This is a genomic window from Hydrotalea sp. GW822-HT8A01 (genome assembly GCF_058798575.1).
Window position 1 is genome coordinate 2,867,913 of the sequence record NZ_CM179506.1, and the last position, 57,671, is coordinate 2,925,583.

Below are 57,671 nucleotides of genomic sequence, written 5' to 3' on the forward strand. Positions count from 1 at the left end.
AAGATAAAATAACTGACAATCCTTTTAAAGCAGAAAGTAGAACCTTTCCTGTAGAAATGCCTAATTGTTTCAACAGTACCTATTTGTTGGATATGGATGTACCGGAAGGTTATGTGGTGGATGAATTACCTAAATCGGCCAGAGTACAATTAAGTGGGAAGGAAGGTAGTTTTGAATATTTGATTGTAAACAAAAATAACCATATACAAATGCGTTGCCGTTTGGCACTCAATAAAGCCAATTTTGATCCGGATGAATATAGCACTCTTCGCGATTTTTATGCGTTTATAGTGCAAAAAGAAAGTGAACAAATAGTTTTAAAAAAGAAAGTAGCTACTAAACCGTAGTTTGAAAAGTAAAACACGGCAATAAAATGGATGTTATATTTTTTTAAAGTATGTAAAATCAATTCGATGAAATTGCTCCTGCTATTCTCTTTATTTTTTCTTTGTATACAAAATAATGCACAATCATTAGATGTTCATCTCATTCCCGATTCTATTACGGCCAATGCAAATGCCGTAGTGCGATATGATAATACTATCGTTACTATTGATAATGAAAGCAAGGTAGTAGTTCACCATAACTATGCTATTACGGTATTGAATCAAAAAGGGAATGATTATGCCGTATACTTAAATACCTATGACCAAATGAATATGTTAAGAGATATTTCAGGTACCCTTTTTGATGCTTCTGGAAAGAAATTAAAAAGTATGAAAAAAAAAGATATTGATGATGTTCCGGTGAATGATAACATGAGTTTGGTGCTCGATGACCGTAGAAAATCCTATGATTTTTTTTATCGTTCTTATCCCTATACTGTTGTGTATAATGATGAGGAAATACATACTCAAACCTTTCAATTACCCAACTGGCAACCTTTGGCAGGTAGTAATATTAGCGTAGAGCAAAGTAGTTTTAGCGTAACTTTTCCATCTGAATTGTATGTCAATTACAAAGTTTTGCAAAAAGAAATGTTGCATTTTGATTCCGTTATAGTCAATAATACCAAAACATATACCTGGCTGCTTAATTTTAAAAAAGCTATTCATCGAGAACTATTTCAGCCCAATGTATTCCAAACAGATCCGTTTGTTTTCATCACCCTGCCTGTGTTTCAGCTGCAAAATTATACAGGCAGTATGCAGAGTTGGCAATCGTTTGGAAAATTTATCAATCAGTTAAATGCCGGGCATGATATGTTACCCGATAATATTAAACAGCAGGTGCATCTGCTTACAGATCACTTACAAAATCAGCAGCAAAAAATTGTTACTTTGTACCAATATCTTCAAAAAAATACACGTTATATCAATATTGCATTAGGAATAGGAGGTTGGCAACCTTTTGATTGTAAATATGTATCGGATAACAAATATGGCGATTGTAAAGCACTTTCTAATTTCATGGTGGCACTCTTAAAAGAAGCAGGTATAAAAGCTTATTATGTGCTCATCAGTGCAACGGATAGGCATTTGCCTATATGGAAAGATTTTCCATGTGGTTATTTTAATCATGCTACTGTATGTGTGCCTGATGGGCAAGATTCCATATGGTTAGAGTGTACCAGTTCATCCGTAGCACCGGGATTTGCAAGCCATTTTACTGACGATAGAGATGCATTACTGATTACTGATTCAGGTGGTATTGTAGTGCATACGCCCACTTATTCTATGCATGACAATCAACAAAACCGGGTGGTACATGCAACCATTGATGAAAGAGGGAACATGCAGGCTCAAGTGCATACCCTTTATACTGGTCAGGCTATTGATGATGTACATGAATTATTGAATGTTGGTATACCGGAAAAGATACAACAATATTATAATCAGAATTTTAACTTACCTACGTATAACGTTCAACATATTCAATTAGAGGAGCAAAAAAGTATCATTCCGGTTGTGAAAGAAAGTTTTGAAATTATTGTAAATGGATTTGCGGCAGTTATGGGGAAGCGACTATTTATAAAACCTGATATTTTTAATAAATGGGAACTAAAATTATTGCCTGATGAAACGAGGAAATATCCCATTGTATTGAAAGAAAATTTTTTACATACCGATTCTGTTTTTATCACTATACCCACTGGTTATGAAATAGAATCACTGCCGAAACCACAAAGTATTCATACCATTTTTGGCGATTATGCCATACAGTTTATTTATAATAATAACGAAATTGAAGTGATCAGATATCAGACAGGCATCAAACAACAGTTTCCGGCTACTGATTATGAAAAATTGGTTGATTTTTATAATGTCATGTATTTAAATGATCATGCTCAAGTGGTGCTTAAGAAAATTTAAATGTTTTTTATTCACAATGTCCCGGTAATAGCTCATCAATTGTGGTTTTCAAATTAAGATATACATCTTTCTTCTGATCAACGTTTTTGCTTTTTTCAAAAATTAATGCGGCATAATTGTGGCAACGATCAATCCATGGATAACAACCCATAGCGCCGGGTGATGCCATGGCACTAGTAATACCCTGCGCATTACAGCCAATTATCCATGCTCCCAAACCATAATTATATCCGGCTGCAATGGCCGGTGCATATTGAATCATAGACAAATTAGTTTCCGCTTTCTCCATTTCTTCTATGGCTTTTTCACTCAAAATTCTTTTATTATTGAAAACCCCATTATTTAATAACATGGCCAAAAAGTTCATGTAATCAGCAGCGGTAGTAACAGCCCCATCCGATGGATTTACAGCACGATTACTATAAAAAGACGAATTGCGCATATTCAGCGGCCTAAAAATTCTTTCCGCCATTAATTGGTCAAACTGCTTTTTACTAATCACTTCTACAACACGGGCAGCAATGTTTAACCCAATATTAGAGTATCGAAATGCTACACCAGGGTTATCCTGAATTTCCCGTTTCGATGCAAATGCATTCACCTCTTCTTCTAAAGTGGCGTATTTGTTTTTTTGTAATACACTTACAATCCCGGGTGGCGATTGAATGCCTGTTAAATGGCTTAAGCACTGCCTAATGGTAATATAGGCTTTTCCATAAGTGGCAAAAATGGGTAAGTAGGTACTTACTTTATCATCTAAACTCAGTTTACCCTGTTCAACAAAAGTCATTACCAAAGCTGCTGTAAGCCATTTGCTGCAACCCGCAATAGGCAATTGTGTGTTGGTTTTTAAATCGCCTTCTTCCTGCTTAAAAATTATTTTACCCCCTTTGTATACCATGCAAACATAGTTTTTGCCAATCTCTTTTTTAGCGGCAGTTAATTGTTTTTGCAAGGGTTCAAAATTATATTGTCCGTAACTTACCTGAAAGAATAGCAGCATGCCAATAACAAGACTGACTTTACAGCAGGTTTTAACGTTTTTTACCGACATATTTTCCATATTTTATGGTTGGATTATGATTTGTGAATGTAAAGAAAACAGTAAAAATCGTATGAATTGTTATAAGGTTTAACTTTTTAAAAACGATTATATCTATTTTCAATCATTAACACCAATTTTAAACATATGAATTTGAATAACTATACTATTAAAGCACAGGAAACCATTCAGGCCGCTCAGCAGTTGGCTTACAATGCGGGTAATCCGAACATTGAAACCAACCATTTATTAAAAGCACTATTAACTGATGAAGACAGTTCTATTGCCTATTTACTGAAAAAAAATAATGTAAATGTTGCTTTTGTTATTAATAAAACTGAGGAGAGCATTGCCAAACTTCCAAAAGTACAAGGCGTGGAACCTGCTCAGGCTTTGGGCAGGGAATTAAATAATGCCCTGTTAAAAGCCAATGCATCCTTAAAACAATTTGGCGATGAGTTTGTAAGTGTAGAACATTTGTTGCTGGGAATTATGCAGATGAATGATGATGCGGCTAAAATTTTAAAAGATGCCGGATTAACGGAAAAGGGATTTGTAGCGGCGGTAAAAGAATTACGGAAAGGTGCTACCGTTAACTCTCAAACACAATCGCAACAATTCAATATACTTCCAAAATATGCTAAAAATTTAAATGAATTAGCTAGCAATGGAAAATTAGATCCTGTTATTGGAAGAGATGAAGAGATTAGAAGAACCCTGCATATTTTATCGCGCCGTTCTAAAAACAATCCAATATTGGTTGGTGAACCGGGCGTAGGTAAAACAGCTATAGCAGAGGGATTGGCCATGCGTATTGTAAATGGCGATGTGCCCGAAAATTTAAAAAGTAAAATTATTTATGCATTAGATATGGGGCAGTTAATTGCCGGTGCAAAATATAAAGGTGAGTTTGAAGAAAGGTTGAAAGGTGTTGTGAAAGAAGTGGCCGAAAGTGAAGGCGAAATTATTTTGTTTATTGATGAAATTCATACTCTTATTGGCGCCGGTGGAGGAGAAGGAGCCATGGATGCGGCCAATATTTTAAAACCTGCTTTAGCTCGTGGCGAATTAAGAGCCATTGGTGCAACCACTTTAAATGAATATCAAAAATATTTTGAAAAAGATAAGGCTTTGGAACGTCGTTTCCAAAAAGTAGTGGTAGATGAACCCTCTGTTGAAGATGCTGTTTCTATTTTACGGGGCATCAAAGACAGATATGAAACGCACCACCATGTTCGCATTAAAGATGAAGCTATTATTGCAGCAGTCGAATTATCGAACCGGTACATAACCGATCGCTTTTTGCCCGATAAAGCCATTGATTTAATTGATGAGAGTGCCGCCAAACTTAGGCTGGAAATGAATTCTATGCCGGAAGAGTTAGATAAATTAGAAAGAAACATACGCCAGTTAGAAATTGAAAGAGAAGCCATTAAACGTGAAGATGATGAAGCGAAACTAAAAGAATTGAATCAGGAAATTTCGGTGTTGAGTGTTGAACGCGATACCTTAAAAGCTAAGTGGAAACAGGAAAAGGAAATTGTTGAAAAAATACAAAATGCCAAAGCAGCTATTGAATCATTGAAATTAGAAGCTGAACGTGCTGAACGGGAAGGCGATTATGGTAAAGTAGCCGAAATAAGGTATGGAAAAATCAAAGAAATGGAAGCACAAATTGTGCAATTAACCAAAGAACTGGATGAGGTATCACCCGAAAAGCGTTTATTAAAAGAAGAAGTAGATGCAGAAGATATTGCAGAGTCTGTAGCCAAGGCAACCGGAATTCCATTAACTAAAATGCTGCAAAGTGAACGGGAAAAATTATTAAATTTAGAAGATGAGTTGCATAAACGAGTTGTTGGTCAGGATGAAGCCATTACTGCCGTTGCCGATGCCATTAGAAGAAGTCGTGCCGGATTACAGGATCCTAAAAAGCCCATTGGTTCATTTATTTTTCTGGGTACAACCGGTGTTGGTAAAACAGAATTAGCCAAAGCATTAGCCGATTATTTGTTCGATGATGAAAACATGATGACCCGGATTGATATGAGTGAATATCAGGAAAAGCATACCGTATCTCGTTTAGTGGGTGCACCTCCGGGTTATGTTGGATACGACGAAGGAGGGCAACTAACTGAAGCTGTACGGCGTAAACCCTATTCCGTTGTGTTGTTAGATGAAATTGAAAAGGCGCATCCCGATGTGTTTAATGTATTGTTACAGGTGTTAGATGATGGCCGGTTAACCGATAACAAAGGCCGTACCGTTAATTTTAAAAATACCATCATCATCATGACCAGTAACATGGGTAGCCAGATTATTCAGGATGCTTTTGAAAATGTAAACGAAAAAAATAAAGAGGAAGTTGTTGAAAAAGCAAAAGTGGAAGTATTAAATCTATTGAAGCAAACCATTCGTCCTGAATTTTTAAACAGGGTAGACGAGGTAATTATGTTCCAGCCGTTAATGAAAGATGATATTAAAGGAATTGTAAACATACAGTTAAAGAATTTACAGGATTTGGTTGCTGCCAATGGAATACATATTGATTTTAGTGATTATTTGATTGATTATCTGGCTGAAAATGGGTTTGACCCTCAATTTGGAGCAAGACCTTTAAAACGCTTAATTCAAAAGGCTATTGTGAACCAATTGAGCAAGAAAATACTTGCTGGTGAAGTGGATAAATTAAAGCCGGTATTAGTAGATGTATTTGATGGGGTAGTAGTATTTAGAAACGAGTAGTTGTAATAAAGAAAAACACTATTTGATTGTTTTTGCGTTAATTATGCTACTTTGCGCCCAAAATTCAGTAAAATAAGCTGATTTTAATTCATTTTTTTATCGATTAAATAGTGTAATAATGGCAATGAAACCCAAAGAGGCACTCATAATTATTGAACCAAAAGATATATATGTAGGCAAAGATACTGCGCCTGTAACTTTAATGATGTTTGGTGATTATGAAAGTGATGCCTGTGCGGCTGCTAATGAAGTGGTAAAACAGGTATTGGAAAAATATCCGGATGATGTTAGATTAAATTTCAGACATTTCCCTTTAACCAATATTCATCAACGGGCTTTAAAAGCTGGCGAGGCAGCTGTTGCAGCAGGGCAGGAAGGTAAATTTTGGCCTATGCATAATTTACTGTTTCAGAACAGGCATAATTTGGGTACCATTACTTTAAAATCTTATGCAAGGGAAGCGGGTGTTACCAGTAAAGTATTTTTAGATGATTTGATGAACTCAACTTTTGGATGGCAGGTTCGTGGCGATATTAGTTATGGCCAGCAAAAAGGGGTAAAAGAGGTACCCACTTTCTTCCTGAATGATGAACGTTATACTGATTCCATTACATTAGCCGGATTTTCAAAAGCGATTGATGCTATTTTGGCTTCGGGAGGTTCTAAAACAAAAAAGGCCACTAAAAAAAGGGCCTAATGATAATGGATATTTGAAAGCCTGTGTTCCATGCTCATAAAACACAGGCTTTTTTTATTGTGCCTGCCAACTATTGTCTTTTGTGTTGGCATCCATAAATATACCACCGTCAATTTTTAACGATTGAATGCTTTTGTTAGTTTCAATAGCAATACTGGCTTGCTTTTCATTGGTTTTCCAGATAAAAGCATTTTGGTGTATAGCATCTGTACTTCCATCGGTGTAAGTAACCATTACATCAAACGGCGCATCAAATCCACCGATATTGTTAATACTAACGGTGTACCCTTTGCTATTTTTAGTAACATTTTGAATGGCTAAATCAATGTACCCGTTCGTGAAATACCAATTTTGCCAAAACCAATTTAAGTTCTGCCCCGAGGCATCGTTAAACGTGTTGAAAAAATCCCATGGAAAGGGGTGCTTACCGTGCCAGCGGTTCATATAGGTATGTAAACATTTTTTAAACAAATCATCACCCAACATATCTTTAACAGCTAAATAGCCTAGCGATGCCTTTCCATAGGCATTATTACCATAGGCAAGACCTCTCAAAATATTAGCAGGTGTAATAATGGGAATATCTTCTTCTGCCGATGGATCGTTAATCCAACTACGCACTCTAAAACTTTGATAAAAATTTGCTGCAACTTTTGGCCCCAAATCTGCCTGTCCAATCAGGTATTCAAAGGTAGTAGCCCAACCTTCATTCATAAAGCCAAAACGGTTTTCATTAATGCCCATATAAAATGGAAAATAGGAGTGTGCAATTTCGTGTTCTGCTACAAAACGCGAAAAAACCGGGTCATCATTCGTACCGTCATTTACCATCATGGGGTATTCCATATCTGCATAACCCTGGCATACCGTTATTTTAGGAAAAGGATAAGGCACTCCGGGCCAGTTTTTTGAAAACCAGTCAATGGCATGATGAGCAAAGTTTATCATTTGATGGAAATCTTTTGCAGTATCGTTGTATGCCGATTGCACACTCACTCTTTCCCGGTTTGGGGCAACTGCAATACTGGCCGCATCCCAAACATAATGATCACTCACGCATAAAGCCATATCCGTGATGTTGTCTACACTAAATTTCCAGGTATTGTTTTTTTGTTGTGTTACTTTCCCCTGCAACATTTCATTCAGAGTGGCAATAGAAATGGCAGAGTCTGTTTCCTGCGCCTGTTCTAACCGTTCAATGATATTAGGTGCCAGCACTTCTTTTGGATTGTTTAAATTACCGGTTGCCCATACCACAAAATTTTTGGGTACAGTTACTTGCAAACGATAGTTATTAAAATCATTGTAAAATTCCTGCTGATCGGTAAAATCTTCTTTATCCCATCCATTGTAATCGTCATAAACAGCCACTCTTGGATAAAAATAAGCCAGATAAAAAGTGGTGGAATCAATCATACCTTCTCTGCCGCTTTCCAATGATGCATCATAATGCCAGTCAATATGCAATTGAACAGAATCTTTAGGCATTAATTTTTGGGGAAAGCGTAATGCCTGCCAGGTAGCATGATAATTGGGTTCCTGCCATTCTATTGTTTTACCATTTACGCTAACTTTATCAATATGTGCACCGGATGTTAAGTAATTGGCCGATGCATCATTATAGCGTAATGCGCCGGGTTTGTGTATATTTAAAATTAATTTTATAATTAAATAGGCAAGTGAGTCTGGGCTGTTGTTAAAATAAGTAATATCTTCTGACCCACGAACGGTTCTGGAAGGCGGTGATACTTGTAATGCTATAGCATAGTTGCCGGTATTTTGCCAGTAATGTACACCAGGCATGCCATTGGCCGATCGGGTTTGTTGTGTATAGGCCTTTTTTATATTTCGAGGCATATATAATGGCTGTGCAAAAATTTGTATGACCAGCAGCATGGAGCAAATGACAATGAAAGTTTTTTTCTGCATCTGAAATTTTTTAAAGATGAAAGTTATTTCATTCTATTCATTTTTCAGGAACGGAATTATATGAGTGGCACATGGCTTAAGGATGTTTGTAATATATTTACAACAAAAAAATACCCTGTTCATGTGAAATGATCATACGCGAAAGGTGGGTGTAATATCATTCGTTTACAGGGAACCAAAAATTGAATCAATCACTTAAACAGAAATATATGCACATGAAAAAATGGATATTGCCCGTAGTGCTTTTTATAAGTGGCAGTTCGGTTGTAATGGCACAGTCATCATCAAAACGCAGTTTACTGCCAACGGATATTTATCGGATAAAAAATGTATCAGATCCACAAGTATCGCCCGATGGAAAATGGATAGCCTACACCGTTAGTATGGCCGATAGTGCTAAAGATAAGCGCAATACAGATATCTGGATGGTGAGTTGGGATGGGCATCAGACTGTACAGCTTACCCATACACCTGAATCGGAATCAATGCCCAGATGGAGCCCAGATGGGAAATATCTTTCGTTTGTGTCAGCACGAATGGGAAATGCAATGGCGCAAATTTGGCTTTTAGACAGGCGTGGAGGTGAGGCAAAACAAATTACCCATTTAAAAGGAGATTTGGATGAATATGTTTGGAGTCCGGATGGTAAACAAATTCTTTTAACCATGAAAGACCAGGATTTTTCTGATACAGCCTCTACAAAAACCAGAAAACCTTACGTAATAGATCGCTACCATTTTAAAGAAGATATTACGGGTTATTTAGACAACCGGCATACCCATTTATATTTGTTTGATGTACAGGCCGAAAAGTTAGATACATTAACAAAGGGCCAGTTTGATGAAAGTGCTCCGGCTTGGAGTCCCGATAGTAAACGTATTGCTTTTGTAAGCAACAGAACGGCTGATCCTGATAAGAATGATAATACCGATATATGGTTGATGAATGCCGAAAAAGGAGCTTCTTTACAACAAGTAACTACTTGGCCGGGCAGTGATACGCGTCCTATGTGGAGTCCCGACGGGCAATCGATTGCTTATTTACAATCCAGCAGCAATGAGGCTTTTACCATGTATGGCCAAAATATTTTAGCGGTTGTGCCTGCCAATGGTGGAACACCTGTGTTGTTAACCACTGCTATTGACAGACCTGTTTCAAATCAGCAATGGGCCGCCGATGGCAAGTATATCTATTGTTTGATAACTGATAACAGAAAAAAATATCTTGCAAAAGTAGAACTGGCTACCCAAAAAATACAACCACTTGTGGAGGGTGAATTTTGTTTGGAAAGATTAAATATGAGTGATAATAAATCGCAAATGGCAGCGCTTTGGAGCGATCCCTATCATCCTTATGAAGTGGTGGTGATAGAAGGAAATGCCATGCACCAGATAACGCACATGAATGATGATTTTATGCAATCACTTACCCTGGCTAAAGTAGAAGGCTTTACATCAGTAAGTAAAGATGGAACAAAAGTTCCCTGCCTGTTATTTACGCCTCCGGGTATGGATAATGCTACTAAGTTATCTGCCATATTTTATATACATGGTGGCCCGGTAGCGCAAGATGACTATGCTTTTGATTTTACAAGGCAAGTTTTAGCAGCAGGGAATTTTGCTGTGATAGGTGTTAATTACAGAGGTAGTAACGGTAGTGGCTTGGCTTATATTAAAGCCATTTATGCAGATTGGGGTAATAAAGAAGTGATGGATATAACAGGCGCAGCAGATTATTTAATTAAAGCCGGAAAAATTGATGGAAACAGAATGGGAATTAGCGGTTGGAGTTATGGTGGTATTTCAACCAATTATACCATTGCTACCGATAACAGGTTTAAGGCAGCGGCCAGCGGTGCAGGCAGTTCCTTGCAATTAAGTATGTATGGCTTCGATCAATACATTACACAATACGAAACAGAATTAGGGAAGCCATGGGAACATCCTGAAAAATGGATGGCATTGTCTTATCCTTTTTTTCACGTAAACAAAATTAAAACACCAACATTATTTATGGCCAGTGAAAAAGATTTTAACGTACCTACCATTGGCGCAGAGCAAATGTATCAGGCATTAAAATCAATTGGTGTACCCACTGAATTGGTGATTTATCCGGGGCAACATCATGGCATTATCAAACCCTCTTATCAGGTTGATCGGTTAGAGCGGTATTTGGTATGGTTTAAACAATACTTACAATAGCTTACTATTGAAATAATCATAAAAAAACCTGATGCACTCTGCTCAGGTTTTTTTATGCAAATAGGCTAAAGTTTGTTGTTTAAAAATCTGAAAAAGATGTAGGATGCAGTAAATAAATATTAGCAGTAGAAACAGTATGCTGATATTCCGGTAAAGCAGATAATGTTTTCCAGGCCGGACTGTCGCCAAATGCTTTCCAATGCGCATTTCTGTCTGATATATTATTAAACGTTGTCATGTACATTAAGTCGGGCATATGGCAGCCTGATAAAACTTCTGCATAAAAAACTGCATTAAAATTGAGGCTTTTAAAAATATTGATTTCACCACCTTCATTAAACATTTTCACCTTTTGGTGATAGAAGGTTTCGTTAGAACCCTCATAACTTCTTAATTCATAAATACGTTCGGTAAGTGGGCCGGTTAATTGAGGTAAGGCAAACATTGGATGGTCTTTAAATGCTCTTAGCACTATGGTTTCAATTCTCTGATAAGGAGGAGCGTTATAAGTAGCCTGCAAATAAGTTGTACCATTTTTTTGCAGGTTACCATCTTTTAATAATTCATCATCCAGCAACAATAGTTTTTGTACAACTGTATTTGGGATAAAAACATATACACGTTTGTCGGTAGCCGTATCGTTATCATATTTTGTAAATACGCCAATTTTTTCAAAACCATGTTGGTGTAAGGCAGGTAAATATGCTTTTTCTAAATAATCATTTACCATGTTTACCTGGTCAGTGCTTTTACAATGGTAAACTTTAATAAGGTAATAATCTTTTTTCTGTTTTTCTTTTTGTGCTTTCAATGAATTTGAAATTGCTGCAATAAAAAATAAAGACAAAGCCAGCATGCTTTTTTGAGCCAGTCGTTTCATATGGTTTGATTTATCAGTTACAAAATGGTAGCGATTGGATATTGGTGATGATTGTGTTTGGTTTTGTAAGTAGTACAATCAGGACTATCCATTTTTTAAATTCAGCCTGCAAGCTACATTTTGTAGTGCTCCGATGCAAGTGCATTTCAATTATTCCTGCGTTTTGTTAAGCATTTCTGTATTATTTGAGGAATATCAATTGTTGGGCTTATTTATACTGGATGAATTTTTAAGTTTTTTTTAAGCTCGTTTGGGCAACAAAATAACTGAACGGGTATCTTTTCATTAAACATTGGCTCGTTTTTTGCCAACTAAAGTTAAACTATATCCATGTAATCAATTTTACTTAAAACTTTTACAAAATGAAAAATAAAATCCTCCTTTTTGGGCTGTTTTTATCAGCCATCTTTATTTGGACTGCATGTTCAAAAAGTAATTCTGTACAGCTGCCACCGGGAACACAGAAGGTTAGTCTTTATATGACGGATGGTCCTGGTTATTTCGATCATGTGTATTTAGATATTGATTCAGTAATGGTTTTGGTAGATACTTCAGAAAATACCCGAAACAATGATACTACTAATTGGGAACGGGTAGGCGATGATGATGAACACCATCATCCGGAAGGAAGTTTTGTTTGGGAAAATTTACATGTACAACCGGGTATATATGATATTCTTTCTCTTAGCAACGGAGTTGATACTTTGTTAGCTTCAGCAAACATAAAAGTGGGTGCTATTCGATTAATTAGAATTAATTTGGGTTCCAGGAATTCATTAGTTAAAAATAGTGTATCCTATCCTTTAAATTTATTTCCCGGTTCAAAGGGTTATGTAATAATACAATTAAAGGGAGATGAATGGGAAGAATATCAACCGGGAGCCTCTAGATTATGGTTGGATTTTGATGTTGCCCGTTCTATAATTGAAATAAATAACCAGTTTTACCTGAAACCAGTTTTTCATTTCTTTACTGAAGATAAAACAGGAAGTATATCTGGTACTGTATTGCCATTCAATGCGTACTCGGTTTTAAGTATTTACCGTGGTGAAGATACAGCTTATGCAATTCCCAAAAAAAATGGGGAATTTAAGGTGCGGGGATTAAAAGACGGTTCATATAGTGTATTCATCAATGCATCTAATGGTTACAAAGACACTACAATTAACAATATTACCATTAATGGGGCAAACAATGTAAATATTGGCGTGATACAACTACATCAATAACCAAAGCATGAAAATTCAAAACTTGGCATCGGAATATAACTTTTCCGATGCCATTTATTTACAAACAATAATTTAATTCCATTTAACGAGAAGATATCTGAATAAGTACAATTAAATTATGCAGATATTAGAATAAACCGTATCTTGCAGCCATTATTTTATTATTTAAATTTTACAATGAACACAAAAATTCAAGGAACTGTAAAGTTCTTTAACGAAGAAAAAGGTTTTGGATTTATCAAACATGACGATTCAAACAAAGAAACTTTTGTACATGCCAATGGTTTAATTGACCAGATTGAAGCAAACGACAAAGTTGAATTTGATGTACAGGAAGGCCGTAAAGGTTTGAACGCTGTTAATGTTAAAAGAATAGTATAAAAGTATATCTATTTACAACCTTACCAAGGCCGGTAGCAACATTGCTGCCGGTCTTTTTTTTTGATATGTGTCAAACATCCATTTAAATAATTGTTTGTTTTTTTAGTGTTTAAACTTTTAACTTCGCACTCCTTTCACCAATTCTCCGGTTATAATTATTGCAAAAAGAAAAATCAATAAGTATCTTTCTAAAAAAGCTACATTTAATATATAAAATTAAAATAAAATATGAATCGAATATTTTTATTACTTTTTTTGTTAGTATTCAGTATTGGACCTAATGAAGCTCAGGGGCCATTAAAAACGCCTGCTTTAGATACACTGGCGCAGGCAACATTACAGTCTTGCGTTCAATATGCTTTGCAACACCAACCCATTGTGCAGCAATCTTTAATAGACGAGCAGATTGTAGATAAAACCATTCAAACCAAATTGGCCGATTGGTATCCACAAATTAGTATGAACTATTATATTCAGCACAACTACCAATTACCTGCATTTTATTTTGGTGGGAATTATGTACGCAATGGTACTTATAATGCATCTAATCTGGGTTTAACACTTACCCAAAATATCTTTAACAGAGATGCGTTATTAGCCAGCCAAACAGCACAACAGGTAAAAAAGCAGGTAAGGCAAAATACTGTTAGTAATAAAATTGATGTTACCGTAAATGTGAGCAAGGCATTTTATGATGTGTTATTAACGCAAAAACAAGTGCAGGTGTTAGACCAGGCTATTATTCGTTTGCAGAAAAATGTGCAGGACTCTTATCATCAATACGAAGCGGGTATTGTAGATAAAACCGATTATAAAAGAGCTACCATTTCATTAAACAATACCATAGCACAACGTAAGCAGGTTTTTGATTTGGTAAAAGCAAAATCTGTTTATTTAAAAGAGTTAATGGGATATCCTGATTCAGCAGATTTACATTTAAGTTATGATACCACTGCCATGGAAAAAGATGCGTTTATAGATACTTCTGTAAATGTATTTTTCGAAAATAGAATCGAATATCAGCAATTGGTTACCCAGCAAAAGTTACAGCAGGCCAATTTAAAATATTATAAATGGGGATTCATTCCCACCATCTCTGCTTATGGTATTTATAATTTCAACTATTTGAATAATGATTTTGGAAAATTGTACAACCAAAATTTAGGTAACTCAAATATTGGATTGCAATTATCTGTTCCAATTTTTCAGGGAAATAAACGTGTGAACCAAATCAAAGAAGCGCAATTACAAATAGATCGTTTAAACTGGGATGTGGTAGCTTTGAAAAGCCGCGTAAATACTGAGTATGCAACAGCACAGGCCAATTACAAAGGCAATCTTGCCAATTATGTTGCATTGAAAGATAATTTGTCGCTTGCCAATGATGTGTATGAAACCATTCAACTCCAATACAATTCCGGAATTAAAACTTATTTAGATGTTATTGTTGCTGAAAGTGATTTACGCACTGCACAGTTAAATTATTATGATGCGCTTTATCAATTGTTGGAAAGTAAAATCGATGTTGAAAAAGCTTTAGGTACTATTAAAAATTAAAAATATAAATATTTTTATATGAATAATTCGTTACGTTATATTTTGGTATATTTTACAGGATTAGTTTTAATGGCATCCTGCACCAACAAACAGCAACAACAAGCACTGCCACCCGTTGCTGTTAACACTTACCAGGTACAAAAAGGTTCGGCCGTATATTATGATAACTATCCTGCCACTGTTGCAGCACTCAACGAAATTGAATTGCGTGCACAGGTTACCGGATACATAAAAGGTATTTTTTTTAATGACGGACAACATGTTTACAAGGGTCAGAAGTTGTATGATATTGACCATGAAACTTATCAGGCTGCTTATAATCAGGCAGTAGCCAATATGAATGTGGCTTTGGCTAATTTAGACAAGGCACAGCAAGATGCCGACCGTTATACCGAACTGCTAAAGAAAGATGCCATAGCCCGTCAGGTAGTTGATCATGCCATTACAGATTTACAGGCTGCAAAAATGCAGGTAGCAGCTTCAAAAGCAGCAGTTGCAAGAGCAGAAACCGATCTGAAATTTTCTGTTTTATATGCACCTTTTGATGGTACCATTGGCATTTCGCAGGTAAAAATGGGTACACTTATTTCGGCCAATCAAACTTTATTGAATACAATATCTTCAGACAATCCGATGGCAGTTGATATTGCTGTAGATCAAAGCCTAATACCCCGCTTTGCTGCATTAAAAGCACATCCTGCACCGGCTTCAGATTCTATGTTTACCATGAACTTTAATGACCAGTCTGTATATCCTTTACCCGGTACACTTAGTTTTATTGACAGGGCAGTAGATCCCCAAACCAGTACCATTCGTGTTCGATTCATCTTCCCCAATAAAGACAATATGCTAAAACCCGGAATGAGTTGTAATGTTCGGGTAAAGAACAATAATCCATTGCAACAATTTTTACTCATTCCATTTAAAGCAGTGGTAGAGCAAATGGGTGAATATTTTGTGTTTGTACTGAGTGCCAACCAAACTGTTACAGAACAGAAAATTGCTTTAGGTCAACGCATCAATGATAAAATTGTGGTTCGTTCCGGTTTAAAAGAAGGTGATACCATTGTAATCGATGGGATACAAAAATTAAGAGATGGTGCAAAAGTTCAATTAGCTGCACCGCAGACTCACTAAACAAATAATTTAGAAAATATTATGATTGCAAATACATTTATAAAACGCCCGGTTACGGCAATTGTTATATCTATTGTAATTGTGTTATTGGGCGTTTTGGCTATTTTAAATTTACCCATAAGTCAATATCCCGATATTACACCTGCAACGGTTCAAATTACCGGAACCTTTAATGGGGCAGATGCACAAACCGTTGAACAAACTGTAACTACACCTATTGAAACGCAGGTAAACGGTACACCCGGAATGGCTTATCTGCAAAGCAATAGTACCAGCGATGGGCGCACCACCATTAATGTAGTATATAATGTAGGAGCCGATGTAAATATTGGTGCACTTGATGTACAAAACAGAGTGGGTATTGCCACACCACAATTGCCCGATGATGTAAAGCGACTGGGCCTTACTACCCGTAAAAGAAATCCCAGTATTTTAATGCTGGTGGCTATGTACTCGCCCAATGGCACCCATAGCGTAACTTTTGTAGATAACTATACCAACATATTTGTACGCGATGCGTTGTTGCGTGTAAAAGGGGTGGGCGATATTTTTACCCGTGCCGATGATTTTAGCATGCGTATCTGGTTACAACCCGATAAAATGGCGCAGTTAGGGTTAACTACTACCGATGTGTTGAATGCACTGCAGGATCAAAACCTGCAAATTGCTGCCGGATCGGTAGGAGCTCCTCCGCAAAGCAACGACCAGTCGTTTGAATACAATGTGTTTACCAATAGTAGGTTGAGTACCGAAGATCAGTTTGCACATATTATTGTTCGCAGTAAACCATCTGATGGGTCATTGGTGTATTTAAAAGATGTAGCCCGTATACAATTGGGTAAATTCAGTTATGCCAGCAATTCATTTGTAGATGGTAAAAGAGCTTCTTATTTACTGGTATACCAGGCGCCGGGCAGCAATGCATTGGAGACTGCGCAGGGTGTGTATAATGCCATGAATCAGTTGCGGCAGTCTTTTCCGAAAGATGTAGATTATACCGTTCCATTTGAATCTGTTTCTGTTGTAAAAGTATCGATTGATGAAGTGGTAAAAACTTTATTAGAAGCGTTGGCACTGGTTACTCTGGTTGTATTCTTATTCCTGCAAAGCTGGCGTGCTACTTTAATTCCGGTATTGGCCATTCCGGTTTCTATTATTGGCACATTTGCATTTTTTGTACCCTTAGGGTTTACCATTAACACATTAACCATGTTTGGTTTTGTACTGGCCATTGGCATTGTGGTAGATGATGCCATTGTGGTGGTAGAAGCTGTGCAGCACTATATTGATCAAGAACATTTAACGCCCAAAGAGGCTACTGCACGTGCCATGAACGATATATCGGGTCCGGTAGTGGCCATTGCTTTAATTCTGGCAGCAGTTTTTATTCCTGTTGGTTTTATACCCGGTATTGTTGGGCGTTTGTACCAGCAATTTGCTATCACCATTGCAATTTCTGTGTTAATTTCTGCATTTGTTGCATTGTCATTAACACCTGCCCTTTGTTCACTGATGTTGCGACCTATGGACTTAAACAAAAAATCAAGAGGTATTAATCAGTTCTTTTTCCGTTTTAATGAATGGTTTAGAAGAACAACAGCTAAATATACCATTGGTGTAAGAAAGGTAATTAAATGGGCACCTTATACAATGGTATTGCTAGTTTGTATTTTTGTTGGAACTGCCATTTTGTTTAAAAACAAACCCACCGGCTTTATTCCTACTGAAGATGAAGGCCGTATTTATATTACGTTTGAGTTACCAGAAGCCAGCTCAACCACCCGAAGTTTAGATGTATTAAACCGGATGATGGGAATTTTAAAAGAAGTTCCAGGAGTAGGCCATTTTGCGGCTTTAGGCGGATTGAACGTAGTAACATTTGCCACCAAATCAAACAGCGGAACCATCTTCTGCCAATTAAAACCTTGGGATCAACGTACCGATAAATCACAACAAATTAAATCCATCATTGCAACGCTTCAAAAACGCTTTGCCATTATCAAAGAGGCAAATATTGTGGTAATTCAGCCACCTGCCATTCCTGGTTTGGGGCAAACTGCCGGTTTTACATTTGAATTAGAGCAACGAGAAAGCACCGACGATATTAAAACCTTTGAAAAAGTGGTGCAGAATTTTGTAATGGCGGCCAATAAAAGGCCGGAAATAGCCAGGGCATTTAGCTTCTTTACTGCTCGAACTCCGGGTTATAAGGTAGATGTTGATCGTGAAAAATGTAAAAAATTAGGAGTTTCTATTGCAGATGTATACAATACCTTGCAAACATTTCTGGGAAGTCGTTATGTAAATGATTTTACCATTTATGGCAGAAATTTTCACGTAGTGGCTCAGGCAGATTCCTTATATCGTGGTGATATTAAAGACCTGAATCAGTATTATGTAAAAAATCAGGCAGGTACTTTGTTGCCGATGAGTACTTTAATCACTTATCAGCTTACGGAAAGCGCACCGCTTATTTCGCACTACAATCTATTTAGAACGGCCGAAATTAATGGTACACCCAAAGAAGGGTATAGTAGTGGGCAGGCCATTGATGCATTAAAAGAAGTAGCTGCACAAGTATTGCCTGCAGGCTATGGTTATGAGTTTTCTGGTTTAAGCCGCGAAGAAATTAATGCCGGCAACAGTACAGTGTATATATTTAGCTTATCTATTTTATTTGTATTTCTGTTTTTAGCAGCTTTATATGAAAGTTGGAGTATTCCATTTTCGGTATTGCTGGCGGTCCCCATTGGTGCTTTTGGTGCCATTTTAACGTTAACATTTATTCCAAGGCTCGATAATAATGTATATGCGCAAATTGGCTTGGTAACTCTAATTGGTCTGGCTGCAAAAAATGCCATTTTAATTGTTGAGTTTGCCAAGGAAAGGGTAGATAGTGGAATGGATATAGTACCTGCAACACTGGAGGCTGTTAAATTAAGATTACGACCAATTTTAATGACTTCAATGGCTTTTATTTTAGGAGTATTGCCTTTGGCTTTTTCAACCGGTGCCGGCGCGATTGCCCGTTCTACCATTGGATTTACCGTGTTGGGTGGTATGCTGGCTGCCACTTTACTGGCTATTTTTATAGTGCCTGTTTTATTTGTGCTGATTGCTAAGATAGCTTATGGCAAACAGAAATTAGAAGCATTGCGCAGGCAACGTTTAGATGAAATAAATGATCTGCCCAAAGCTAATATATAGAGGTTAAAACAAATAATCCATCTTCTTGCAACAGCCTTACTTTCCGTTAAGGCTGTTGTTGTTTTATCCACTTTTTTTCCCTTATTAAAAAATATGTAATATCCTTGCAGCTGCTAAAACAAGTGTACATGAGTGCTTTACATTATATGAGAGAAGCCATTAAAGTAGGTTTGGAAGGAATGATGGCTAACCAGGGTGGACCATTTGGCTGTGTAATTGTGAAAAATGACGAAATTATTGCCCGGGGTTGCAATAAGGTGTTGTTGTTAAACGACCCTACCGCACATGCCGAAGTAACAGCCATTCGGGAGGCTTGTAAAGTATTGAACGATTTTCAGCTTATCGACTGCGAAATTTATACTACCTGCGAACCATGCCCCATGTGCATGGGTGCTATTTATTGGGCAAGGCCTAAAAAAGTATATTATGCCAATACAAGGGAAGACGCTGCAGCCATTGGATTTGATGATTCATTTATTTATCATGAATTAACGCTGCCGGTAGATCAGCGTAAAATAGTAATGGAATGTATAGGCAGAAACGAAGCCATTGCTATGTTTGAAGCCTGGCAACAAAAAGACAAAAAGACATTGTATTAATACTTTTCAAATTTTATAATAATGAGCAATTTAATGAGCGAGTTACAGGAAGCAGTTGCATATATTATGTCACAAGCAAACATTACAGCTAAAGTGGGTATAGTTTTAGGCAGTGGTCTTGGTAATTTAGCCAATTTGGTAGAAGCTGAAAAAGAAATTCCTTATACACAAATTCCGCATTTTCCTGTTAGTACCGTAAAGGGACATGGCGGTAAATTAATTATTGGAAAACTAAAAGGAAAGACTGTTATTGTTATGGCAGGTCGTTTTCATTTTTATGAAGGCTATGTTCCACAACAAGTGGTTTTTCCTATTCGGGTAATGAAGTTGTTGGGAGTTGAAACCCTTTTACTCTCCAATGCTGCCGGAGCTGTGAACCCCGATTATAAAGTGGGGGATTTAATGATTTTAAAAGACCATATTAGCTTTTTTACTGCCAATCCATTAATAGGTCCCAATGAAGAGGCTTTGGGTACCCGCTTTCCCGACATGAGTGAACCTTATTGTAAAGTACTTATTGAAAAGGCAATTCAAATTGCAAAAGAAAACAATATTGAATTGCATCAGGGGATTTATACGGCTGTTACCGGACCTACTTTTGAAACACATGCCGAATACCAACTTATTAAAATTGTTGGCAGTGATGTGGTGGGAATGAGTACTGTTCAGGAAACCATTGCCGCAGTGCATGCAGGTATGAAAGTATTTGCAGTAAGCGTAGTAACCGATTTAGGAATTCGTCATGAAGATAACATCATTACCCACGAAGAAGTATTGCAAGCCGCCAAAGCTGCAGAACCTAAGCTTAGTTTGTTGTTTATGGAGTTAATTCAACAATTATAATACAAGTGTGCATGGATTATAACGGTTCTTTTAAAGCTTTAGCTTTAATTTGCACATCATTTAGTTAGCATGAACAGATTGGCAGCAGTAAAAATAATTTTTTTATGGATGGTTTTCATCAGCTTTACAAACTTAGCTGCTGCGCAACAACAATACGGTCAATCCGGCCGATTTGGAGGTGGTAATACCGGTAATGTTTCTTATGATAGAAACGGGCGTCCTATTCCTGCACAACCCAAACAAGATTCATTGCAACACCGTGATAAGTATGCGGATTCTATCACTATTTTTTACAGGCATTTCGACTCTACCAGTATTCGTAAAATAGATTCTTCTTTAAATGATTTTACAAAGCGCTTCCCACAACCTTACAATTATTATACGTTAGGCAATTTTGGAACTGCATCGCATTCCCTGTTGTTTTCTCCCATGATGCAATCCGGTTGGGATGCCGGTTTTCATCAGTTTGATATTTATAATTTTACATTAGAAAATACTAAAATATATCAAACAACGCGTCCCTATACGGAAATTGCATATTTGTTAGGCAATAAATCAGAACAGTTGCTCGATTTTTTGCATACGCAAAACCGAAAAAGTAATTTCAATTTTTCTTTCGAATATCGGTTTACAAATGCACCCGGTACTTATAAAAATCAAAATGCCAGTAACAATAATTTACGGTTTACCACCCATTATCAATCGCCGAATAAACGCTACGAAAATTACTTCATTTTTCTTTCCAATAAAAATGCATCCTCTGAAAATGGGGGTTTAAAAAACCCCGGTAAAATTAATAACCTTGCACTCAACAATCCATATGAATTGGAAACCAGATTGGGTATTGCCGGTATTGCCAACCCCAACCCATTTAGCACAACTGTTAGTACGGGTAATGTATATAAGCAAAATACTTATTTGTTTAGGCAACAATACGATTTTGGCAAGAAGGATTCATTGGTAACCGATTCTGTTACTTATAAGTTGTTTTATGCTCGTTTGCGTTTACAACATACACTCATTATTAAAAGTAGTAGTTATAATTATTATGACAACAATGTAATTGATTCGCAATACCAGCAATATTTTAATTTCAGCACCATACGCGACAGTTTAAGTTATAAAGATGCCTGGAGTAATATTACCAACGAGTTTGCCGCCATTACATTTCCCGATAAAAACAATCAAAGTCAGTTTTTTAAAGCAGGTTTAGGTATCCAGCTATTAAAAGGAACATTTACCGATACACTCAATACACGAACGCAAAATTATCATAATATTTATTTGTTGGGTGAATACAGAAACAGAACCCGAAATCAAAAATGGGATGTAGAGATATCTGGTAAATTATATCTGAATGGGTATAATAGTGGCGATTATCATGCTTTCATAAGTCTGCAAAGAGAATTAAGTAAACGGTTAGGAACATTGGCATTAGGTTTTCAAAATACAAACAGAACACCTTCTTTTATTTTCGATCCTGCTACTGCATTCCCGGTGAGTGACAAACAGAATTTTTCAAAAGAAAATATTACTAAATTATCTGCTATTTATGATAATCCGAAAGCGGCGTTTACTTTAAGTGGTGAATATTATTTGATGAATAATTACACTTATTTTGATAGTTTCTTTGTGGCTACCCAGGATAAAAATTTATTCAATTTTATTCATGTAAGTGCTGAGAAGAAATTTAAACTCACAAAGCATTGGAATTGGTATACCGAAGTACATTTACAACAGGTAACCGGAAATGCTCCTATTCATGTACCTTTTTTATTAACCAGAAACCGACTGGCTTTTGAAGGTAATTTTTATACCAACTTATTTCTTTCTACAGGTATTGAAGTAAGGTACTATTCAAATTTTAAAGCCGACAATTATTCCCCTTTTATTGGCCAGTTCTTTTATCAGTCTGCTTACATAACAGCTAACCGACCGGATGTGAATTTGTTTTTCCATTTTAGAATTAAAGGCTTCAAAGGATTTATTCGGTTAGAAAACATCAATACCATCAACCCTTCCAAAGGGTTTACCTTCAATAAATACAATTTTATTACACCACTTTATCCGGAAAGGCCTTTATGGTTTCGATTTGGGGTATGGTGGAATTTTGTAAATTAGTAGTTGACTGAAACTGTAACATACTTTCACTTTTTATTTTTTGAAGGACACTAATATCAATCAATAAAAAATTGCTTGCATACTTGAATTTTTATTTGTAACTTATGTTCTGATACTAAAGTTTTAGACAGGCATTTATTTTTCTGTTTGTAAAAAATTGATTGCTTTTATAGATTTAATTTGGTCATTCACCTTCAGTGCATTTTAATTTTTTTTTAATTATCTACTGTAAGCGTTTGCAGTTAAGGGTTTGAGTGTATGAAATATTTATTTATATGTTAAATGGTATGGTTATTGGACTTATAAAATTAGCTATATCAATATTTTTTCACCCCTAAATTTTATCTTATGTTAGAATTTTTTAGAAGAAAATGGTTTGATGTGGGTGCCGTTTTATCAGTTGTAGTGTTGAAGGGTATTTTCATGGAAATTAATAAAATATCAGATGTTACACTCGCTATCTGGGTTGGTTTTGCATCATTGTTATTGCACCAGTTTGAAGAGTATCACTGGCCGGGTTATTTCCCACAAATGATTAATAAGGTATTGTACAAAAGCAAACTGCCAGATAGTTATCCATTAAACCCCAATAGCGCTTTTATAATGGATGTGGGTGTGCAGTGGACTACCTTTATTATTGCCGGTTTTTTATCAATATCTGCTGTTTGGCTGGGTATTGCAGTAATGCTGTTTTTATTTGGTAATTTTATAATGCATACTTTTTACTACAACATCAAAGCTAAAACCAAATATAACCCGGGTATGGTAACCGGTATCGTTTTTTTAATGCCTGTTTCTATTTTTTATTTTTGGGCTTTAATTTCTGAACATGCTGCCGGTGTTTGGGATTATGTAATTGGCCTTCCTTTAGGTCTTATTTTCATCTTTGTAAATTTCGTTAAGTTAATTGATTGGATGAAGAATAAAAATGTGCATTTTAAATTCAGAAAAGGAGCCACTTATTCATCAAAATCAACAAACTAATGGCAGGTTTATCCTACTTGCCGGGTAGATTAAAAATATGTATATTATTGTATAATAATGGGCCAGATTGCAATGATCCGGCTTTTTATTTAAAATAAATGCGTAAATTGCACATGTTTTAGTACCAATAATGAAAAAAATTGCTGCAATATTTTTAATACTTATTTTCCTGTTTGGGGCAACTGAAGCTTATCAGTTACTCAAATTGCCTTTATTGGTACAGCATTACATACAGCATCGTTCAGAAGATCCCGATATTTCTTTTATTTCTTTTTTAAGAATTCATTACAATAAGAAATTGGTGATTGATGCTGACTGGCAGCAAGATCAACAATTGCCTTTTAAAACACAGCAGTCTGCTAATGCGTTTATGTTTGGTTTTGTAAGTATGCCTTCACATCCTATTTCTGTTCAGTCTGCCCCGCCTCCATTTGTTCAAAAAACTTTTAGAATCGATAAAGATCCGGAATACTCCTTCACCCGCTTACAGGATATTTTTCAGCCTCCCAAATTAGCATAATACACAGCAATTTTTATCATAAAAATTGTAGTACTCTATTTTATTTCATCTACATCACTTTCATGTTGGTATACTGTTATTGTAATTAAGCGGTACCAGCTTGTTGTAGGCTATTCTAAATATTTAAATGTATGTGTTTATTATGCTACAAGCTATTATACAATTTTCTGTAAGAAATAAACTGATTATTGGATTACTGTTATTTGCATGGATTGGATATGGCGTTTATTCGGTTACCAAATTACCGATTGATGCAGTACCGGATATTACTAATAATCAGGTTTTAATCATTACTTCTGCGCCGAGTTTGGGTGCTCCGGATGTAGAACGATTAATTACGGTGCCCATTGAACAGGCAACCCGCAATGTGCCCGGTATTGCCGAGCAAAGAAGTTTTTCTCGTTTCGGTTTAAGTTTGGTAACAATTGTGTTTGATGATAATACCGATTTGTACTGGGCACGTCAGCAAATCAGTGAACGTTTGGTAAAGGTACAATCGCAAATTCCCCTCGGCATTGCGACACCCGAATTGGGTCCAGTTACAACAGGTCTTGGAGAAATATTTCAATATGTTGTTAGGCCAAAGCCGGGATATGAGGGAAAATATTCTTTGGCAGATTTGAGAGATATTCAAGACTGGATTGTGCGTCGCCAATTATTAGGTACAGATGGGGTTGCAGATGTAAGCAGTTTTGGTGGAAAGGTGAAGCAATATGAAGTTGCTGTGAATACAGATAAATTAAAGAGTTTTCAGTTAACCATTGCCGATGTGTTCAAGGCTATGAATGCCAATAATCAAAATACAGGTGGCGCTTATATTGAGAAAGGTCCTAATGTTTTATTTATTAGAACGGAAGGATTAGTGCAAACACTGGATGATATTCAACACATTGTAGTAAAACAAACAGATAACGGAATACCTGTTTTAATTAGTGATGTAGCCGATGTAAGATATGGTACAGCTATACGATATGGAGCAACTGTTTTTAATGATAAAAGTGAAGTAGCCGGTGCGGTAGTGATGATGATAAAGGGTGGAAATAGCAACCAGGTAATTGGCAATATAAAAAAGCGTATTAAAGAAATTGAAAAGTCATTGCCCGAAGGTGTGATGATAGAACCTTTCTTAGACAGAACAAAAATGGTGAATAACGCCATTAGTACCGTTGAAAAAAACTTAGAGGAAGGCGCGTTAATTGTACTGTTTGTGCTAATTGTTTTTTTGGGAAACTTACGTGCCGGCCTTATTGTAGCTTCTGTTATTCCATTGAGTATGCTATTTGCTGTTGTAATGATGAATTTTTTTGGTGTTAGTGGCAATTTAATGAGTTTGGGTGCACTCGATTTTGGTTTGTTGGTAGATGGAGCGGTAATTATAGTTGAAGCTGTGATGCATAAAATTGTGCATTCACATGCATATATCAATGCAACGAAATTGAATCAGCATCTAATGGATAAAGAAGTGGAATCATCAGCAGGTAAAATGATGAGTTCTGCTGCATTTGGGCAAATTGTAATACTGATTGTTTATTTACCCATACTTAGTTTGCAGGGAATAGAAGGAAAAATGTTTAAGCCAATGGCAGAAACGGTTTCCTTTGCTATTTTGGGTGCGTTTATTTTATCGCTTACATATGTGCCAATGATTACTTCATTGTTACTGAGTAAAAAAGTGAAGCACAAAAAAAACTTTTCTGATAAAATGATAATGCGTTTGCAGCAATGGTACAAGCCTGTTTTGATTAAAGTTTTAAAAGTTCCTAAAACCATTGTTGCCATTAGTTTTATATTTTTTATAGTGGCGGTATGGTTGCTTACTACATTGGGTGGCGAGTTTATCCCAAAATTAGAAGAAGGTGATTTTGCCGTTGATACCCGCTTGTTAACGGGCTCTTCATTAACCAACACCATTGCTACTACCGAAAAAACTGCAAGCGTATTGTTGCATCAATTTCCCGAGGTAGAAAAAGTAGTTACCAAAATTGGTTCCGGCGAAATTCCAACCGATCCTATGCCGGTAGAGGCTGCTGACATGATGGTAATTCTGAAAGATAAAAAAACATGGACCAGCGCTAAAACATTTGATGAGCTGGCTGAAAAAATGAGCAAAGCCTTAGAGGAGGTTCCGGGTGTGGCTACCGGTTTTCAATTCCCGGTGCAAATGCGTTTTAATGAATTGATGACCGGCGCCAGGCAAGATGTAGTATGTAAAATTTTTGGAGATGATTTAGACTCACTGGCTCATTTTGCAGGTGCATTGGGCAATATCATTCAATCGGTTAAAGGTGCTCGTGATTTATATGTGGAAACAGTTACCGGAGTTCCGCAAATTGTGATTCATTACAACAGGGAAGCCATTGCAAAATATGGTGCCAATATTGCTGACATAAATATGGCGGTACAGGCAGCTTATGCCGGTGCCACAGCAGGATTGGTATTTGAAGGCGATAAACGTTACGATTTAGTGATTCGGTTAGATGAGAATCAGAGAGAAAGTATCAGCAATATTGGTAACCTGCAAATCGGTGTTGCAAATGGGTTGCAGATTCCATTGAATAATTTGGCAAGTATTGAAGTAAAAGATGGTCCTTATCAAATACAACGTGAAGATGCCCACCGTAGAATTACTGTTGGTTTTAATGTACGGGGCAGAGATGTAGAGAGTATTGTAAATGAATTACATGCAAAAGTGGAAAAACAATTAAAATTTCCACCGGGCTTTTATATTACTTATGGTGGACAATATGAAAATCTGCAAAGAGCCACTAAACGGTTAAGTATTGCTGTACCCATTGCGTTGATTTTAATTTTATTAATGCTCTACTTTGCTTTTCAGAATTTAAAATATGCCTTACTTATTTTTTCTGCCATTCCACTTTCTGCTATTGGTGGTGTATTTGCACTATGGTTAAGGGATATGCCATTTAGTATTTCTGCAGGTGTAGGATTTATTGCATTGTTTGGTGTTGCGGTATTAAATGGAATTGTTTTAATAGGAGAAATGAATCATTTGAAAGTAGAAGGCCGAAAATCAATCATTCAAATTATTATTCAGGCAACACAAATCAGGTTACGACCGGTATTAATGACTGCCTCCGTTGCGTCACTAGGGTTTTTGCCAATGGCTTTAAGCAATGGTGCAGGTGCTGAGGTACAACGACCTTTGGCCACTGTAGTAATAGGTGGATTATTAACGGCAACCTTATTAACATTGTTAGTATTACCATCATTGTATTTGTTGTTTGAAACAAAAAAGAAACCAATGAAACACATACAAAAAAACAAATTGCCTGGTGCGTTATTGTTGTTACTCTTATTTAGTGCGCCATTTTTACATGCGCAAACAACTGTAAAAAAAGCTTCTTTGCAGGAAATAACAGACCTGGCTTTGCAAAATGCACCTGCATTAAAAGTTTCATTATTGCAGGAAAAGTATAATAAAATAATGGAGGCAACTTCAGCTGAATTGCCGAAAACACAACTGAATGCAGAACTGGGTAATTATAACAGCATGTTTTTTGATTCGAGAATTATGGTAACTCAAAACTTTGCTTTACCTGGATATTATGCCTCTGTTAAAAAATTGCTTATGACCAATACTGCTATTGCTCAGACACAAACAACCTTGCAAAAAGCAGAAATTAAAAAATTGGTAGAACAACTCTATGTTACGTTACAGTATCAAACAGCTCAACTGCAATTGCTGAAAAGGTTAGATAGTATTTATAGTTTTTATAAAAATGTGGCAATACTTCGTTATAATAAGGGTGAAAGCAATTTGTTGGAAAAAACGACCTTGGAAAACACAGCCGGTCATGTAAGCATGAGTTTGGAACAAATAAAAGCTGATATTCTTTCAACACAATTTCAATTGCAAATATTTACACAACAAAATGTATTGTTTGAGCCTGCTGATAGTTTAGCTGCTACACCAATTTTGTTGGATAGTGCTAAATTAGCGCAACACCCGTATGTGCATTTATACCAACAGCAGCAGCTTCAGGCATTGATGCAAACTAAATTACAGAAAGCCAAATTGAAACCCGATTTTGTGATTGGTTATAACAATCAGTCTATTGTTGGCTGGCAACTTTCTAAAGACAGGGTGGAGGATTATTATAATGCATCCTCACGTTTCTCCTCTTTTTCTTTGGGTATGGGCATTCCGCTGTTTGCAAAAGCACAACATGCCCGTATTCAGGCAGCCTCAATTAATGAACAAACTGCAAAAGCAGCAATTGTTTCCATTGAAAATCAGTTGTCCGGTTCTTATAATAAATATGCACAGTTGTACAAAAAATATTTTTCATCTGTACAATATTATCAAACAAAAGGTTTGGCGCAGGCTAATGTTTTAATGCAAACTGCTTCATTGCAATATCAATCGGGTGCCATCAATTATATTGAGTGGAGTACACTTGTTGCACAGGCCATTGCTTTGCAAAATGATTATTTAAGTGTACTGTATAATCAGCAAATGGCTGTTTCAGAAATCCATTATCTGCTGCAGTAAATGGAGATAAAAATAATTAATTCAAAAAAAATGACTAAAATGTATAAATTAATTTTTGTGGCTATTACAATCAGTGTGTTACTGGCTTGTAAAAATTCACCCTCAGCTACTGAAACTCAAAATGATACCGGTAAAGCCGATACCGTTGTAGTATTAAATGATACGCAATTTCGTAATGCAGGTATTCAATTAATACAACCCATTAAAAAAATAATGCACCAAACAGTTACTATTAATGGTATGGTTGATGTGCCTCCGCAAAGTATGATATCAGTGAGTATTCCTTTAGGGGGATACTTAAAAAGCACACATCTGCTGCCCGGAACCAATGTGCACAAAGGAGAAGTGATTGCATTAATGGAAGATCAGAGTTATGTACAGTTACAAGAGGATTATCTGGTAGCTAAAGCAAAACTTGGTTTTTTGGAAACTGATTTACAGCGGCAAAAGGAATTAAGTGAACAGGATGCAACCAGTAAAAAAACATATCAACAGTCTTTATCTGATTATAATGTTCAAATGGCCATGTTAAAGGGTATGGAAGAAAAACTCAGGATGATTAATATCAATCCCGCTAAACTAACCATACAAAATATATCCAGAACTGTGCAATTGTTATCGCCTATTACCGGCTATGTAACAAAAGTAAATGTGAATATTGGCCGATATGTAAATCCTTCAGATGTTTTGTTTGAATTGGTAAACCCGGATGATATACATGCCGCCATGACTGTTTTTGAAAAAGATATAGAATTGTTTCAGAAAGGTACTGCCGGAAAAGTTTCATTAATCAGCGATAGTGAGAAAAAATATGATGTAGAAGTGATTTTAGTTACTAAAAATGTAAATGATAACAGAACGGGAATGTTGCATTGCCATTTTGAAAAACCCAATCACAGCCTTTTACCCGGTATGTTTTTAACCGGTGTGTTTGATGTTACCAGTCATCAGGCTATTTTGGTTCCGGAAAATGCAGTAGTGCATTACAATGGTGCTGAATATGTGTTTGTGCAAAAAGAAAAAAATACTTTTGTTGCAACGCCAGTTGAAACAGGGCTTTCACAGAATGGATATGTAGAAATAAAGCCCAATGGTTATATAAATTGGCTATCGGTGCAATTAGCGGGTGGAAATGCATATGCCCTAATGGGGAAACTAAAAAACAAAATGGAAAATTAATGTTATAAAAGTATTCCTAACGGTTTTGTACAACAATGCATATCCGTTAGGAATTCATTTTATGTCCCCATTTTATTTTTCTCCCGATTAACACTTTAAATACTAAACCATCGGTTGCAGGAGTTAAACCCCATCCGGGGCCAATATTTACTTCCCAATCGTTATTGTTTTCTAAATCATAAACAAGGAATAGTGCATGGTTTTCTTGCGGCAGTTGTTCAAAATTATTAATAGGCCCAACGGAGCCATAATATTCAAATCCAAAATCGGTATTTTTAAAAAATTGATAAGCAACTTTTACATTGGGCTCAAAATCAGGCGCTTTATGCTGGTCAATTCCTTTTAAAGCTACACCTACAGTAGGATTGAATGAAACATATAAATTCTTCCATTGTTTATCAACGATAGGTCTAATCTCAATACTCCACGTGTCGGGTGAGTAGTATTTACTTTGGTAACCAAATTCTGTAGAGAGGCTTAACCCAACCGGTAAATGCCAACTTAATGGTGCCATAATTCTTGGGCGTATGTGTGAGCCTATGATTTGATAACCGTATTGAGATGTGTAATTAGTAAATAAATAAAATCCTAATTCAAAATTATCGGTAATTCCATTTGTAATTTCCAAAGTTTCATGCAGGGCGTGGTTAGAAGGTCGTACGCCGTCTATGATGGCTTTTTCGCCATTAAATGTAAAATTACTGTGCAATTCAAACATGGCAGACCCTTTGGGTTGTGTTTGTGAACCGTATACCTGTATTTCATAATTATCCTGTGCATAGCTAAAGAAGCTAATGAAAATGAAAGAGAGGGTAAACAAAATTTTTTGCCTCATATTTAAAAGTAACCTAAACCATTGTTAACTGCAGAATTCAATGGGTCACTCGTCACTTTTTAAACGAAATTTAAGCAGGTTTTTCAAAATATGCCATGCTGCCTCCCACCCATTCTTGGTCTTTGTTATACCTTGTTCCAATCATTTTTCCTTTACTTAATCTGGCTAAATTCATCATTGCTTTGGGGCGTTTCCAGTCTTCATCCCAAAAATAAAACAGTCTGATTTCAGCTTTTGCAGGTGTATTAGGCGTTTCAATGATAGCAGCATAATCTACTTTTTTTTGAAGAATCCAATTTTGAGGGTCAGGTATTGCTGTAATGTTTTCCTGATTTACATCTATAATAACCCCCTGGCCTGCAAATGAAAAAACAGGTTTTACTACATATTGGTTTAAATTTACAGGCAAAGGATGCACAGAATTTAAAAAATGTGTTTCAGGTATATTTGGGTGTTCTATAAATGGTAACGTGTATTTGCTGATACGATAAAACCAATTAGGATGCGGAATCCATTCTGCTTTTACAGGGTTAAAAAAAATAGCTGCTGCTTTTTTCTGAACGGCAGTGGATTGCTGTAACAATTCATCAAAAATTATTCGATTGTATATCCTGTATACAGGTGTTTTTTGGCCCCGATGCAGATAGAAAATATTTTCATTTTCAACCATTAATTCTGTTAAACAAACTGTTTCAATGCCGGTATAATCTTTTGTGCAATAAAAATCAATTCTGGTTTTTTGCCGGTGTGGAAATAATTCCAGCAATATTACATTTTCAGGAAGATGGTTGCCAATAATTATTTTTTTGAGCGTTTGTATATAACTGTTTGCATCATAACCATTTAAGAATGCAGTATATTGTTTTGGTATTTCAAAATGTTGCCTTAAAATTTCATCATATAATACCTGGAAGGAAAACAAAGATGGGAATCCCTGCATTTCAATTAATTGAGGTTCTATAGCTCCATTATCTCCGGTGCAAATGCCAAAATCAAATGCAATAAAATTTGTATAATCTGTTTCATTTGGCACCATGAGTTGTTGAGGAACAGCTTGTTCTGTAAGTTTTTTAAAATTGGTAGCAACAATAACATCTATAATACTTTCACAAGCACTCAGCATTTTTTTTGTAAAAGAAGCCGGAATAAAAATGGGTGTTTCAGCCACTCTGAAATCAATGGCACCGGGATGTTTACTGTTGAGTGATTGCAGGAAGTGCTGATATTTTTTTTCAGAAAATGCACTATTAAATGATTGGCGAATAGATGGTACCATAGTATTTTTTTTCTGTACTATAAATATATAACATATTCACCATATACCATCATTTGTTCTTCTAAAATGCTATTTATATTGAAACTGTCTGTTTCACTTCTAAAGCCATTGTTAAAAAATTAGGAATGATATGGTGGTAAGTAAACATAATTTTATCGGGGTCTTGTAATTGTGCTACCATGCTCTGCCATTTTTCTTCTCCATGTTCATCAATTACGGCCTTTTTTTTATCTGCCCGCTGTAAATACATTTGCATACCAACCGCATCTGCTTCAGGATGAAATTGTGTTCCGATAAAAAAAGGATTAAATCGAATGGCCATCATGGCTCTTTCATAAGGAACATGGGGTCTTTCTTTTTCTATGGCTAAAAATGCACCGCCCATTGCTTCAATGCGTGTTTCATTTGGTGCAATTACCTGATAGTTGCGGCTGTCAACTGCATAAAAAGGATCAGATAAATTTTGAAAGAGTGGCTCCTTTTTTCCTGCGGGTAGGAGATGCACCGGGAAAACACCAAATGCGGTAGATCTTCTTGGAGAAACGGTTCCTACCTGATAATACCTGCAGGCTAATTGAAAACTATGACAAATAAAAAGTATATGTTTTTTTAAATTGTTATTCGATTCATGTAGATTGAATGTTTCAATGGATTGCAGCCAATTAAAATAAGCGGCTTCCCATTCATTACCTTCACTGTCGAGGGGAGAACCTGGCCCGCCACTGGAAATATAAGCATCGAAGGATGTATCAGGAACTGCTAATTGTTGGCGAACATCAAATACCTGCATCTGTATTTTTGTGTTATTCAAAATACCCCATGCTGCAATGATGTCTTTAATACATCGCATACCTTCATTTGGCTGGCTATCATATAAATCCAGAATTGCAATGCGTTTTTGGGCATTTTTAGAATCATTCATCCGGCAAAAATAAAGAATTGCAGGAATGTTGTTTTTTACCCGATGAATGAAGGTGTTTTTGTATTATGAAAAATAGCTTAAATTGGTTTTGGGGGTCAATGCAATTAATGTTTCATAAATTAATTGAATGGTTTGTTCAATGTCTTTTTTATGAATCATTTCTACGGTAGTGTGCATATAGCGCAGTGGTATGGAAATGAGCACGCTGGGGCAGCCATCATTGGCGTAAGCAAAACTATCTGTATCGGTTCCGGTGCTTCTGCTTACTGCACGCATTTGCAGTGGTATATCTTTTTTCTTTGCTACTTCTTCAACAAAATGAAGTAGTTTGTTGTGAACTGCAGGTCCATAAGTAGGTGAGGGGCCTTTACCGCAGGCAACATCGCCTTCAATATTTTTGTTAATCATTGGCGTTTGGGTATCGTGGGTTACATCAGTAATAATGGCAACATCCGGTTTAATTCTTCTGGCAATCATTTCCGCACCACGTAAACCAATTTCTTCCTGAACTGCATTCACAATATACAATGCAAATGGCAATTTTACTTTATTCTCCTTTATCAAGCGTGTCACTTCAGCAATCATAAATCCGCCAATACGGTTATCAAAAGCTCTGCCAATAAAATAGTCGTTGGCCAATTCATCAAAGCCATCGGCATAAGTTACCACTGCGCCAATATGAATGCCCAATGCTTCTACTTCTTTTTTGCTTCTTGCACCGCAGTCTAAAAACAGATTTTCAACCTTGGGCTGATTTTCTTTCTGATCGCCGTTACTCATGCGGGTATGAATAGCCGGCCATCCAAATACCGCTTTTACTGACCCTTTTTTGCCATGAATAAAAACACGCATGGAAGGTGCGATCTGATGGTCAACACCGCCATTTCTTTTCAAATAAATCAAACCCTGGTCTGTAATGTAATTAACATACCAACTGATTTCATCGGCATGCGCTTCAATCACAACTTTAAATGTCTCATTTGGATTGATAATACCTACTGCAGTTCCGTAGGCATCGGTAAATGTTGTATCTGTGTAATTTTTTATATAGTTTAGCCACAGTTTTTGTCCGCTACTTTCAAAACCAACCGGCGATGGAGTATTAATATAGCTTTTTAAAAATGCCATAGAGGCTTCCGGTAACATTGCTTTTGATTTCTTTTCTTTTGACATATTATTCAATTTTAATGTTTAAAATAAAGTACTGAAAATACCACAACAGGCTTTTACCAGCATTAATCCATCAATAATAATAAGATAATACATAATGCTTTGCCGTTTGTGCATTGAGTATGCCACAGTGAGAATGAGTATAAATGGAATGGCATTCCAAATAATTCGTGCTGCACTGAAATGGTGTGTAATGGTATACACTAAAAAAGTGCCAAACCCTATTACACAAAGTGGAATAAGAATATAAAAAATTGTTTTACGCAAACCTACTCGCACTACAAATGTTTTAAGTTGTTGGTTGTAATCGGTGGCATAATCTTTTATATCAAACATAATACACAATACAGCAATAAACATGAAGTTTTTGATGAAAAACATTATATCAAAACTATTTAATTGAAATGCAATATACCCTGTCATTGCCCGGTAAAGTATAGGATAAATGGTAATGGTACCCGCCCATACAAATCCAATTACAAAAGGTTTTAACCAGCCTGTATTTCTTAAATTAAAATACTTAAAGTTCGCAAAGCCTATACCGTAATACAAGCCTGCTACAATGGGAACGGAAAGCCATAGTAACCACTCTGTAGCAGTCATATTGAAAACATGGTGCCAGCTGCTTTTTAACAGCAAACAAAAACAAAGCAGGCTAATGATGGATAAGCTGATTTGGGAAATCCATACCCAACGGTGATGTTTTACATACCAGTGAGCTCTTTTGTTAGCTGAATCTTCTAAATTTTCGGTAAGATATGCTTTGGTATAATAAACAACGGTTGCAGCAAAAACTAAAACATAATAGGGCCATGGGTTGAGGGGCACATTCAACTGAAAGGCGGTTTCAACAGATAATGCTACAACACAAATACCATAAAAGTAATTGCCAAAAAAAATTGCGGGTATGATACCCCTGTAAGCTTTTAATTGCATCAGGGTAAAAGTACAATATTCGGCGAAACAAGCGTATCACTGGTATGCCCGGCTAAATCTTTCAAAACAAACCTGAAATAGCAGGTATCCGGCACATTCCCACATCCGGTAATGTAATAATAACCGGTACCTGTAACATTGTTAATGAAATTAATATCAAAGTTGCCTTTCAGGTTTTTGGTAGAGGGGAAGTTGGGTACCTGAAAATTAATGGTAAAATTTGCAATAGGACTGGTAGGGCATACTTTTGAAACTTTTTGAATCCACATACTATCCTGTACGTCTCCTTCTTTATCGGTAAATTCAATATTAAAGGATAGGGTTTGCCCTTTGGCAACAACAGTTCTGCTCACACTTTTTAAGCTTAATTGCGGTTGGGTGGTGTATTTATTTTTCGAACAACCTGCTATTAGTCCTGTTAAACAAAAAATCATTAATATTTTTGCCTTCATAAATTGCATATTCTATTCAAATATAATTCATTCATCTCAACATTATTTCGCTATAATGGAACTTCTTAACAAGATTTTTTCAATTACACCTCAAAATAAAACGAAAGTAATTCAGGAAGTGTTTCATTTTCAATTAAAAAATAACACTGTTTATCGCCAATGGTTTGAATTAACTGGCGGTAAGCAGCAAAATACAATTGATTCCATTCCTTTTCTTCCCATTTCCTTTTTTAAAACTCATGTTATTACAACTACAGCTTTTGAACCTCCCATTATTTTTGAAAGCAGCGGCACCACCGCAACCGTAAATAGTAAACATTATGTAAAGGATTGGCAGATTTATGAAACCAGCTTTTTAACTGCTTTTCAACTATTTTATGGTGCGCCGCAAGATTGGTGTATTATTGGGCTACTGCCTGCATATTTGGAAAGGAAGCATTCTTCATTAGTGGCGATGGTGCATACATTGGTGCAACAAAGCAGGCATCCCGACAGTGGTTTCTATTTGTATGAATATGAACAATTGCATGCCACTTTACAGCGTTTAGAGGCAGCCGGCCAGCCGGTAATATTAATTGGAGTTACGTTTGCCCTGCTTGATTTTGCCGAACAATTTCCGCTGCCTTTACAAAATACCATCATTATGGAAACAGGGGGAATGAAGGGTCGAAGAAAGGAAATAACCCGTGAAGCACTGCATCAGCAATTAAAAAAAGCTTTTGGTATATCCCATGTGCATGCTGAGTATGGTATGACAGAGTTACTATCACAGGCCTATTCATCCGGGAATGGCAGGTTTTACTGCCCATCCTGGATGCAGGTTTTGGTGCGAAATGAGGATGATCCGTTGGATGTACAGTTACAAGGGGAAGGTATTTTGAATATTATTGATTTAGCAAATCTGTATAGCTGCAGTTTTATTGCTACGGATGATGTGGGAAAAGTTTATGCAGATGGTAGTTTTGAGGTGTGGGGTCGGTTAGATAATAGTGATATTCGGGGTTGCAGTTTGTTGGTTACATAAATGCAATTATATTTGCAGCCCAGAAACAGATGCCCAGGTGGCGAAATTGGTAGACGCACTGTGTTCAGGTCGCAGCGTTCGCAAGGATGTGCTGGTTCGAATCCAGTCCTGGGCACTAAACCACTTTTTTAGGTGGTTTTTTTATGCCCTAAAAATCAATACCAGTATGGATTTTAACGTTTTTCCTTTCTTTTCCTTTCTTTTAATTTACCATTTATTTCTCTTTTTTTGTACCTCTATTGTACCTCAGGTACACTATTTCATTTAAAATTCATACCTTAGAGAAACTAACATCAAACCAAAGGAAAAATGAGTGTAATATTAAGAAAGCGCAAAAATGCCGATGGCAGCACTTCATTAAGATTAGATATTTATAATAATGGGCAGCGTAAAATTGAAACACTTACAAATCTTAAACTTTCAAAGGTTTCTAATGTAAGTGACCGTGAAGAAAACAAAAAACTGATGCAACAGGCCGAAGCTATCAAGGCGGCAAGGGCAGCCGAATTAGAGGCTAATAATTACAACATGGTTAGTGACGCAGGTAAAAAAACAATCATTACAGCGTGGATGCAGACTTTTATTGATGGCTACACAAAAAAAGATAAACGAAATATGCAGGGAGCACTCAATCGTTTTGCTGATTATTTAATTGAAATAAAAAAGCCCGGTTTAACCTTTGGCAACCTTACTGCATTAATTATTGAGGATTTTATAGATTACTTAGAAGCTAATAGCACCGGTGAAGGTGCAGCGTCATACTACAGCCGCTTTAAGAAAATGATTAAACAGGCTTATCGTAAAAAATTAATGAAAGAAAATGTACTGGATTTTGTAGAACGTAAAGTAAAAGGCAAGGCAAAAAAGAAAGATACCTTAACGCTGGAGGAATTAAAAATATTGAGTGCAACCCCTACTGAAAGCAGCGAAGTGAGAAGGGCTTTTTTATTTACTTGTGTTACCGGGTTACGTTGGTGCGATATAAAGACTTTAAAATGGAAAAACATAAAGATTGATAGTAAACAAATGGAAGTAACACAAAGTAAAACAGGAGAATCTGTTACAACCCCGTTAAATGAAACCGCCATCAAACTTTTAGGTAAAGCTGAAAACCCGGATAAAGATGTTTTTGTATTACCAACTGCTAATGGAGCGAACAAAACATTAAAAGCATGGGTAAAACGTGCTAAAATTCAAAAAGTAATAACCTGGCATAATGGAAGGCATAGCTTTGGTACGAACTTAATATTTAATGATGTAGATGTTTTAACCGCCTCAAAACTTTTAGGACATACCAGTTTGAAGCATACACAACGGTATGTAAAAGCAGCAGAAGCAATGAAACAAGTGGCAACAGACAAAATCAATTTTGATTTATAATAATTATTTTATAACAAAAAAAATCAAATTATGTATTATAAGAATGATATATTAACATTTTTAAAAAATGAAAATGTTTTACATGAATTGTTTGAAAATAAGAAATACCATTCGAAAGATGACTTAAGTCAATATTTGAATATTAAAAATTCAAAAATTGCAGAGTGTTTGGATAATTATAAAATAAGTAATTCTTATATTTATAAAAAGACTCTTGAAAAATTAAAATCAAATTTTGAAACTAAAATAAAAGAAAAAAAAACAAGTATTGATTCCGAAGTAAAAAAAATAGAAGATAAATATAAACAAATTAGAGATGCTTATGATTTTACATCAATTGGGTTTTATTGGTTTAAACAAAAAATCGAGTATAGTTTATTAGACTTTTTAACAAGCGATATTGATCGCCCCCAAATTAATGCTATTACGACTATAAGTAGAATGAGACAAAATGATTTAAATATAGTTTTCAATGATGATGACGACGATAAAACAATGCAACAAAAAATAGAAAACAGAGGTACACTGATTGAAAGGCTTAAGGTGCAAAAAATTCGGTTTTATCAAGCTTCCACCGGTTACGCTTATGGAGCATTCATTGAATATTTAAGTGAGGATTATAAGAAAGAAGGTAACTGGAAAGATTTAATAGAGCCAGGTTTACAAAACCGTTTAGAAAGTATAGAAGGAAAGATTCAAGCCAAAATTAAAGAATGGAAAAAAGGGAAAAAAGGAAGTTTGATTGAATGTGCCGCATTTTGCCAACTGCTATTTGATAGAAATTACTTTGTAAAAGGCTCTACAAATAGAGTTTCGGTTTATTCATTTGCATTGAGAAAATATGGCATCAATATAAAAAACCAATTAAGCAGTACTAATGAGACCCACCGGGAAAAACATAAAACTCTTTTAAGTCATCATTTTGAATAGTCTAAAGTACGTACCGTATCATACCGTACTATAATTTTTTTTAATACTGGAACCATTTACAGGCCTGCATTTGCGGGCTTTTTTATTGCACGTACTATAGCAAAGGGCAAATTTTCTTACTTGGCTTTTGGTTGATATTCGTACCCGAACATATTTAGATAACTAAATATTTTTTTAAAAAAAATAAATTTAATTCAAAATGGAATTTAAAGAAAAAAGGGTATTAACCTTTGAAGAGGGATGCCAGTACTTAGGGTATGCAAAATCGTATGTGTATAAGATGACTGCCAACGGCATCTTGCCGTTTAGTAAACCTAATGGGAAACGTATTTTTTTCGACAGAGAAAAATTAGAAGCCTGGATGCTATCTAATAGTAATACAAGTTATCAGGAGAAGCAAATACAGGCAGCAACTTACGTAAATACTCACAAATAAAAAACCCCGATTATGAACAAACAGAATTACGGGGTTGATGAGATATTTAACAGCCCCAAAGATAAGCAATTAAATGAACTTAATCCTCAATTTGAATTTGATAAATATGGTATCGGGGTTGAGGATATTAAGGCCGAAGCTGAAAGGCTTTTAAAGAAAAGCGAAGCAACCCCACACGCTGAAATATTACACCAACTTATTGAGCAATTTGAGCCGTTGGATTTTGAAGCGTTGGCGAACCCACACAATGCAGAAAATTTCAAATTGAATACGAAACACTTTTTAGTGTTATCTATTGAAAACGCCTTAGAGCTTGCAGAAAAGAACCGTTGGGGCTTATGTAAGAACCACGATTTTATTTACCTGTACAACGGTACGTTTTGGGCTGAAATTGATGTAGAAACTTTCCAAAAGTTTTTAGGTGAAGCAGCCGAAAAAATGGGAGTTGCTAAATTTTCAGCAAAGTTTTACCAATTTAGGGAGCAGCTTTTTAAACAGTTCCTTGCAACGGCATATTTGCCCACACCTGAAAGCAATAAAGACAGGGTATTGATTAACCTAAAAAACGGAACATTTGAAATAAGCCCACAGGATATAAATTTAAGATCGTTCAACCGTTCCGACTTTATTACCTATCAATTACCCTTTGAGTACAACCCACAGGCGAAAGCACCAATATTTGAAGCGTATTTAAACCGTGTATTGCCCGACAAAGAACGGCAAAAGGTTTTAGCTGAATATTTGGGGTATGTATTCATAAAGCACGGAAGTAATACACTCAAAGAGGAAAAAGCCTTAGTGTTATACGGCACTGGAGCAAATGGCAAAAGCGTTTTTTTTGAAATTGTCAATGCTTTATTAGGGGTTGAAAATGTAAGTAGTTTTTCATTGCAGAGCCTTTCAAATAATAATGGGTATTTCAGGGCGAAGTTGGCTAACAAGTTGGTAAACTATGCAAGTGAAATAAACGGCAATTTGGACGCCTCAATATTTAAACAACTGGTTTCGGGTGAACCCGTTGAAGCCCGTTTACCTTATGGGCAACCATTCATTTTGAAGCAGTATGCAAAACTAATTTTCAACTGTAATGAATTACCCAAAGACGTTGAACATACGAACGCCTATTTCAGACGGTTTCTGATTATTCCTTTTGATGTTACTATACCACCACAGGAACAGGATAAACGACTGCATACGAAAATAATTGAAAATGAACTTTCAGGGGTTTTTAACTGGGTATTGGAAGGGCTTAACAGGTTGCTGGAACATAATCGGTTTTCAGAATGCGAAGCAGCCCAAAGAGCCGTTGAACAATATAGGATTGAGAGCGATAGTGTGCAGATATTTTTAAGTGAACATGGGTACAAGATTTCAGCCACAAATGAAATACCCCTAAAGGATATGTTCAGCGAATACCGAAACTTCTGTATTGAAAGCGGTTTTAAAGCCTGTTCGGTACGGACACTTGCAGACAGGTTAAGGAGTTCAGGGTATCAAACAGAACGTAAAAACTACGGTACGGGGGTAAATGCAGAGAAAAAAAGTTTTTTTTAAACCTACACTATCTACACTATCTACATAAAACCGTGTAGCAAGTGTAGCAAGTGTAGCACGGAAAATAAAAATATTTTCAGCGAAATGAAAACAGAACAAAGATATATATTAGAACCATATAATGGAATGAATACCCGTTACCGTTGCCCCAGTTGCCAGCAAAGGGATAAAACCTTTTCCAGATACATTGATAAGGAAACAGGCGAACACATACATTCCACCGTTGGCAGGTGCAACCGTCAAAATAATTGCGGTTACCACTACACCCCGAAACAATATTTTCAGGATAACAATATTTCGTTTGATACCCCCCAGCCCAAAGCATACAAACTTCGACCTGTTACACCTCAACCAAAGCCCGTTTCATTCATTCCCGTTGAGGTATTTAAAGACAGCCTGAAAGCACACGAAACAAACAACTTTGTAAAGTTCCTTATTAACCTGTTCGAGGTTGGGGTTGCCAGCCAACTGGTAAGCCGTTATTTTATTGCCACCTCAAAACATTGGAACGGTGCAACGGTATTTTGGCAAATAGATATACAGGGCAAAGTAAGAACGGGCAAAATAATGCTTTACAGCCCCACCACTGGCAAAAGAATAAAAAAACCGTTCAACCATATTAACTGGGTACACAAAGTTCTTAAACAGCCTGAATTTGAGTTAAGGCAATGTTTGTTTGGCGAACACTTACTAATTGATAAAACAAAACCCGTTGCTATAGTTGAGAGTGAAAAAACGGCTGTAATTGCCAGCGTTTATTTACCCCGGTTTATTTGGGTTGCAGTTGGCAGTCTTACCAACCTTAACGCTGAAAAATGCAGCATACTAAAGGGGCGAACTGTTACACTATTTCCCGACCTCAATGGATTTGAAAAATGGAGCAGCAGGGCAAAGGAACTTTCACACATTACAATATTTACTGTTTCCGATTTATTGGAACGCAAAGCAACTGAAGCAGAAAGGAAACAGGGGCTTGACCTTGCCGATTATTTAATAAGATTCAATTATAAAGCCTTTGCCCTACCTGAATCCGAAGCTACCGAACCACCTACATCTGTTCAACCATTGGTTGATGTAAAACCATTTGAACAGCCCGAACCCGTTTACTATTTCAGTAAGCCTGAACAACCGAATACCGTAAGCTGGGAACAGGATATTATCGAACTTGAAAAATATTTTGCAAACATTGAATTACCAACCCATTCTGTAAAGTTGAACGGGTGCAGCACAATAACCAACTGTTCCTCATTTATTGAAAGCCACCTTGCCACCGTGAAAGCGAACAAAGGCAAACAAACCTTTTTACCATACCTCAACCGAATACAGGAATTGAAACAAATAATATCAAACAATAACAAATAAATTATAAATAAAAATGAGATTATCAACCCTAAATAACATATTAAAATCACATAAGGCAATAGTTAACTATGCTAAAAAAAATAATGTTGCAATTACTGACAAGTGCTTAAATATAGCATTGGCTTGTTGGTGGATGAACAAAGAAAATAAAATAATTACCAATACTAAAGTAAAGTCAATTCTTAATAGCTGGTATTTATGGTACGATTCAAAAACAATTAGCAAAAGCCTTAGCGAACTTGAAAAATTAGGCTGTTTTACAACAAGAATTGTACAAAGAAGGGGATTTAAAACAAAGGTATTTGAAGTAACTTATCATCTTTTTATTTTACTTAATGACATTGAAAGAAAGGCAAGAAATACGAAGCTTTGTTAGTAATATTTATTTATTTATTTTATATGATTAAAATTTATTTTTCATTCATAGTAAATAGATGCCGCTTATGTGTAAACTATAATATTTATACTTTAAGATTCACCTTGCCGTTGAGTTTATATACAAAATTAATTTTCATCTTTTAATTTAATTTCTCTTTTTATTTCAATTCCGTTATAATCATATATTATTATAGTTAATGAAGGTTTACCCGAATTTGAAATAGATATTTCTTTCCATTTGCCATATTTAACCCATTTATTCATTTGTTCATTAAAAAAATACGAACCTAAAATCTCTTTGTTAGGTGTATTTATAACTTCTGCCTTATAATTCTCAATAGCTTTAATTGTTCCATCATAATTATACCATTTCCATGTTCCATTTCTCAAACCCCCAACAGTATCACAATAATGCCCTTCAAACTTTTTCTTTCCATTGTTATAATAAGAAATATCATTGCCATATTCATCCCCAAATATGTCTCTTGCATATTCCACTTCCAATTTTTTTCCACTTAAGTATTCTTTATAATAATGTATATAATTGTTTGACACTGAATCTTCTCTAATTAATGAATTATTTAAATCGTATATTTTTACCCACCCCGAATATGGGTAATTACCAAACTTTTCGATCCATCCTTCTATTGAAAAGGTTGAACCTAATTTAATTGAATCTCTATTTTTTTGGTAAAAAACGTCATCATCTTTATATTTTACTGTAGATATTAAATTTCCTTTACTGTCCCAATATTTCCATTCTCCCTCCGCCAGCCCCATTTTATAACTACCGTCGACTTTTAAACTGCCATTTGGATAGTACATCTTATATTTTCCATGTAATAAGTTTCCACTATTACCACCTTCAGTTCTACCAAATGTATTAGTATTTGCATTATACCAATTGTATTTTTTTGAATTAGAAAAATTAAAGTTTAACCGATTAAGACTTTCATTGGTAAGAATATTTATTATTTGAATTTCATTATTATGTTTTAAGGTCAATTCCTTTGTTGATAAATTTTGTGAAATGATAATATTCATTTTTGCCATGAATAAAATCAATAGTATGTACTTTAAAATTTTTTGAAACATAATTTTAAAAATAAGTGGTTAATAAAATTTCAATTATTTCTATTTATTTGGGTTGCGAGTAACCATTCATCTTTACTAATTACACCCATTTTTACCCTAAAATAATAATAATTATGAATAAAAGTGATTTAATCAAAAAAATCATAATAAAAGTTGATTATTTTTTTTATAACACCGGTAACGGTTTCGGGCTTTGCGTTCGGGCGGGTTTCGGAGCACAAAACTGTCAACCAGCACTGAACTTGAATAGAAGCACAATGCTTCAAGTTTGCACGTCACCCCGCCTGACGCAAAACCCGTTAGCTGTGGTTATTTTAATATTTCGTATGCTAAGTTGTTCCATTTTGAAAGGTCAAAGGGTGTCTTGTCGTTAGAAAGTAACTTATAAAGGTTGTCATAATCTTTGTCGTCTGTATAAACCAATCTTCTATAATTTGCACCAAGTCCACAAAATGAAATTGGAAAAAGGCTATGCCATCTTATTGAAGATTTTGGAAACTTAAAAAACCAACCGCCATATCTTGGGAATAGTTTATTAAAGGCATCAAACGCATTCGGTATTTCGTCAACTGAAACCCCTGTCTTTTTTGAAAGTAATTCAAACTCCTTTTCTTCAATGTCAGTCAAAATGAAACCACCAAAAACATAAGTAAAGAACTGCCAAAATCTTGGATATAGATAAAAGTATTTATCTTTTGTGATTTCTGTTAGTCCTGTCTTAATTGTGTTTGGCAAGGTCAAATATTCAAGTTGATTGGAAATGTCCTTGGGGTCATAGTTTCCTTTCAACCTGTCAATTAGGTGTTCGATTGCACATTTTAGTATTGTTACTCTCGCTAAATGTTCAACGTAAAGTGAAACGTGAAGAATGTTGTTTTCAGCCTTATAAAAGGTCTCTGAAAAGCACTTTGAAGATAACTCGGTTATATCATCATCATCAAAGTCGTCACCATTTAACTCGTGGCAAATTTTAGCTGTAATATTTTTGTATTTTATGAAAGTGTCAAAAAGTTTGTTTATTCTCCGAATTGGGTCTCTTGAAAAAAACGAACCGCTTATTGTCTTAAAAAAGTAATCGTCTAAATTCTGATAGCTTTTTACCCCTGGGAATTTCTTTTTTAGTTGTTTGATTTGAGCCAATTGCTTTCTTTCAAGCAGGTAAGCAAATCTAATTGTTTCAATTTCCGCTTTCTCTGGTTCAACATTAAAAAATGAGCTAAGTGTTTCTTTTGTTTTTGTTAGGTCGGAATTGTCAATTAATCTAATGTTTAGTTCTTTCGCTTTGTCTTGGAAATAACTAATACTTGGTCTGCTTTTTTGAACAATAAAACATCCTGCATCATAATGTAAGTAAGTCAGCCAACCCCTAATTTTAAATATGTCACTAAATCCCCAATCACCACCCTTAATTTCTACGAGTAAATTGTCAGCACTGTCTTGCTGAAAATCTGTTGTAAGAATGTCAAGTTCCAATAATTCTTCTACTTCCCTGTGAATTATGCTTCTTTCAACATATAGTCCACCTGCTTGAAGATAAGCACATAGATAATCTTCATAGTCTTTGTCCTTTGGAATTTTCGGTAGTTCTATTGCAGTTGAATTACTCATTGTCGGTCGTTCTAATAATCACAGCTAACTCACTTATTTACGAATATTTAGGCGTTCCGCTTTATTAGGTTAAAAAATATTGTTGTTCTGATTATCAATACTGCATGACACTTTTGCGAAATAAATACACATTTTTACATGCTTTCGTAAAGCCAACTATTTGATTTTTTATTTTTAACATCCTCTCTGTATATGAATACTAATACAGTAACCATTCACTCAAAACCCATGCATCCATTTTTACCCTAAAATAGTAATAATTATGAATAAAAGTGATTTAATCAAAAAAAATCATAATAAAAGTTGATTATTTTTTTATAACTAATTGATTATAAATGTTTTATTTTGAATGAGGATGGCAAAATAGTATACAGTTTTTTTTGTAGCAGCATAGTAGGTAAAAAATGGTGTTTAGAAACCAATAAAACGGTAATGATGGCCAGTAATAAACTTGTGTATCAAATAGTTGGGTAACAACTAAATAACCACCCCGTCAAACTTAAAGGGGGAAAACGTTTAGCTGTGTAGGGGGTGGCATCTGAAATGGAAAACGAAAATCTATTTTCATCAACCTTTAAAGAAGTCTATTACATTTCAAATTTGTAGAAAGTGAAAATTAGTATAACTTAACATGCAATTTAAACATTCTTATACTTTAAAATATTTTGAAAGTATGATTCAGGTACAATTTGTAAAACAATTCTATAGAATAACACAACAATAAAAGAATGGAAGGTAGTATTCCTTCAAAAATTCTTAAACTTTTCTTTCTCAATAATTTTGTACCTCTATTGTACCTCAAATAATATAAAATCAATGAAAATCAATGCCAGTAAATACTTTTAACATTAGTATGAATCCAGTCCTGGGCACACTTTATTATCTTGGCGGTTATTCTAACCGCCTTTTTCATTTTTCATCAATAATTTAATGTTCGTATATATATACGAATTATTTAATAATTCGTTTTTTTAAACGAATTATTGAAAAGTTTGTATATTTATGCAAACGAACTTTTTATGGCAATGCACGCTGTACTTACTTGCGATATTGTAAACTCTACCCGGCTTCCTGCCTTGAAAGCTAAAAAATTAATGCAGGCAATACAGCAAATTTTTTCCGGTTGTATAATGGAATTTTATCGTGGAGATAGTTTTCAGGTATATCTCTCGCATCCTAAAGATGCATTAAAACTGGCCTTACAGGCACGATTGGCTGCCATTCAACTATCTTTTGGCGATAAAAATAAGGTAGCATCAGATATTAAAATCAGTATCGGCTTAGGAACAGTAGAAATACCGGTGAAAAATTTAAAAACAGCACGTGGAGAAGCTTTTTTACTTTCAGGCCGGCTGTTTGATACAATGGCAGCATTGAATCAAAGACTTGTATTCGGAATACAGCATGCTTTGGCACAAGAGGCTTTGCAAATTTTATCTGCTTATGTGGATGCTATTTTTAATGAACTGACTGCAAAACAAGCTGCTGTTTTAATAGAGTTAATGAGGGGTGAAATGCAACAAACAATTGCCCTGAAAATGAAAAAAAGTAAAAGTACCATTCATCAGCATGTGGTATCGGCCCGCTGGCAGGAAATTGAAGCTTTGTTGCAGCATTACGAAAATATGATTCAATTGATTATGGTATGAATACAGCACTGATTTGGTTCATCAAATTGATTTTATCACACCTGTTAACCGATTTTATTCTTCAGCCCACAAGCTGGATAAAAGCGCGTTACAGCCGTCATTTTCTATCGTTGCATTTATACCTGCATGCTTTTATTACTGCATTGGTGGTTTGGTGTATGCTGGGTTTTCAATACCATTGGGTGGTTATAGTAATTTTTATTACGCATTTGTGCATTGATGGGTGGAAATCTTACCAAAAGCCAACAGTACAATATTTTATTATCGACCAGGTATTGCACTTTCTGGTAATTGTTGCTTGTTGGTATTTTACTTTTTTTAACCTGGGTTCTTTGTTGGCTATCCTTCAGCCATATTATGAAAATGTTGAGGTTTGGAAAATAGTAACAGGATTTGTATTCATTACAACCCCGGCAGCAATTTTTATAGGCAAGTTTACCTGCCAGTGGCGCGATAAAATTGAATTTGCAGAAAACCTTGCCAATGCCGGAAAATGGATCGGTATTGCAGAACGGATCATTGTACTGATATTTATTTTATATGCACAATATGCAGCTATTGGTTTATTGGTAGCTGCAAAAGCACTGATTCGTTTTAATGAAAAAGATCGTCAGGAAATAAAAACAGAATATCTGGTAGTGGGTACATTATTGAGCTTAGCCATTGCAGTAGTGGTAGGTGTGCTGATTAAATTATAATAAACAGCGTTAAAGCAACAATATTAAAATGAACCCTAATAAATGCGCTTTCATCATTAAGAGGAGTAATGAATGCCCGATATACTTTGATGAATTTCAAAACAATAAATATCTGCCATTTTAATATTACTCCATTGTTGTGCATCATAATGAAAAGGATTGCATTGGTCCAAATGTGTTTGGATTTCCAATAAAATTCGCTTCATTTTTTCTTCATCTGTTCCCATTTGCTGCAATAAATCCATAAATTCATCAATTTGATTCTTTACTTCATCCTGATTGCCGGCAACAAGAATTTTTTCAAGAAGTTCCTGATAATGGGGTTGAATAGCGGGTAGCATAAATGATTTATTTAGTAGGAGGAATTTAAAGGTATCACTTTTCCGTTGTTTAATTGATAAATACCTCCAATTACTTGTACACCTTTATCTTTTACTGCTTGTTGAATGTAAGTAGATTGTGTTAATAACTGATGTATGCCATGCATAACATTCGCTTTGATGAGTGGAAGGGTGTGCAGTTGATCCATCTCACCGACCTTTGCTATTTCCGGTTCTTTGGCAAGGCTGTCAATAATCACCTGCAAAAATCCCTCATTTTTAGAATGATCGGCCAAGGCCTGAATAGCCCCACAATGTTCATGGCCAACAATCATAATAAGGTGTACATTCAAATGTTCCACCGCATATTCAATACTACCTATTTCAAAATTACCTAAAACATTTCCGGCAGTTCTAATTACAAATAAATCGCCAATACCCTGATCGAAGAATAGTTCCGGCGCTACTCTGCTGTCTGAGCAGCAAACCACTACTGCAATAGGGTGTTGGTTAACTGCCGTTTCCTCGAAGCGATGCCTGTTTTGGTCGGGGTGTAATGGGTGCATGTGAACATATCGGTTATTACCGGCCATTAATTGCTGAAAAGCAGTACTGCCATTTAAAGGCTGTAATAATTTTTTGGGCGGCTGAGCAGGCAGAACGCCTGCTGAAAAAAATAGTAAAATAAAAATTAATTTTATATAACCGGAATAGGGCTGCATGAAGCTATATTTGTGATGATTGTATGCAAATGATGAAAACCATTTTTGTATCAACTTATATTTTTATCCAGCACTTTAACAAATTATCCATTCGGGCATCTACCAGCGTATAATTACGGGGTACCTCATTTTCTAAACTATGAAAAGTAACCAGCTTTGTGCCGGCAGGCTTTGTTTCTAATTGTTTATAGAGGTAGCGGTTGTAATAATTATAGAGTTCTAATGAATAGTCAATACTCTCATCTATTTTATCTGTTCCGGCAATATTTTCAAAAAATGCATTGTAAAAATAAAAGTGATGATAGTCGTTAAAATTCAATTGTGTAAAATTGCCTTCTATAAAAAACGCATTGGGGATGCCTAATTTTAATTTAGCGGCCTCCGCTACTTCAATTAAACTTTTTCTTTGTTCTACACCATAAAAAAAAGCATCAGGTTTATAGTAACCTGCAACTATACAAAATTTACCTGCACCGCTGCCAATGTCTAATATTTTTTCATTTTTCTGGCTCACTAAAAAATCGGCTGCAATTCGGGCAACTTCAATGGGTGTCCAATGTTTTTTGGCCAGTAATTGTATTTCTTTTGGATAAAGCTGATGAAATGTGGCATCATTTTCCATCCATTTTTCTCTGGCATTTTTAATATATATCTTATCCATAGCGGCTCTTTTGGTGCATTCATTTCTTCAAAATGCAGGTTAGCACATTTATCAGGTCAAAGTTAGCAACAGATTCAGGTCATAAACGTGAAAGTTCTCATTCAGAAAAGTAATATTTCTCAACTTTAAACAAATAACTTTGAAGCAGTATGAGCATTCATCAAAAATTTCCGATAGATCAATGGGATTTTAAAAGCGAATCTATTCTGGCCGATTTGCCGGATGAGGATAAGGCCATTTTGCTTGCAAACCAAACAGAACAGGAATATGATAAAGGAGAAATTATTTTTCGCGAAAACAGTTATCCATCGGGTATTTTTTATATTGTGAAGGGCAAAGTAAAAAAATATAAAATTGATAAAAACCGGAAAGAACACATTATTTATGTAGCCAATACCGGTGAATTGATTGGATACCACGCCATTATTTCCGGTGATCGGTTCCCCGATTCTGCTGCTGCATTAGAAAAAAGTATTATTGCTTTTATTCCTAAAGAAGATTTTTTGCAAACCCTTGCTGTTTCTGCTTTTTTGGGTACACGTTTATTAAAAACACTCAGCCATGAATTTGCCGTACTGGCCAACAGTTTAAGCATTATTGCCCAAAAATCAGTTCGGGAACGCCTGGCTTTGCAATTAGTAGTATTGCGTGAAAAATATAAAGACCATTTTATGGAAGGCAATGCAGTTGAAATAAACATGAGCAGGGATGATTTGGCCAGCCTGGTAGGCACTGCCAGAGAAAATGTAGTAAGAATTTTATCTGAATTTAAAGACGAAGGATGGTTAATGACCAAAGGCAGAAAAATTATTATTCTAGATGTAGATGCTTTGATAAAAGTTGCCAATATGTAATGGGCTGAATAGAAATTTTACAGCCCATATTCCATTTTTTATTCCAATATTATTAATTTTGCAGTAATATTTTTCTAAATATTGTTTTGAGTTTTCACCATTTCCCAACAGCTATTGTAAAACTCAAAATTTTGTTAGCATGGAAATGTTTGTAAAGCCTGCCAAACCCGTTTTTAGAAAATTAAAAGATGAAGTTTTATTTCAATCTTTAAGAACCCGGGTAAATGCCACCATCTCAACATTGCAACCCTCTGTAAAAAATCAGGCTACTTTAAAAGCATGGTTGTTTCCGTTCATTTATTTTGCGGCTTGGATATTTGCTTTAGTTTTTGGGGAGAATCATACTATTTTATGGTTAATGTATGCTGTAATGGGCTTTATGTTGGTAGTAAATTATCTTACTTTAATTCATGAAGCCGTACATGGTACTATTTTTAAATCAAAGCGATTGAACCGATTGTATGTATACCTGTTTGATTTAATGGGTGCTAACAGTTTTATTTTCCGTATCAGACATGTTCGGTTGCACCATAATTATCCCAATGTTATGGGTTGGGATAGTGATTTTGAACAAAGTCCAATGGCTCGTGTGTTTCCGCATGGGCGGTACGAAAAATGGCATCAATACCAACATATTTATTTGCCGTTCTTATATCCATTGTATTTATTAAACTGGTTGCTGGTGCGTGACTTTAAAGATTATTTCAACAAAAAAAAGTTAGTATGGAAAGTAGCCAATATTCCTGCTATTGAATATATAAAACTATTCTTATTTAAATTGTTTTTTTTTAGCTATATCATCATCATTCCAAAATACATATTGGGTTTTAAATGGCTAACCATACTTGCTGCTTTTTTAATCATGATGTTTACTGCCAGTATTATATCTCTGATTGTATTATTGCCACCGCATGCCAGTTTGGATAATGCATTTCCATTGCCTGACGAGAAAGGTGACATGCCTGATAGTTGGTTAATGCATCAATTATCCTGCACGAATGATATTGTGGAAGATAATTGGTTTACCAGATTTTTTATGGGATGTTTTAACTATCACATCGCCCATCACTTATTTCCGTGTGTACACCATGTGTATTATCCGGCAATAACAAAGGTAATTGAGCAATTTGCAGCGAAGCATGGGTTACCCTATCGAAAAGTTAGTTTATGGCAGGCATTATACCGGCATTACCAACTTTTAAAAAGCAATGCATATCATGATAATATTTTTGAAGAAACCATGTAAAGCAATGGTGTTCAATAAAAATTGGATGGGTAACAATTTTCCCTGAAAAAATTAGCTCCTTTATGCAGTCAAATGGGGCTGTAGCTGCTGCATGATTACATTTTTAGGCACTACACCACTTTGGCGCCACAATATTTTTCCTGCTTTGAATAAAATTAAAGTGGGCACGCCCTGAATTTGGTATTTAGCAGCCAGCACAGGGTTTTTATCCACGTCAATTTTAATGACTCTTGCTGCATTTCCTGTAGTTCTTGCCACTTCCTGAAGGGTTGGGGCCATCATTTTGCAGGGGCCGCACCATTCTGCAAAAAAATCTACCAAAACGGGTTTGGTATCAGCTATAATTTGATTGAAATTTCCTGTCATAAAATTATATTTTATTTTTATTATATTTTATTTAAGCAGCATTTTTAGCCTCATTCAGTAAACTTTTTTGTTTTGCTGAAAGTTTTGTTGGTATTAATGCATGCAGGGTTACATATAAATCTCCAAATGTGCCAGGTTGGTTATATACCGGCATTCCTTTACCTTTTAAACGCATGGTTTTACCATTGGCACAGCATTCTGGTAATGTTAAGTTTATTTTTCCACCCAATGTAATTACTTCCTGTTTACCACCTAAAAGCATGGTAAATACATCTACTTGCAAATCCATATACAAATCATTTTCCTTGCGTGTAAAAACAGTATTTGGTTGTACATGAACATTAATGTATAAATCGCCGGCCTTTCCGGAACTGTTTTTTATTCCTTTTCCCTTTGCCTTTAACTGAAGTCCTTCATAGGCGCCGGGTTTGATATTCAGTTTTATTTTTTCAGTGCCTGTGCTGATCAATCTTTCAGTACCGGTATAGGCTTCCTGAAGTGATATGGTAACCTCTCCGGTAAGATCCGATGACCTCGATTCAAATTGGCTGCTATTACCAAACGGGGTGCGTGATTTTGTTTTAGTGTTACTTCTCATTCCGCCAAAAAAAGCCTCAAAGAAGTCAGAAAATCCACTTCCAGCCCCGCCAAAAAATTCAGAGGGATCACCCTGGAACTGGTAATATTGTCCGCCACCATTATTACCACCTTGCCCGCCAAACGGATTACCTGAAAATCCGCTTTGTTCATATTGCTTCCAGTTGGCGCCAAGTGTATCGTATTTTTTTCTTTTTTCCGGGTCGCCTAATACTTCATAGGCTTCATTTATCTGCTTAAATTTATCTTCTGCCTCTTTGTTATTGGGGTTTTTATCGGGATGATATTTTACAGCCAGCTTCCGATACGCTTTTTTAATTTCATCGGCTGTGGCAGATTTAGCAATGCCCAATAAGCTATAATAATCCTGATATTGCATAAATTGTTGTTTACAGATAAAGTTATACTTGTTTTGATACTTTACAACTGATCAACATCATATTTACCTGTTTACAGTTGCACATTTTATCAAACCAAATGCATGCAAATGAAATGGGTTGTGCTTATACTGTTGCAGCCGCACAACCCATTGCGTTTATTTCTTCAACTTCGGCTTAAGCAATAGCTATGGTTTTAGCAGGTTTGGGTTTTGCTTCTTCTTTTTTGGGGATGTAAATGTTTAAGATGCCATCCTTGTACTGAGCAGAAATTTTTTCATCATCAGCAGTTTCAGGCAAACTAAAACTGCGTTGAAAACTTTGATAATTGAATTCCTTCCTGCTGTAATTGGCTTTTTTCTCTTCTTTTTCCTCTTTTGCTTCAGCACTAATGGTCAGCACTTGTTTGTCTAAGTTTACATTAAAATCCTCTTTTTTCATGCCCGGAGCTGCCATTTCAACGGTATAGCCGTTGTCATCCTCTTTAATGTTTACCTTGGGTAAGGTGCTGCCTTCCCCTGAAAAATTCCGAAGGCCCCAATCAGCCCAATCATTGTTAAAGAAATCATCAAATAACCTGTTGAAAACAGGTGTCATGTTGTTACTTTTTACGAGTGTCATAGTTGTATTATTTTATTGGTTAACAATCCATTTTTTTTGCTGAAGGATATTTTATTCAGCATTTTGCAAACTCAATCCTCAAATCCTGTGCAAGTGTATTTGTTGCATACTTTTTGGCAGACAAATTGTATAAATTAAGAAAAAATGACATTTTAATTGTGGGGTTGCTGTATTTCTGTCAGAATTGAATTGGGAATATGGGGAGGAATACTGCCTGAATACATCTTCGTAACTTGCGGCATACCTTTTATGTCAAAAAAAATTTCATATTGCTTAGTTAGTGTCCGGGCAAATGTTTGCAATTGCTGCACTCATTGCACTCACGCCATATTTTGAATGGAATTTTTTGGGAATTGTGCTTGTGTTGCTTTCATTGCAGTTATTGGGTTGGGCAATAGTGTTTATGCGCCAATCAAAATTGTGTATTGTACCATAGCTGCCGGCAACAAAAGCAAAATTGGTTGAAGTGAGGCATTAGCGTTTTATCCGTTATACTATATACCAGTTGTATTGCTTTTTATATTAGCCATGTTTTTGTTTTACATGAAGGCGATTAGTAATTTTAAAAATATTGCTAAAAATACTTTTACTAAAAATGCAAATAGAAGAAAGGCAATGGATATTAAAAAATCCGGCTTATTAGTAATACTTGCTAAGACCCAAAATTAATTCCTTTCTGGTATTAGGTTAATGAGGGTTTCCATCCTATCAAGAGAATACCTGCGATGACCAAAGCAGTTCCGGCTAATTGTAAAAAAAAGATGGGCTCATCTAAAAAGAAATGGGCTTGTATAATGGTGGAAACAGGACCAATACTGGTAATAATCGCCACATTGTTACTGCCAATTTTATTCATACTAATATTCATTAAAAAAGAAGGTAGCACTGTTGCAATGATTGCCAGTGCAATGCCATAGATGAGCAAATTGGGTTGTAGCAGTTGGCCAAAATTTTGATGGTTGGTTATTAAAAAATGCGCAAAAACACCCATAGTTGCGAACAGCATTACATAGGCGGTATATTTTGTAGAGCCTATAATGGGCACTAATTTTCCGGTACCTGCTAAATATATTGAATAAGTTACGGCACATAAAAAAATCATGAATATGCCCAAAAAGAAATGGATATTTCCGGCATCTAATTTTACTTCTCCTAAAAAGGCAATGCCAATACCAATGTAGGTTAAGAGCAGAGCGGCAACTTGTATTCGTTTCAGTTTTGTTTTAAAATAAAAAGTATTGATCAGTACGGTAAACGTTGGATACAAGAACAGTATCAGTCTTTCTAAACCTGCAGAAACAAATTGCAAACCCATAAAATCGAACAAGCTGCTCAGGTAGTATCCTAAAATACCCATCAAGGCTAATAAAACCCATTGTTTGCGGGTTAGCTTTTCGGTACTGGTTTTATGGGCATAAGTTGCAGCAATCAGGTAAAATGGCAATGAAAACAACATACGCAATACCAGCAAATGGATGGCTGATACCTGCGTATGTTGAAATGCCAGCTTCACAAAAATGGCTTTGGTTGAAAAAAGCAAGGCGCCTAAAATGGCAATGATAAACCCTCCTGCCATTCCCGTTCTTATTTTTGTATGCATTATTCAACAATTCAGGCAAAAAACTTACTGCCTAAGGCAGTATTTTAAATTTCAATTATACTGATACATTAAAATCGCGCAGTGCATCATTCAAACTGGTTTTTAAATCAGTACTTGGTTTTCTTTGCCCAATAATTAAAGCACAGCTAACCTGGTATTCACCGGCAGGAAATTGTTTAGGATAGGTACCCGGAATTACTACACTTCTTGCCGGTACATAGCCTCTGTATTCTTTTGGCGTGCTGCCACTCACATCAATTATTTTTGTGGATTGTGTTAATACCACATTGGCTCCTAAAACTGCTTCTTTTTCAACACGAACGCCTTCTACAACAATACTGCGGCTGCCCAGAAAGCAACCATCTTCAATAATAACAGGACTGGCCTGTAACGGTTCCAGTACACCACCAATACCCACACCGCCACTCAGGTGAACGTGTTTGCCAATTTGTGCACAACTGCCAACTGTGGCCCAGGTATCTACCATGGTGCCTTCATCTACATAAGCACCAATATTCACATAACTTGGCATTAATACCACATTTTTGGCTAAATAGGCACCATAACGTGCTACTGCATGGGGTACTGCACGTACGCCTAATGTTGCATAATTTTTCTTTAGCAACATTTTGTCGTAAAATTCAAATGGGGGCAGTTGGTAGGTTTCCATGGGTTGTATGGCAAAATACAATAGAATGGCTTGTTTTACCCATTCATTTACCTGCCACCCTTGCGCTGTGGGGGCAGCAGTTCTTAGTTGGCCTTTATCAATGGCTTCTATCACTTCGCGAACGGCGTCACTGTATTGTTTGTCCTGTAATAAATTTCTGTCATTCCAGGCGGCGATGATGCGTGTTTGTAATTCCATTAAAAAAAATTTTTGCAAACATAATTATAAACGGTTACAGAAAGTTGGCTGATGGTTATAAAAAAAAGGATATTACATTCATTTAAATAAATTAAATGCAATTCTGTTAGTTTTGAAAAATGAAATTGTTTGAACCAGATATTATTCATGCATTAAAGGTTTTGGAGGCAGGTGGTACCTTGCTGTATCCTACTGATACCATTTGGGGTATTGGCTGCGATGCTACGAATGCGGCAGCGGTTGATAAAGTTTTTCAAATCAAAAATCGTCCGCCTCAAAAAAGTTTAGTTGTATTGGTAGCAGATGAAAAGCAAGTATTACAGCATGTGGCTGCCATAGACTTGTGTGTATTTGATTTTTTAGCAAAGCAACAAAAGCCCACTACCGTTATTTATCCTGCAGCCATTGGATTTGCAAATAATGTAATTGCCGAAAATGGCTCCATTGCTATTCGTATTTGCCAAGACCCATTTTGTAAACAACTCATTAAAAGATTTAAAAAGCCCATCGTTAGCACTTCGGCTAATCTGAGTGGAGAACCATCTCCGGCTAATTTTGCATCTATTTCAGAAACAATTCGCTCTTCGGTAGATTATGTGGTTCAATACCGGCAAGATGATAAACAGCCCTCAGTGCCTTCTACCATTATAGAATGGCGACAGGATGGCTCCATCCATGTTTTACGCCCGTAATTTCTGTTTTGGATCATGTGTCAAAAATATTTTGACAGTGTTTCAAAGTAAATCGTACTGAAATAGCTTGGGTTTACTTAAAAAATAATTGGTAAAAAATTTAATATTTTTTTGCGCAAGTTCTGATTGTCAGCTTCTTATCGTCATAAAATTTTATTTTCATAAATTCTCTGTTAAAAGCTTCATTTTATAACAAAAATTATTTAGTTTAGAAGAAGCAATTAAAATGGTATGGCAAGAGTTATTGTAGATGTTCCTTCCGAAAAAGTGCAGCCTTTCATTGAATTAATTCTTCAAATGGGGCTGGATAAGCATACCATTGCTTCTGATTTAACCGAAATACAAAACGATACCGAAGCTACACTGGTTCCTAAACCTCTTTGTCTTTTTAAAGAAAAATATCTGTTGTTCGATTGGGAATTTTTCAGCAATGAACTGGAATTTGAATAATGCTGCCTATTATGCATTTATTTTGCAGATATGGAAAAAGTGCTGCTCATACAAACCGCATTTATTGGTGATGTTGTTCTGGCAACCGGATTGTTGGAAAAAATACATGCTCAATACCCTGAAACTTTACTACATGTTTTGGTTCGTAAAGGGAATGAGTTGCTGTTTGAAGCACATCCTTATATAAAAAATGTACTAATCTGGGATAAGAAAAAGCAGAAATATCGGCATCTTATTCAATTATTATTTCAAATTCGAAAAGAAAAGTATACCAGGGTAATCAATGTGCAGCGTTATGCTGCAACCGGTTTATTAACTGCTTTTTCAGGTGCTGCTGAAACAATTGGTTTTCGAACCAATCCATTCAGTTGTTTTTTCACAAAATCTATTACGCATCATTTCGGCGAAAATGGTACACCGTTGCATGAAATTGAACGCAATCAACAACTGATTGCACATTTTACAAATGGAAAGGCAGCTTTGCCTAAATTGTATTATAATGCATCCATCGCAGCT

The 57,671-nt window shown here is 35.7% G+C and carries 50 protein-coding genes and 1 tRNA gene (2 of these 51 cut by a window edge); 32 read left to right on the forward strand and 19 right to left on the reverse strand.

Annotated elements, in window-relative coordinates; genetic code table 11:
- Together AC3QLY_RS12750 and AC3QLY_RS12755 are read left to right on the forward strand one after the other, a co-directional pair.
- Positions 1 to 347, forward strand: the 3' portion of a protein-coding gene (locus AC3QLY_RS12750; protein ID WP_218331052.1) for a transglutaminase domain-containing protein. Its footprint begins 1,687 nt before the window's first position; 347 of the gene's 2,034 nt are visible here — the last part of the coding sequence; its start codon lies beyond the left edge, outside the window; its stop codon occupies positions 345 to 347.
- A 66-nt stretch (positions 348 to 413) separates the two neighbouring features.
- Positions 414 to 2,312 (forward strand): DUF3858 domain-containing protein, encoded by a 1,899-nt coding sequence (locus tag AC3QLY_RS12755; RefSeq protein WP_218331053.1) that lies wholly within the window; start codon positions 414 to 416, stop codon positions 2,310 to 2,312.
- Positions 2,313 to 2,319: 7 nt separating this feature from the next.
- On the opposite strand, the gene AC3QLY_RS12760 is transcribed toward AC3QLY_RS12755, so the two are convergent.
- Positions 2,320 to 3,366 (reverse strand): serine hydrolase domain-containing protein, encoded by a 1,047-nt coding sequence (locus tag AC3QLY_RS12760; protein ID WP_288072439.1) that lies wholly within the window; start codon positions 3,364 to 3,366, stop codon positions 2,320 to 2,322.
- A 135-nt stretch (positions 3,367 to 3,501) separates the two neighbouring features.
- On the opposite strand from AC3QLY_RS12760, the gene clpB reads away from it, so the two are divergent.
- Together clpB and AC3QLY_RS12770 are read left to right on the forward strand one after the other, a co-directional pair.
- The gene (clpB, locus tag AC3QLY_RS12765) at positions 3,502 to 6,099 is read left to right on the forward strand and encodes an ATP-dependent chaperone ClpB (protein ID WP_218331055.1); all 2,598 of its coding nucleotides are present in this window, start codon (positions 3,502 to 3,504) and stop codon (positions 6,097 to 6,099) included.
- 118 nt (positions 6,100 to 6,217) lie between these two features.
- The gene (locus tag AC3QLY_RS12770) at positions 6,218 to 6,796 is read left to right on the forward strand and encodes a DsbA family protein (RefSeq protein WP_075051683.1); all 579 of its coding nucleotides are present in this window, start codon (positions 6,218 to 6,220) and stop codon (positions 6,794 to 6,796) included.
- A 54-nt stretch (positions 6,797 to 6,850) separates the two neighbouring features.
- Here the strand turns inward: AC3QLY_RS12770 and AC3QLY_RS12775 are convergent, their stop codons facing one another.
- Positions 6,851 to 8,725: a M1 family metallopeptidase gene (locus AC3QLY_RS12775; protein ID WP_492989835.1), complete on the reverse strand. Its 1,875-nt coding sequence runs from the start codon at positions 8,723 to 8,725 to the stop codon at positions 6,851 to 6,853.
- Positions 8,726 to 8,940: 215 nt separating this feature from the next.
- On the opposite strand from AC3QLY_RS12775, the gene AC3QLY_RS12780 reads away from it, so the two are divergent.
- A complete protein-coding gene (locus AC3QLY_RS12780; RefSeq protein WP_288072432.1) occupies positions 8,941 to 10,926 on the forward strand; it encodes a S9 family peptidase in 1,986 nt (661 codons plus the stop codon).
- A gap of 79 nt (positions 10,927 to 11,005) precedes the next feature.
- Here the strand turns inward: AC3QLY_RS12780 and AC3QLY_RS12785 are convergent, their stop codons facing one another.
- Positions 11,006 to 11,806: an NIPSNAP family protein gene (locus tag AC3QLY_RS12785; protein WP_288096493.1), complete on the reverse strand. Its 801-nt coding sequence runs from the start codon at positions 11,804 to 11,806 to the stop codon at positions 11,006 to 11,008.
- A gap of 362 nt (positions 11,807 to 12,168) precedes the next feature.
- Here AC3QLY_RS12785 and AC3QLY_RS12790 point away from each other — a divergent pair, with 362 nt between their 5' ends.
- The 12 genes from AC3QLY_RS12790 (at position 12,169) to AC3QLY_RS12845 (ending at position 30,076) form a co-directional block, all read left to right on the forward strand.
- Entirely contained in the window at positions 12,169 to 13,035 is an 867-nt protein-coding gene (locus AC3QLY_RS12790; RefSeq protein WP_074417812.1) for a DUF4382 domain-containing protein, read from the forward strand.
- A 177-nt stretch (positions 13,036 to 13,212) separates the two neighbouring features.
- Positions 13,213 to 13,416: a cold-shock protein gene (locus AC3QLY_RS12795; protein ID WP_068248209.1), complete on the forward strand. Its 204-nt coding sequence runs from the start codon at positions 13,213 to 13,215 to the stop codon at positions 13,414 to 13,416.
- A 228-nt stretch (positions 13,417 to 13,644) separates the two neighbouring features.
- Entirely contained in the window at positions 13,645 to 14,973 is a 1,329-nt protein-coding gene (locus tag AC3QLY_RS12800) for a TolC family protein (RefSeq protein ID WP_288072719.1), read from the forward strand.
- Positions 14,974 to 14,991: 18 nt separating this feature from the next.
- On the forward strand, positions 14,992 to 16,110 hold the full coding sequence (locus tag AC3QLY_RS12805; protein WP_492989836.1) for an efflux RND transporter periplasmic adaptor subunit: 1,119 nt from the start codon (positions 14,992 to 14,994) through the stop codon (positions 16,108 to 16,110).
- 21 nt (positions 16,111 to 16,131) lie between these two features.
- Positions 16,132 to 19,317, forward strand: a complete 3,186-nt coding sequence (locus AC3QLY_RS12810; protein ID WP_218331361.1) for an efflux RND transporter permease subunit — start codon at positions 16,132 to 16,134, stop codon at positions 19,315 to 19,317.
- Positions 19,318 to 19,445: 128 nt separating this feature from the next.
- On the forward strand, positions 19,446 to 19,916 hold the full coding sequence (locus tag AC3QLY_RS12815) for a nucleoside deaminase (RefSeq protein WP_218331360.1): 471 nt from the start codon (positions 19,446 to 19,448) through the stop codon (positions 19,914 to 19,916).
- A 21-nt stretch (positions 19,917 to 19,937) separates the two neighbouring features.
- Positions 19,938 to 20,759, forward strand: coding sequence for a purine-nucleoside phosphorylase (locus tag AC3QLY_RS12820; protein WP_074417807.1), 822 nt, complete (start codon positions 19,938 to 19,940; stop codon positions 20,757 to 20,759).
- A gap of 69 nt (positions 20,760 to 20,828) precedes the next feature.
- Entirely contained in the window at positions 20,829 to 22,880 is a 2,052-nt protein-coding gene (locus AC3QLY_RS12825; protein WP_288072723.1) for a putative porin, read from the forward strand.
- 348 nt (positions 22,881 to 23,228) lie between these two features.
- Complete coding sequence (locus AC3QLY_RS12830; RefSeq protein ID WP_074417805.1) at positions 23,229 to 23,864, forward strand: HXXEE domain-containing protein; 636 nt, start codon at positions 23,229 to 23,231, stop codon at positions 23,862 to 23,864.
- A gap of 130 nt (positions 23,865 to 23,994) precedes the next feature.
- Positions 23,995 to 24,384, forward strand: coding sequence for a hypothetical protein (locus tag AC3QLY_RS12835; protein ID WP_074417804.1), 390 nt, complete (start codon positions 23,995 to 23,997; stop codon positions 24,382 to 24,384).
- A 142-nt stretch (positions 24,385 to 24,526) separates the two neighbouring features.
- Positions 24,527 to 28,897, forward strand: coding sequence for a CusA/CzcA family heavy metal efflux RND transporter (locus AC3QLY_RS12840; RefSeq protein ID WP_218331358.1), 4,371 nt, complete (start codon positions 24,527 to 24,529; stop codon positions 28,895 to 28,897).
- A 39-nt stretch (positions 28,898 to 28,936) separates the two neighbouring features.
- The gene (locus AC3QLY_RS12845; RefSeq protein ID WP_176712982.1) at positions 28,937 to 30,076 is read left to right on the forward strand and encodes an efflux RND transporter periplasmic adaptor subunit; all 1,140 of its coding nucleotides are present in this window, start codon (positions 28,937 to 28,939) and stop codon (positions 30,074 to 30,076) included.
- Positions 30,077 to 30,122: 46 nt separating this feature from the next.
- Here the strand turns inward: AC3QLY_RS12845 and AC3QLY_RS12850 are convergent, their stop codons facing one another.
- From AC3QLY_RS12850 to AC3QLY_RS12875, 6 genes are all read right to left on the reverse strand, one after another.
- Positions 30,123 to 30,911: a hypothetical protein gene (locus tag AC3QLY_RS12850; RefSeq protein WP_218331357.1), complete on the reverse strand. Its 789-nt coding sequence runs from the start codon at positions 30,909 to 30,911 to the stop codon at positions 30,123 to 30,125.
- 70 nt (positions 30,912 to 30,981) lie between these two features.
- Positions 30,982 to 32,187, reverse strand: coding sequence for a hypothetical protein (locus tag AC3QLY_RS12855; RefSeq protein ID WP_218331356.1), 1,206 nt, complete (start codon positions 32,185 to 32,187; stop codon positions 30,982 to 30,984).
- A gap of 73 nt (positions 32,188 to 32,260) precedes the next feature.
- Complete coding sequence (locus AC3QLY_RS12860; RefSeq protein ID WP_074419187.1) at positions 32,261 to 33,109, reverse strand: type 1 glutamine amidotransferase; 849 nt, start codon at positions 33,107 to 33,109, stop codon at positions 32,261 to 32,263.
- Between the two features lie 63 nt (positions 33,110 to 33,172).
- Complete coding sequence (locus AC3QLY_RS12865) at positions 33,173 to 34,282, reverse strand: M42 family metallopeptidase (protein WP_492989837.1); 1,110 nt, start codon at positions 34,280 to 34,282, stop codon at positions 33,173 to 33,175.
- An 18-nt stretch (positions 34,283 to 34,300) separates the two neighbouring features.
- Positions 34,301 to 35,215, reverse strand: a complete 915-nt coding sequence (locus tag AC3QLY_RS12870) for a UbiA prenyltransferase family protein (RefSeq protein WP_492989838.1) — start codon at positions 35,213 to 35,215, stop codon at positions 34,301 to 34,303.
- A complete protein-coding gene (locus tag AC3QLY_RS12875) occupies positions 35,215 to 35,667 on the reverse strand; it encodes a hypothetical protein (protein WP_141676743.1) in 453 nt (150 codons plus the stop codon). The genes AC3QLY_RS12870 and AC3QLY_RS12875 overlap by 1 nt, the downstream gene beginning before the upstream one ends.
- 55 nt (positions 35,668 to 35,722) lie before the next feature.
- On the opposite strand from AC3QLY_RS12875, the gene AC3QLY_RS12880 reads away from it, so the two are divergent.
- The 8 genes from AC3QLY_RS12880 (at position 35,723) to AC3QLY_RS12915 (ending at position 42,729) form a co-directional block, all read left to right on the forward strand.
- The gene (locus AC3QLY_RS12880) at positions 35,723 to 36,691 is read left to right on the forward strand and encodes a LuxE/PaaK family acyltransferase (protein WP_074419190.1); all 969 of its coding nucleotides are present in this window, start codon (positions 35,723 to 35,725) and stop codon (positions 36,689 to 36,691) included.
- A gap of 31 nt (positions 36,692 to 36,722) precedes the next feature.
- Positions 36,723 to 36,806 (forward strand) — tRNA-Leu (locus tag AC3QLY_RS12885).
- Between the two features lie 194 nt (positions 36,807 to 37,000).
- Positions 37,001 to 38,071 (forward strand): tyrosine-type recombinase/integrase, encoded by a 1,071-nt coding sequence (locus tag AC3QLY_RS12890; protein ID WP_492989839.1) that lies wholly within the window; start codon positions 37,001 to 37,003, stop codon positions 38,069 to 38,071.
- 30 nt (positions 38,072 to 38,101) lie between these two features.
- The gene (locus AC3QLY_RS12895; protein WP_492989840.1) at positions 38,102 to 39,001 is read left to right on the forward strand and encodes a hypothetical protein; all 900 of its coding nucleotides are present in this window, start codon (positions 38,102 to 38,104) and stop codon (positions 38,999 to 39,001) included.
- Positions 39,002 to 39,200: 199 nt separating this feature from the next.
- Positions 39,201 to 39,437: a helix-turn-helix transcriptional regulator gene (locus AC3QLY_RS12900; RefSeq protein ID WP_492989841.1), complete on the forward strand. Its 237-nt coding sequence runs from the start codon at positions 39,201 to 39,203 to the stop codon at positions 39,435 to 39,437.
- A 12-nt stretch (positions 39,438 to 39,449) separates the two neighbouring features.
- Positions 39,450 to 40,991 (forward strand): DNA primase family protein, encoded by a 1,542-nt coding sequence (locus AC3QLY_RS12905; protein WP_492989842.1) that lies wholly within the window; start codon positions 39,450 to 39,452, stop codon positions 40,989 to 40,991.
- Positions 40,992 to 41,075: 84 nt separating this feature from the next.
- Positions 41,076 to 42,353, forward strand: a complete 1,278-nt coding sequence (locus tag AC3QLY_RS12910; RefSeq protein WP_492989843.1) for a DUF6965 family protein — start codon at positions 41,076 to 41,078, stop codon at positions 42,351 to 42,353.
- Between the two features lie 13 nt (positions 42,354 to 42,366).
- Positions 42,367 to 42,729 carry a hypothetical protein gene (locus AC3QLY_RS12915; protein WP_492989844.1) on the forward strand — a complete coding sequence of 121 codons (363 nt, stop codon included), beginning with the start codon at positions 42,367 to 42,369 and terminating at the stop codon, positions 42,727 to 42,729.
- Positions 42,730 to 42,857: 128 nt separating this feature from the next.
- Here the strand turns inward: AC3QLY_RS12915 and AC3QLY_RS12920 are convergent, their stop codons facing one another.
- Positions 42,858 to 43,784, reverse strand: a complete 927-nt coding sequence (locus AC3QLY_RS12920; protein ID WP_492989845.1) for a toxin-antitoxin system YwqK family antitoxin — start codon at positions 43,782 to 43,784, stop codon at positions 42,858 to 42,860.
- Positions 43,785 to 44,135: 351 nt separating this feature from the next.
- Positions 44,136 to 45,434: a hypothetical protein gene (locus AC3QLY_RS12925; protein ID WP_492989846.1), complete on the reverse strand. Its 1,299-nt coding sequence runs from the start codon at positions 45,432 to 45,434 to the stop codon at positions 44,136 to 44,138.
- A 1,019-nt stretch (positions 45,435 to 46,453) separates the two neighbouring features.
- Here AC3QLY_RS12925 and AC3QLY_RS12930 point away from each other — a divergent pair.
- Together AC3QLY_RS12930 and AC3QLY_RS12935 are read left to right on the forward strand one after the other, a co-directional pair.
- Positions 46,454 to 47,083 (forward strand): hypothetical protein, encoded by a 630-nt coding sequence (locus AC3QLY_RS12930; RefSeq protein WP_074417797.1) that lies wholly within the window; start codon positions 46,454 to 46,456, stop codon positions 47,081 to 47,083.
- On the forward strand, positions 47,080 to 47,781 hold the full coding sequence (locus AC3QLY_RS12935; protein WP_492989847.1) for a DUF3307 domain-containing protein: 702 nt from the start codon (positions 47,080 to 47,082) through the stop codon (positions 47,779 to 47,781). The genes AC3QLY_RS12930 and AC3QLY_RS12935 overlap by 4 nt, the downstream gene beginning before the upstream one ends.
- Positions 47,782 to 47,837: 56 nt before the next feature.
- Here the strand turns inward: AC3QLY_RS12935 and AC3QLY_RS12940 are convergent, their stop codons facing one another.
- Genes AC3QLY_RS12940 through AC3QLY_RS12950 form a run of 3 tightly spaced genes read right to left on the reverse strand, consistent with a single transcriptional unit; the run spans position 47,838 to position 49,484 of the window.
- Complete coding sequence (locus tag AC3QLY_RS12940) at positions 47,838 to 48,122, reverse strand: hypothetical protein (protein WP_074417796.1); 285 nt, start codon at positions 48,120 to 48,122, stop codon at positions 47,838 to 47,840.
- Positions 48,123 to 48,133: 11 nt separating this feature from the next.
- Positions 48,134 to 48,823, reverse strand: coding sequence for a carbonic anhydrase (locus AC3QLY_RS12945; protein WP_288072815.1), 690 nt, complete (start codon positions 48,821 to 48,823; stop codon positions 48,134 to 48,136).
- Between the two features lie 55 nt (positions 48,824 to 48,878).
- Entirely contained in the window at positions 48,879 to 49,484 is a 606-nt protein-coding gene (locus AC3QLY_RS12950) for a methyltransferase domain-containing protein (protein WP_288072816.1), read from the reverse strand.
- Positions 49,485 to 49,633: 149 nt separating this feature from the next.
- Between AC3QLY_RS12950 and AC3QLY_RS12955 the strand changes: the two genes are divergently transcribed.
- Together AC3QLY_RS12955 and AC3QLY_RS12960 are read left to right on the forward strand one after the other, a co-directional pair.
- Positions 49,634 to 50,338, forward strand: a complete 705-nt coding sequence (locus AC3QLY_RS12955) for a Crp/Fnr family transcriptional regulator (protein WP_218331352.1) — start codon at positions 49,634 to 49,636, stop codon at positions 50,336 to 50,338.
- 139 nt (positions 50,339 to 50,477) lie between these two features.
- Positions 50,478 to 51,584 carry a fatty acid desaturase family protein gene (locus AC3QLY_RS12960; RefSeq protein ID WP_228733213.1) on the forward strand — a complete coding sequence of 369 codons (1,107 nt, stop codon included), beginning with the start codon at positions 50,478 to 50,480 and terminating at the stop codon, positions 51,582 to 51,584.
- Positions 51,585 to 51,644: 60 nt separating this feature from the next.
- Here AC3QLY_RS12960 and trxA read toward each other — a convergent pair whose 3' ends face one another.
- From trxA to AC3QLY_RS12985, 5 genes are all read right to left on the reverse strand, one after another.
- Positions 51,645 to 51,950, reverse strand: coding sequence for a thioredoxin (gene trxA / locus AC3QLY_RS12965; protein ID WP_218331351.1), 306 nt, complete (start codon positions 51,948 to 51,950; stop codon positions 51,645 to 51,647).
- A 31-nt stretch (positions 51,951 to 51,981) separates the two neighbouring features.
- The gene (locus AC3QLY_RS12970) at positions 51,982 to 52,926 is read right to left on the reverse strand and encodes a DnaJ C-terminal domain-containing protein (protein WP_288072817.1); all 945 of its coding nucleotides are present in this window, start codon (positions 52,924 to 52,926) and stop codon (positions 51,982 to 51,984) included.
- 175 nt (positions 52,927 to 53,101) lie between these two features.
- Positions 53,102 to 53,545, reverse strand: coding sequence for an Hsp20/alpha crystallin family protein (locus AC3QLY_RS12975; protein WP_218331349.1), 444 nt, complete (start codon positions 53,543 to 53,545; stop codon positions 53,102 to 53,104).
- Positions 53,546 to 54,227: 682 nt separating this feature from the next.
- Complete coding sequence (locus AC3QLY_RS12980) at positions 54,228 to 55,145, reverse strand: DMT family transporter (protein ID WP_288072818.1); 918 nt, start codon at positions 55,143 to 55,145, stop codon at positions 54,228 to 54,230.
- 55 nt (positions 55,146 to 55,200) lie between these two features.
- Entirely contained in the window at positions 55,201 to 56,013 is an 813-nt protein-coding gene (locus AC3QLY_RS12985; RefSeq protein WP_492989848.1) for a 2,3,4,5-tetrahydropyridine-2,6-dicarboxylate N-succinyltransferase, read from the reverse strand.
- A 119-nt stretch (positions 56,014 to 56,132) separates the two neighbouring features.
- Between AC3QLY_RS12985 and AC3QLY_RS12990 the strand changes: the two genes are divergently transcribed.
- The 3 genes from AC3QLY_RS12990 to AC3QLY_RS13000 all read left to right on the forward strand — a co-directional run.
- Positions 56,133 to 56,705: an L-threonylcarbamoyladenylate synthase gene (locus AC3QLY_RS12990; RefSeq protein WP_074419192.1), complete on the forward strand. Its 573-nt coding sequence runs from the start codon at positions 56,133 to 56,135 to the stop codon at positions 56,703 to 56,705.
- Between the two features lie 231 nt (positions 56,706 to 56,936).
- Positions 56,937 to 57,155: a hypothetical protein gene (locus AC3QLY_RS12995; protein WP_074419193.1), complete on the forward strand. Its 219-nt coding sequence runs from the start codon at positions 56,937 to 56,939 to the stop codon at positions 57,153 to 57,155.
- A gap of 30 nt (positions 57,156 to 57,185) precedes the next feature.
- Positions 57,186 to 57,671 carry the start of a glycosyltransferase family 9 protein gene (locus AC3QLY_RS13000; RefSeq protein ID WP_492989849.1) on the forward strand. The gene runs 540 nt beyond the window's last position, so the window shows 486 of its 1,026 coding nt (coding positions 1–486); its start codon is at positions 57,186 to 57,188; the stop codon falls past the right edge of the window.

What these genes read in the sequence shown, in the direction of transcription:
- AC3QLY_RS12755 (WP_218331053.1), top strand. Translation starts at nt 414, where the DNA reads ATGAAATTGCTCCTGCTATTCTCTTTATTTTTTCTTTGTATACAAAAT.
- AC3QLY_RS12760 (WP_288072439.1), bottom strand. Translation starts at nt 3,366, where the DNA reads ATGTCGGTAAAAAACGTTAAAACCTGCTGTAAAGTCAGTCTTGTTATT.
- clpB (WP_218331055.1), top strand. Translation starts at nt 3,502, where the DNA reads ATGAATTTGAATAACTATACTATTAAAGCACAGGAAACCATTCAGGCC.
- AC3QLY_RS12770 (WP_075051683.1), top strand. Translation starts at nt 6,218, where the DNA reads ATGGCAATGAAACCCAAAGAGGCACTCATAATTATTGAACCAAAAGAT.
- AC3QLY_RS12775 (WP_492989835.1), bottom strand. Translation starts at nt 8,725, where the DNA reads ATGCAGAAAAAAACTTTCATTGTCATTTGCTCCATGCTGCTGGTCATA.
- AC3QLY_RS12780 (WP_288072432.1), top strand. Translation starts at nt 8,941, where the DNA reads ATGAAAAAATGGATATTGCCCGTAGTGCTTTTTATAAGTGGCAGTTCG.
- AC3QLY_RS12785 (WP_288096493.1), bottom strand. Translation starts at nt 11,806, where the DNA reads ATGAAACGACTGGCTCAAAAAAGCATGCTGGCTTTGTCTTTATTTTTT.
- AC3QLY_RS12790 (WP_074417812.1), top strand. Translation starts at nt 12,169, where the DNA reads ATGAAAAATAAAATCCTCCTTTTTGGGCTGTTTTTATCAGCCATCTTT.
- AC3QLY_RS12795 (WP_068248209.1), top strand. Translation starts at nt 13,213, where the DNA reads ATGAACACAAAAATTCAAGGAACTGTAAAGTTCTTTAACGAAGAAAAA.
- AC3QLY_RS12800 (WP_288072719.1), top strand. Translation starts at nt 13,645, where the DNA reads ATGAATCGAATATTTTTATTACTTTTTTTGTTAGTATTCAGTATTGGA.
- AC3QLY_RS12805 (WP_492989836.1), top strand. Translation starts at nt 14,992, where the DNA reads ATGAATAATTCGTTACGTTATATTTTGGTATATTTTACAGGATTAGTT.
- AC3QLY_RS12810 (WP_218331361.1), top strand. Translation starts at nt 16,132, where the DNA reads ATGATTGCAAATACATTTATAAAACGCCCGGTTACGGCAATTGTTATA.
- AC3QLY_RS12815 (WP_218331360.1), top strand. Translation starts at nt 19,446, where the DNA reads ATGAGTGCTTTACATTATATGAGAGAAGCCATTAAAGTAGGTTTGGAA.
- AC3QLY_RS12820 (WP_074417807.1), top strand. Translation starts at nt 19,938, where the DNA reads ATGAGCAATTTAATGAGCGAGTTACAGGAAGCAGTTGCATATATTATG.
- AC3QLY_RS12825 (WP_288072723.1), top strand. Translation starts at nt 20,829, where the DNA reads ATGAACAGATTGGCAGCAGTAAAAATAATTTTTTTATGGATGGTTTTC.
- AC3QLY_RS12830 (WP_074417805.1), top strand. Translation starts at nt 23,229, where the DNA reads ATGTTAGAATTTTTTAGAAGAAAATGGTTTGATGTGGGTGCCGTTTTA.
- AC3QLY_RS12835 (WP_074417804.1), top strand. Translation starts at nt 23,995, where the DNA reads ATGAAAAAAATTGCTGCAATATTTTTAATACTTATTTTCCTGTTTGGG.
- AC3QLY_RS12840 (WP_218331358.1), top strand. Translation starts at nt 24,527, where the DNA reads ATGCTACAAGCTATTATACAATTTTCTGTAAGAAATAAACTGATTATT.
- AC3QLY_RS12845 (WP_176712982.1), top strand. Translation starts at nt 28,937, where the DNA reads ATGTATAAATTAATTTTTGTGGCTATTACAATCAGTGTGTTACTGGCT.
- AC3QLY_RS12850 (WP_218331357.1), bottom strand. Translation starts at nt 30,911, where the DNA reads ATGAGGCAAAAAATTTTGTTTACCCTCTCTTTCATTTTCATTAGCTTC.
- AC3QLY_RS12855 (WP_218331356.1), bottom strand. Translation starts at nt 32,187, where the DNA reads ATGGTACCATCTATTCGCCAATCATTTAATAGTGCATTTTCTGAAAAA.
- AC3QLY_RS12860 (WP_074419187.1), bottom strand. Translation starts at nt 33,109, where the DNA reads ATGAATGATTCTAAAAATGCCCAAAAACGCATTGCAATTCTGGATTTA.
- AC3QLY_RS12865 (WP_492989837.1), bottom strand. Translation starts at nt 34,282, where the DNA reads ATGTCAAAAGAAAAGAAATCAAAAGCAATGTTACCGGAAGCCTCTATG.
- AC3QLY_RS12870 (WP_492989838.1), bottom strand. Translation starts at nt 35,215, where the DNA reads ATGCAATTAAAAGCTTACAGGGGTATCATACCCGCAATTTTTTTTGGC.
- AC3QLY_RS12875 (WP_141676743.1), bottom strand. Translation starts at nt 35,667, where the DNA reads ATGAAGGCAAAAATATTAATGATTTTTTGTTTAACAGGACTAATAGCA.
- AC3QLY_RS12880 (WP_074419190.1), top strand. Translation starts at nt 35,723, where the DNA reads ATGGAACTTCTTAACAAGATTTTTTCAATTACACCTCAAAATAAAACG.
- AC3QLY_RS12890 (WP_492989839.1), top strand. Translation starts at nt 37,001, where the DNA reads ATGAGTGTAATATTAAGAAAGCGCAAAAATGCCGATGGCAGCACTTCA.
- AC3QLY_RS12895 (WP_492989840.1), top strand. Translation starts at nt 38,102, where the DNA reads ATGTATTATAAGAATGATATATTAACATTTTTAAAAAATGAAAATGTT.
- AC3QLY_RS12900 (WP_492989841.1), top strand. Translation starts at nt 39,201, where the DNA reads ATGGAATTTAAAGAAAAAAGGGTATTAACCTTTGAAGAGGGATGCCAG.
- AC3QLY_RS12905 (WP_492989842.1), top strand. Translation starts at nt 39,450, where the DNA reads ATGAACAAACAGAATTACGGGGTTGATGAGATATTTAACAGCCCCAAA.
- AC3QLY_RS12910 (WP_492989843.1), top strand. Translation starts at nt 41,076, where the DNA reads ATGAAAACAGAACAAAGATATATATTAGAACCATATAATGGAATGAAT.
- AC3QLY_RS12915 (WP_492989844.1), top strand. Translation starts at nt 42,367, where the DNA reads ATGAGATTATCAACCCTAAATAACATATTAAAATCACATAAGGCAATA.
- AC3QLY_RS12920 (WP_492989845.1), bottom strand. Translation starts at nt 43,784, where the DNA reads ATGGCAAAAATGAATATTATCATTTCACAAAATTTATCAACAAAGGAA.
- AC3QLY_RS12925 (WP_492989846.1), bottom strand. Translation starts at nt 45,434, where the DNA reads ATGAGTAATTCAACTGCAATAGAACTACCGAAAATTCCAAAGGACAAA.
- AC3QLY_RS12930 (WP_074417797.1), top strand. Translation starts at nt 46,454, where the DNA reads ATGGCAATGCACGCTGTACTTACTTGCGATATTGTAAACTCTACCCGG.
- AC3QLY_RS12935 (WP_492989847.1), top strand. Translation starts at nt 47,080, where the DNA reads ATGAATACAGCACTGATTTGGTTCATCAAATTGATTTTATCACACCTG.
- AC3QLY_RS12940 (WP_074417796.1), bottom strand. Translation starts at nt 48,122, where the DNA reads ATGCTACCCGCTATTCAACCCCATTATCAGGAACTTCTTGAAAAAATT.
- AC3QLY_RS12945 (WP_288072815.1), bottom strand. Translation starts at nt 48,823, where the DNA reads ATGCAGCCCTATTCCGGTTATATAAAATTAATTTTTATTTTACTATTT.
- AC3QLY_RS12950 (WP_288072816.1), bottom strand. Translation starts at nt 49,484, where the DNA reads ATGGATAAGATATATATTAAAAATGCCAGAGAAAAATGGATGGAAAAT.
- AC3QLY_RS12955 (WP_218331352.1), top strand. Translation starts at nt 49,634, where the DNA reads ATGAGCATTCATCAAAAATTTCCGATAGATCAATGGGATTTTAAAAGC.
- AC3QLY_RS12960 (WP_228733213.1), top strand. Translation starts at nt 50,478, where the DNA reads ATGGAAATGTTTGTAAAGCCTGCCAAACCCGTTTTTAGAAAATTAAAA.
- trxA (WP_218331351.1), bottom strand. Translation starts at nt 51,950, where the DNA reads ATGACAGGAAATTTCAATCAAATTATAGCTGATACCAAACCCGTTTTG.
- AC3QLY_RS12970 (WP_288072817.1), bottom strand. Translation starts at nt 52,926, where the DNA reads ATGCAATATCAGGATTATTATAGCTTATTGGGCATTGCTAAATCTGCC.
- AC3QLY_RS12975 (WP_218331349.1), bottom strand. Translation starts at nt 53,545, where the DNA reads ATGACACTCGTAAAAAGTAACAACATGACACCTGTTTTCAACAGGTTA.
- AC3QLY_RS12980 (WP_288072818.1), bottom strand. Translation starts at nt 55,145, where the DNA reads ATGCATACAAAAATAAGAACGGGAATGGCAGGAGGGTTTATCATTGCC.
- AC3QLY_RS12985 (WP_492989848.1), bottom strand. Translation starts at nt 56,013, where the DNA reads ATGGAATTACAAACACGCATCATCGCCGCCTGGAATGACAGAAATTTA.
- AC3QLY_RS12990 (WP_074419192.1), top strand. Translation starts at nt 56,133, where the DNA reads ATGAAATTGTTTGAACCAGATATTATTCATGCATTAAAGGTTTTGGAG.
- AC3QLY_RS12995 (WP_074419193.1), top strand. Translation starts at nt 56,937, where the DNA reads ATGGCAAGAGTTATTGTAGATGTTCCTTCCGAAAAAGTGCAGCCTTTC.